A 55,699-nucleotide genomic window follows, 5' to 3' on the forward strand; every position below is an offset into this window, starting at 1 on the left:
GTTAAACTACAAAACTCCACGGGAACTATTCACTAGTTTCTGTGGAGTTTAGAAATGTACTTTTCTGGTACTGATATATTTCGTATTTATTTTTGGACAAGTGGCTAACTTGTTCTTGTAATTTTCGATTTTATTTTGATTGGGGACTGGCTCACTTAGAATTTCATTAGCTGTTTGGTTAAGAACGGAACCCTTGATATAAGGAAAATCATTGACGACCATTTCCCGGACATTATCAGCAGCTGGTTCAATGTGAAATTGTAAGCCAATGACACGATGATTCATCACGAAACCTTGATTTTCCAAGTTATCATTTGAAAAGAGCAATTGGGCTTCATCAGGAACTTCAAACATTTCTTCATGCCAGTGCAAAACTGTCAATTCTTCGGGAATATCTAAAATTCTCGTATCACGACGATAAACTGGTCCCCAACCGACTTCTTTAGCGGGAGCTTTTTTAACTTCATATCCCATTGTCTTCACGATTTGTTGAGCTCCGTAACAAGCTCCAAAAATTGGTTTATCTTGGTCTAACAGTTCTTTAATTAGACTGCGCTCCTGTTTGATCCAATCCAAATCATCATTAGGACTCATTGGTCCGCCTAAAATTACCAACATATCAGTTTCTTTGGCTGTTGGTAAAAATCCATATTGATAAGGATGATAAACGTACATTTGGTGGTCATGCTCATTTGACCACTGTTGAATCATTCCTGGACCTTCATTTGGGGTGTGTTGCAAGACATTTATTCGCATAATTTTTCCTTTCGATGACGAGTATTAAGATAGTAATATTATAGCATCTCAACCGAGAAATTTATTTTTTCAAAAATATTTTGAAAGCATCTTTACCCAATTAAATGGTACTCTTAACTTGAATGCAGGTACAAAAAAAGCCGAGTTTTTAGCTCGACTAGCCTATTTCATATATATTAAATCTTGTCTTTCTCATTTCGAGAACTTTCCTTTAGTGTTCTGTGAACTTTCAATCTGGCAACGCCAATATCTCTGACATTCTCCATCGCAAATCGATTGGTAATGCTATCTTTTCGAGAGATGTAATGATAGAGCGGCTGATTGTCCAAATAAAAATTCTTAGCCAAGGTCGCATATTCGACGTTGAAAACTTGGTCTTCCATTAAATCGAGATCGGTTTGAAAAATCAAATGATTCTCTTCAATAATTGAACGGACGTAAGCTTTGTTCCACGTGTAACCCATTACGGTTCCAGTCATCTTGATAATTTGTTTGACGACCTCATCGCGACCGACGATTGACGTTTTATGTTTTGTGAACTTGTTCTTGACCTTGCCGTTCTCATTTTCATTGAAAAAACCACAAGTGACCATTTGGACGTTCTCTTGTTCAAAAATCGACAAGAAGTGTTCAACATAATTAGGTTCAACCCAATCATCACCGTCAATAAAAGTCACTAACTCACCGTCAGCCTTTGCTAAACCGGTATTACGAGCTGTGGAAACGCCAAAATTCTCGGTATGGCAAACTACATCAATCCAATCATAGTTTCGCTCATAAGAACGAATTATTTCTTGGGTAGAATCTGTCGAGCAATCGTCCACAATAATTAAATCAAAGTCTTGATTAGTCTGAGCAATTACTGAATCAATCGCACTAGAAATATAATCAGCTACGTTATAAGCTGTCATAATAATTGAAAGTTTCTTTTTCACCATATATCACCTTAGTAATATAATACTATAACGACCTAAATACGCAATGAATCGGGGAGGATTAAAATGAAGCGCATATTAAATCTTGAAGGTGCCATAAATTTACGTGAACTTGGTGGATACCCCACTAAAGATGGTACAACAATTAAATATAATAAACTCCTTCGTTCAGGAGATATAAGTAACTTAACAAATAAGTCTTTAAAATACCTTAAAAATTATGGATTGAAGTACGTCGTCGACTTCCGTTCCACTAGCGAGCAAAGGACTTGGGCCGATACGACCTCAAATTTTTATAAAATTTATTCTGACCCCGTTTACCCACTTCGAGGCAACGGGCAAAAACTAGTAAATTTAGTCAAGCACGATGAATATTCCTATTTGGGAGCAATTTATCAAAGCGTCGTTTTAGATGCTCATGGTCAACAAGCTTATCGGTTTCTTTTCAACTTGATGTTAGATAATGACCAAGATAAACAATCGTTACTCTTTCATTGTGCTGCCGGAAAGGATCGGACGGGAATTGGAGCTTTGCTCATCTTGAAAGCTCTGAACGTCGATTACGAGACCATCACTAAAGACTATCTTCTAACTAATTTAATGTATGAAGATACCAAAACTATCGAGAAGACTTTAAATGATAAAAACGGTAATCAAAGTATCAATAAAATGAATATGACCAAAGGTGACTTCCAAAGTATTACTTCAATTTTTTCTGCCATCGACCATTACTATGGCGATTTCGAAAATTATTTAAATACTGCTATGGGAATCGATAAAGATAAATTGGCTAAACTAAAAGCAATTTATACAGAATAATCACCTTTCTAATATTAATTTATATCAAACTAGATTGGAAAAGCCGATTTGCTTTTAGCTATAATAAACGTGCAGGGAGGACATCTCACCTCTTACCTCAAAATCCAGCTGTTCTCCCTGCAATGACCAATATCTAACATTTTCCATACCTAAAAGTTTGACTAATACAAAACCAACAATCGTTTTCCTCACTTATTCTTCCCGATAGGTGAGGTTTTTTATTATATAATTTTATTTTTTTAAGCAAACTCTAAGAATATTTTGTATAATTAAGATTCGGATATACAACATGTGACATTTCTGTGAACTTTCGCTGAATGTCTTCCTATAAAATGGGTTGTCTTGTATACTTATTTTGTCAACATAATGGAGGAATGCAAAAAATGTTTTGTCCAAATTGTGGCCATAAAGTCGATCCAGATCAGAAATTTTGTGATAACTGCGGCTACGCCCTAAAAAAGAAATCTACACAAGATACAAAAACTACTAGTGAACCAAAAGATGATGACACCATTCGTTCATTGTCTGAAATCGAAAATGAATTAAATCAAGAAGAACCTGAAAAAAAGGACACTAAAAAAGAGGCTCCTTTACAACAAGCCCCTGCTCAACAACGTGAATATGGATCTTTTGACCATCCAAATCACAATTCAACACCTCGTCCTGATCCAGAACCTGAAATGAAGACTTTTAACAAATCAACAACCACTTCAAATCGTTCTTCTTTCAGCAAGACAAGTGCTGATGAACCAATTGATGATAAGACTCAAGTCTATAGTAAAAATGACTTCAATCCAATTTCACAAAAGCCATACAAAAAAGCTCAAGAAGAAACACATCATAATACTTATGAAGACCCCATCAAGGATCCAATCAAAGATCCTTTTGGACCAACAGAAAGTGAACGTCGTGCCGCACAAGCTAAGATAAAAGCTGAAGAGGTCGACCCTAATGATGGTCTCATCCATAACATGATCAAATTTGCGAAGAATAACGCTTATATCAGTATTTTTGTAGTAATTATCCTTGCAATTTTATTGGTAGTAAAAAGAAATTATGGTTTTGTTGGTTTAGCAATTGCTATTATTGCTTGGTTCCTCTTATCGCAATTAGGACATGGTAATGAATTAGGTGCGAATAAGGCTTTGAAAAAAGAGACTTCTCTTAAAAAAGACTCTAATTCAAATCCTGACAATTCCCAAACACCAAATTCTGATTATCAAGCACGCCCTGCTCATCAAAAGAAACATGAAAAATACGACCGAGCAGCTGAAAGATTGAAGCCTAATAGAAAAACAACTCGGCAAAAAGTCATTATTGTAGCCTCAATCATTGGTTTTGTTGCTTCAATCAGTGGTCCATTTCTAGATGGCCTTTCACTATCAAGTACCATTGCCAACGCTGCTAACTATACAGCTAACCTTGGTGCTCAAAACACTTGGATTACTAATGGTTTTTCAGCAATTCGCTTGATTTGCTTTATGTCGCCTGTTATTGCTTTGATTGCTGGTTGTTTCAGATCACGTGGAAGTATTCGTATAACAAGAATCTTCACTCTATTGCCAACGATTCTCTACGCCGCTCTTTATGCAATTCTTTATGCCGGAGTAGTAAATTCAAGTGCTATCACTGGCCAAGTTGCTGTAACAACAAGTGGTTCTTTTGGAACTAGTTTTTATGTTCTAATTCTCACTTCAGTAGTTTCATTAGTAATGGCGTACTCATTACGTCCAAAACGAATTTAATAAAATACCTTTTCATTGTTAATTTAATAATGAAAAGGTATTTTTTATTCACTTTTTAATAAATAAATTCATAATATTTAGAATCATTACCTAATTATCCTCTGATATACTTATTTTATATAAGTGTATCGGAGGTTATTTTATGAAGAAAAATCATAAAAGTAATAAATTAAAATTATTTTTACTATTGTTGATTCCTTTGATACTTTTAATCGCTTCGTCAGCTTCATCATCACAAAAATCCGTTCAGGCAGATGATGAAGAAGTCGTCGTGACACCTAAATTTAAGCCAAATAACGATCCCGTGAAATTTTTAGGAATTTGGCTTTCTAATGGTTATGGACTTCAACCTAATGCCGATTCTTATACCACGGTCAATTCACCTGTTACCTTAAGAACCGATGCTGGAAGATCTGTCTGGTCAGTTCTTTTAGGGCTATTTGATAGTGCCCATTATCGCTGGTGGAAATCGACTGATGGCAAGAAATGGACTGAAGTTAGTAAAAGCGATAATGGTTATAAGAAAAATATGACTGTCACGCCAACAGAAGTGGGAACCGTTTGGTATCAACTGGATACTCAATACTACACATTACTTACGCCTCTGTTTAAAACGCATATCTACTCACAAGTTGCCGCTGTTCATGCTTTACCAGAACCAGTTGATGCACGGTCATTAGATGTGACAGTTGATGATGATTACCTCTACAACACTAGCGACGAGTTATCAAATACAACTTTTGCTCATGCTAAGCCAACGCCAAATAATGCTACTGGCGAACTAACTTGGTCAGTTGACGATACCTCTTTAGCCACAATTGATGAAGATGGTAAAATCACCGCCAATAATAAGGGTTTATCTGGTGATGTAAAAGTTACAGCCACAATGACCAACACCAATAGTCCAAATATCAGTGATTCAGTAATGGTTCACATTGGTGGTGGACTCGATGATCAAACTGTTAAATCAGGTCAAACAGCTACTTTCACTTTAAGAGGAAATACTGGTGGCAGTAGCGATGATGAAGATGAGAACTCTGGTTCCGTAACCGTTGATTGGTACAAGTATGCTCCAAATTCTGATACGAAAGTACTTGTATCCAGCGGTCAAGATACAAGTTATACGACCGATAAAAATACTATTAGTGACGACGGTTCATATTTCCAAGCCATCGTTACTTTGAAAACCGGTAAAATAACTAAAACTATTACCTCAAACAAAGCTAAGTTAACCGTCATCCCGGCAGGAACACCTGATATTCAAATCAATAATTCTATGCTCAATCAAACTTACTCTCATGAAGACAATACAGAACATGAACTGCACGACGTAATTACTGATGATGAAGTTACTTACCATGATACTTTGACTAATAAAAGTACTGAAGGATTACTAAAAGATGGTTTTTACGTTTTGCCATTGAAAAAAGGAACTGTTGTAAACTCAGTTAAAGTCGACGACAAAGCTATATCATCCGACCAATATTCAATTGTTAATCAAGGCGATAATGATAATTTAGTAATTGATATTGGTGATATCCCTGTCAGTGGGAATAAGGACATTCAAGTTTCGACAAGTGCTACAAACATTACCGAAAGTTCCAGTTTCCAATTCACGCCATACGTTTATGGAACTGACAATGATGGCGTCGTCTATCGTCAAGAAGGAACTTCAGAAACAATCAACTATTTGTCCAACCAAATCAAAGCTGACGTTCAAGATATCGACTTCGGAACGATTCATGCTTATGGGCAAAAAGGCCTGCAATACCGCCCTAGTGAAAGTAACGCTCCCAATAATATCGTTGATGGAAATGACGAGCGGCGCGATAAAAAGAAATTGAAAGTTTTCGTCTCTCAAAATACTCCGTTTACTGATGCTTATGGAAATACTCTACCTGTAAGTCTTCGGTACTATGAAAATGGAAACTATCTAGATGTTTTAAACAATAAAGTACCTGTGCAACAAGTTGAACAAGATGATAAATTTGAATCTATTTCTTGGGATAAGAAAGATGGTCTCTTATTATCCTATGACAGTTCAATCGGTTTTAAAGCTGGCAAATATTCTACTACCCTAACGTGGAATTTTGAAAACAGTCTATAATTCTACTAATTTTTCGACATAAAAACTTAAATTCCATTTTTGCAAATAAATTCCTCCTGAATTGGATATACTCTTTATTGGTATAGACATCTTAGGAGGAATTTTTATGTTATCGCCAAAATATTTTAAAAAGCGAAAATTTCTTTGGCCTTTATTATTTTTTCATATTGTTATTTTAGGCTTTTCAACTACGGAGATTCATATTGCTAAATCAGATACTATTTTAAAGGCATCACAATCTGCAGGTTTCCCTTATCCAGAAACACCGAAATATTCATGGTTTGAATTTCTTCATTTTTATTTTGATCCACAATTGAAATCCGATTATTATGTTCCGCTTGGTCAATCTCTAAGTTTAAATGTTCAAGGAAAACATCCATTTTTTTACCCTTTTCCATCTATCGAATATTCTTGGGGAATGAGTGAAGATGGCTTTCATTGGAAAAAGATCAATCAATCTAAAAATACTAGTTCTTTAAAAGTTGATACCAATAAAGTTGGTGACTTTAAATATCAAGTTAAATCTGATTTTTTCTACATATCTAAAAGTATAGGTTCTATTAATTCTAAAGTTGCTACAGTTCATGTAGTACCTAATCCTATTCCAACATTGAGCTTAACCATATCAACTGATTCTAATTACCTGCTTAACCATAATAGTGATTTTTTACCCACAACGACAAAAGCTTTTGGAATGCAAACACCAAAAAATGCTACAGGGAAAATAAAATGGTCGACTGATGATCCTAAATTAGCAACTATTGATTCAAATGGTAAAATCACTGCTAATAAAAACAATAAACCTGGTACAGTCAAAATCACTGGAACGATTGACGATGCCGATAATTCTTCTGAACGTATTTCACGAAAAGATAAACAAAATCAACCAAAAAGTGCTTCCACTAATATAAAAATTGGTGGTGGATTGGATGAAAAAACAGTTAATGTTAATCAAACGGCAACATTTAATTTAGAACTTGGCCAATTTCTTAAAGACAATATTACTAATGGTAATTTTACTGTTGATTGGTTTTATCGAGATAACTCAACTAATACGGTCAAGTCAATTCCCTCCTCAAAAAATCAAACTTTTATACAGATTTCAAATCCAGATTTAAAAAATAATCAGAATAAATATTTTGCAAAGATTAATATCAACAAGAAAATAATTACTATCAAAGATAAAAAAATCGAAAAAACTTTCAAAACAAACGAAGCAACTTTAACTGTTCTCCTCTCAAAAGAACCTAAGGTTGATATTTCTACTAAAATTTTGAACCAAACATATCAAGACCAACAAGATACTGATCAGCAATTGACTAACATTGCCACTGGAGACAAGATAACTTATCAGATAGCCTTAAATAACATCAGTGTTGCAGATTTCCCCAATTCAAATTTAGATTTACCACTTCTCCCTAATACCAATATCAATTATATAAAATTAGATGACATTCAAGTTCCAAGTGAAGACTATTCAATAGGCCAAATAGATGGAACCCTTCATTTGAAAATCAACTCAATTCCTAGTACAAAAGAAAGAAAAATTGAAATTTCAACAATTACTCCCAATATTTCTCGAAAAACTTCTTTTGATTCCACCATCAATTTTTCCGGAAAAACTACAAAAGATGAATCTTACAGCAATCGTAGTCAACAACTGCATTTTGACTACACTACCAATAAGATTGGATTAAAGTTCAAAAATATCTTTTTTGAACAAATTCAAATTTCAAATAATTCTTTATTTAGTCCTCTAAAATACCGTCTCAAGCAAAACAATGCTCCTGAAAATATTGTCGATGTTGATGATCAGCGGCGAAATAAACGTCCTGTCAGTATTTTTCTAAACCAGTCTGAACCCTTACAAACTAATGATAAAAAGATTCTTAATTCTGACTTGCGCTTTTATCAAAAAGAAAATTATCAAAATATCTTAAATACTCAAGTCTTAGTTACGAAATCTCAAAAAGACCAGCCTTTAAAATCAATCAAGTGGGATAAAGAAGAAGGCTTGTTACTTTACTTAAAGGAACGGACTCCAAAACAAGGTAATTATTCCGCAACTTTAAATTGGATTATCAAAGATAGTATCTAGCACAAAACTTTACATAGAGTACGATTGGCAAGTTTTTCATTGGATAAAGTCTTTGAATGTTTATACTAAAAGGTAGGAGAAATAGAAACTATTAAGAGTAGTTCCAGTTTCTCTTAGCCTTACGAAAGTAAGCTTGCGTCGACCAAGACGTCACCGATTAATTAATCGTAATTAAGGTAGATGCAATTCGAATGGGATTAGTTCTAAAAAATTGGGTTGAATCGAGATGAGACAAAATCAAAAGAAATTTAGATTTTGTAGTATCAATCAATGTTAATTCGTAAACCTCGTATTTGGAGTCAGCTTCTGCTCCCTTTTAAATTCAGTAAGCTATTAATTTTCGTAACGAATCCTCCAAAAACACAAATTAGTCTAGACAATAAAGACCCCGGAATAAATCAGTTTTTAACTGAAATTCCGAGGTCTTTTAGTTTTATTTTACTTTTCTAAAAATAACATGCGATCAGCAATATTAGTAATTATTCCATCAGCACCCCATTTAAGCAATTCTTGGGCACGGTTAACATCATCGACTGTCCAAACGTTGACTTCATAGCCATAATCTTTCATTTGTTCCAATTTGGCTTGAGTTAAGCCGGAACTATCTGGATGAACAATTTTGGCATGGCAAGCTTGCATAACCAAATTCCAGTCATCACCCAAAGTTTCACGACTGAATAAGACAGCGTACTTCAAATTAGGACGCAATTTATACATTTTTTCGAGCATAATTGGATTAAAACTAGAGATAATTAAATCTACATGATCGTCCAAGTTATCTAAGGCTTCAGCAAATTTTTCAACTAATTTATCAGCTAAATAATTAGCGTTGTCCCCTACAACTCCTTTTAGCTCGATATTAGCATTGACTTTGTGGATATTAAGAAAATCAATTAGTTGATCCAACGTTGGTACCTTTTCGCCACGGAATCTCTCCGCAAACCAGTACCCTGCATCGGCATTCAAAACATCTGAACTATCTACTGTTTCAATTGAACCAGATTGATTTGTTGTTCGGTTCAATTTATCATCATGAATTACAAAAACTTTTTCGTCTTTAGTAATACTTAAATCAGTTTCAATCCATTTAACATCTTGGTTTACTACCACGTTAAATGAAGCCATGGTATTTTCCGGCGCCAAAGTCGGTATTCCTCTATGAGCAATAATTTTTTTATCCATCATAATCCTCCATTAAATAGAGTATACATCAAAGAGCAAGGAGCTAAAAAACCGAGGTTACAATTTGTAACCCTCGGTTTTATTGCTTTTTAAGCTTTTTTATATCGGTTTAAACATATCTTTTCAGTGTACTATTTTTCTTAGGCTTGGTATCTTGAAACACCGTCTAAGAATGTTTCTGATAATGTCATATCATTATCTAAGACAATGAAATCAGCATCTCTACCTTCAGCGATGATACCACACTTATCAAGTACTTTTGAACTCTTAGCTGCTGTATAACTTGCCATTTCTACAGCTTCTTCGTCTGTAGCGATGTTCCAGTCAACAACATTCTTGATAGCGTCTTTTAATAGTAAGATACTACCAGCCAAGTTGTGTGTTTCATCCTTTAATCTAGCTGTTCCATCAGCAACGACAACTGGTAATTCACCAAGAACGTAATCGCCATCTGGCATTAAGCCGGCACGCATACAATCAGTAATCAAGGCAACATGTTCTGCGCCTTTCTTTTCAATAACGATTCTAGCTGCAAATGGGTTAACATGGTGACCATCGCAAATTAATTCGTCATCTACTAGATGCATGGAAAGTGCTGCACCAACCATCCCAGGAAGACGGTGATTCAAGCCACTCATACCGTTATATGTATGTGTGAATCCTGTAGCGCCTGCTTCGACACAAGCCTTTGCTTGTTCAAAAGTAGCATCACTGTGTCCTAAGTAAACTGCAACGTCATCAGAGGCAACTTCTTTTACAAATTCTGGAGCACCTTTTCTTTCTGGAGCAATTGAGATTTTCTTAATCATGCCGTGAGCAGCATCTTGCCAATCCTTGAATTCTTCAGCATCTGGATCTCTGAAATACTTAGGATTTTGAGCACCTTTGTGTTTTTCTGTGTAGAAAGGTCCTTCAAAATGGATACCTTGGATTTTAGCACCAGTGGCCTTCTTGTAGTTATCGCCGATTGTTTGGCAGATGTGCTTAAGTTGGTCGTGTGATGCTGTCAAAGTTGTTGGCAACCATGAAGTTACACCAGCCTTCAAAAGGCCCTCTGACATTTCATTCAATTTGTTAAAGTCATCATCCATTACATCGTGTCCAACAAGACCGTGGATGTGAGTATCAACAAGACCTGGGGCGATAAATTTGTCAGAATAATCAACAATTTTGCCTTCAGGCTTTTCATCTTCTGTAGTAAAGAATTTACCAAACTTACCGTCATCAGTAACTTCTAGGTAGCCACCGTTTTCAGTTGTGTTTTTTAAAAAGAATTTCTTAGCATGAATATAATATGACATAATCTAGTCTCCTTACTAATTTTAACATGTATATTATAGCATTTTATATCGGTCTATACCACGAAGATAATTAAAAAATGGAGATAATTAATTCTCATCTCCATTTTTTATTCACTTCTAAGCTTGATATCTAGAAATTCCGTCCAAGTATGTTTCTGACAAAGTCATATCATCATCTAAGACAATGAAATCAGCATCCCGACCTTGAGCAATGATTCCACATTTATCAAGAACTTTTGAACTCTTGGCTGCTGTGTAACTTGCCATTTCAACAGCTTCTTCATCTGTGGCAATATTCCAGTCGACAACATTTTTAATAGCGTCTTTCAACAACAAGATACTACCAGCTAAACTATGTGGTGCTTGTTTTAATTTGGCAGTCCCATCAGCGACAACAACTGGTAGTTCACCAAGAACATAGTCGCCATCTGGCATCAATCCAGCACGCATACAATCAGTAATCAAAGCTACATGTTCTGGTGTTTTCTTTTCAATGACGATTCGAGCAGCATAAGGGTTAACGTGATGGCCATCGCAAATCAATTCGTCATCTACTAGATGCATGGAAAGTGCTGCACCGACCATTCCAGGTAAACGGTGATTTAAACCGCTCATTCCATTATACGTGTGCGTAAATCCAGTAGCACCAGCTTCAACACAGGCTTTAGCTTGTTCAAAAGTAGCATCGCTGTGGCCCAAGTAAACTGCAACATCATCAGAGGCAACTTCTTTAACAAATTCAGCTGAGCCTTTTCTTTCTGGAGCAATAGAAATTTTCTTGATTAATCCATGAGCAGCATCTTGCCAGTCATTGAATTCAGCAACATCTGGATCTCTGAAGTACTTAGGATTTTGAGCACCCTTGTGTTTTTCTGTATAGAAAGGTCCTTCAAAATGGATACCTCGAATCTTAGCACCAGTAGCTTTTTTGTAGTTATCGCCAATCGTATGACAGATGCTTAGCAATTGATCATGTGAAGCTGTCAAAGTTGTTGGCAGCCATGAAGTTACCCCAGCCTTTAGAAGACCTTCTGACATTTCATTCAACTTATCAAAATCATCATCCATCACATCGTGGCCAACTAATCCATGAATGTGAGTATCAACTAAACCTGGCGCAATGAATTTATCAGCATAATCAACGATTTTCCCAGCAGGCTTTTCATCTTCTGCTGTATAAAATTGGCCAAACTTGCCATCGTCAGTAACTTCGAGATAGCCACCATTTTCAGTAGTATTTTTCAAAAAGAACTTTTTAGCATGAATATAATATGACATTTTAAATCTCCTTAATTTCTGTCTTAAAGAAAAGGCTGAAACACATAATGTTTCAACCTTTTTGGATAAAAATCATTATTCGTAATCGTGAATCGTGACACCTTTAACGACACGGTTAACTGTTCCGCTTGCTGAAGGAGTGTCTGGCGTATTCTTAACTTTAATTGAATTCATCAAAGCAAATGTTTGTGCAAAGATAACATCTGGCAAAGCTTGATAAAGTTCAGGCAAATCTTTGTCGCCACTTTCAATCAAGAAGTTGCTGCCAGAGAAATTATTATCACCACTCGTACCTACACCGACAACTTCTTCACAAATATCGTCACCTTTGATTTCTTCCAAAATATCAACGTCGTATTGACGTGTGTACTTATCATTATTTAAGAAATCGAAGACGATAGTCCGGGTGTTAACGTAGGATTTAGGACCATGACGAAAGCCCATTGATGAATCAAAGATGGTCGTTAATTCACCAGCCGTCAATTCAAGAACCTTCAATTGAGCTTCACGAGTCAAGCCTGATAATGAACCACTACCTAAATAAGTAATTCGGTTGTAATCAAGATCGGCATAAGCTTGAATTTCATCCTCACGACTGATAACTTCTTGACCCATTTTAATCATTGTTTTGACCCAGTCTGACTTTTTATCTTCATCATTTGTGTCAAAAATCAAAGCAGCTGTGAGAGTCATACAAGAAAAGCTTCCTGTCATGGCAAAACCTTTATCATTTGAAAGTGCTGGTTGTAGCAATAAGAGATTGGCATCTTCGTTTTCAGCTTTTTTAGCTAAATGGCCTTCTGGAGCACAAGTGATCGTGATTTGGAAAAGATTCTTCACGATTTTTTCAGCTAAATCAACCGTAGCTACACTTTCAGGACTATTGCCGCTTCTCGCAAATAAAACCAGGATTGTTGGGTCGTCACTTCTTAGATTATCCAGAGGAGCGGACACAATATCTGTTGTAGGAATGCTCTCAAAAACAAAATGAGCTGTATCGCCAACACGATTCAAGTATGGTCTTAAAGTATCGCCAACATAGGCAGAAGTTCCGGCACCAGTGAAGATAACACGAATTTTTTGAGTGGGGTAAGTGGAAATGATTTTATCTATAAAGTTATCTATCTCTGATTTTTTATCAGTATAATTTTTGAAAGCTTCTTGCCATAAATCTGGTTGTTGTTGAATTTCACGGGTCGTAATTTTTGCACCCATTTCTTCTAATTCTTCATCAGTTTTTGTAAACATTGTTTTGAATCCCTTCTCTATTAATTTTTAATCTAAAAATTTAATGTGAACGACCATCAATTCCCTTAGATTAAAGTCGATGTGGTAGATTCCTTTAGAATCCAGTTGGACATCTAAGACTTTGTTTTTCATTTGATTATCTATATCTCGATAAGTTAGGGATACCTTCTTCACATTACGATCTTTTAAGAAGAAATTGATTCCAGAAACATCATCAATCGACCAATTACTAATAATCATCGTCGTTTGTGCTGAATCAATCACTAATTTGCAATTGTACATATCGACAAGATGAGGCACGCTCAATTGCTCTTCAAAAAACTGTTTCAAATCTCCCTCACGGATATCCGTATATTGTGCTTGCCAGCCATACTTTGCTGAATCCATCATTGGCAGACAATAGAATTTGTCATCGCTAACTGTGACAGAACCCAACTTTTTTTCAAAGCGATTATAAGCTGAAGAGTGAACTGTTACCGGCATTGCATAATCAATTTTTACGTAATCACCCGTGTGTGTAAGCATCGTCAATCTAGGATTGTTGATGCCAGATATCGTTTCGTTATCGAATTGTTCAAAAGATTGTTGTCCGCTACGATTTTTCAAAATTTCAATTGATCTAGCATTGATTAACTTCAACAAATGACATTCATTTAAGACCTCAACAGCATCTCCGTCCAACAAAATAAAATTACGTTTAAAAAGTTGTTCGATTTGTTCATTTGCTAAAGTATTTAAAAAGTTTCCGGTCACAGCTACAGTCTTATTTTTGATTTCCTGATCAATAAAATTAATTGGCTTCATTGCAAATCCCATTGTTGAGAGCAATTCGAGCCACTGCGTCTGCGAAGCCATCAACCCTTCTAACGTATCCGTAGTATCAACTTTTGCTTTGACAACATCTTGATTCATTGGAATAACGATTCCACAGCGATTCTCTAAATCAATGCCAAACTCATTCAAGAAGTCTAGGAATTCCTTGTCCGAATTGAGCAATGAATCGTAGTGGTATGTTTGATTTATCCCATCACCCATCATGCTAAACATATTCAACAAGACGCCATTGGCATGAACTAAACTTGTGGTATCTAATTGAAATTGCGTAAACTTGTTAGATTTAGCGTAGGGAGAATACAAGAAACTTTCCATCTCTGGATAAATCTTGTGACGTGGTCCAATTTCCGTTCTGGTTGCCACGGTATATTTTTCAAAATCACGTGCGTATTGTTGTGGACTAACTTCGTTATAAGCTGGCAAGTGTGGCCTTGATACTGCAGGAGTATCTGGACCGCTTAATTCATCTAGCAATTTTTGCCAATCTCGACCTTCTAAGGCGTGAACTTCTGGCCAAGAACTCATTAATCCTAAAGTAGTCTCGGGTGACACTTCATGAACTCTTTGTTCAATCAAGTGTGCTACTTGTAAAATTTCTTCACGAGCAACTTTTAAATAGGCATTACGATATTTATTTTCGCCACCTTTAAACATCAAGTCGACGAATTCTTGACGGGACAAGTTTGTTCCTAAAGCATCGTTATAACGCTTCATGTGATCTTCACAAAAACATCCCAAAGCAAATGGTGCATTCTTATAATGTCTAAAGTCATCTTCAAGCCACAATTCATGTGGTTTGATACTAGCCCAAATGGCATAGATTTTACTAATGTATTCCCCAAAGCCTGCGTATCCTGGACAAGCCATTGAAAGACTCTTTACACCTTGGTAATTGACCATTGGTTTGATATCGAGTTCTTTTTTCAAAGGAATCCCGCGATCAGAGTGGTTCAAGGTCGTCCACGGATTTAAGCTGACGGTAATACCTAATTCTTTAATTGGTTGACTGATTTCATCAACATTTTTAATTAACTCTTTGGCTTTATCTAAAGTAATATGTGTATCTGACAACTCTTCTTGATTTAGGAAAAAGGCAACATCAGAAATATGAGCTTTTTTGACAAAATCAATTAATTTCTGTTTTTTATCAGCATCATAAATATTTTTATCAATTGCGAGTCTTAAAGTATAACGATATGGATTTGGATTACTCATCCTCATCGTCCTCATCGGAATCGGCTTTGATGAAGGCATTGACATCGACGATGCCATCTTTTCCTTCCTTCATAATGTCGTCTACTTTAATATCTGTACCGATAAATTTTTGATTAGCATAGTTAATGACCATTGGTAGATTCAAGCCTGAGATAACATGCATTTCAGGATAGTCTTGGGTCAAACTAACAGCGACGTTTCCTGGTGTGCCACCGAGTAAGTCAACAATCAAGAAGACTGGCTCTTTGCCATAATACTTTTTGATTTCTGTTTCTACTTTAGCTTTAAGAGTTTCAGGTCCATCTGACTTTTGAAGTCCTAAGGCGGTTGTTTCTGGTAGTTCGCCGATAATTAATTCTGCTGATTTTAAAGTTTCAATTGCCATGTTTCCATGACTCATCAAGATTAATGCCATAATTAAATCCTCCTAGATTTTACCAAGTACGCCGATTGCTGAAAGTGCAACAGCGAAGATAATAACGATAAAGATAACTTTTGTTGAAGTCATGCCTTTCTTACCAAGTAGCCAGTAAACAAGACCTACGACTGCAGCTGGAACAAGCTTTGGAAGAATCATATCAATGTTATTTTGAACACTTAATGAAACTTTACCTAAGTGTGCAACCAGTGGAACTTGAATATTGATCATACTTGCAATCAAAGCTCCAACGATGAAGACACCTAGTAAAGTGGCGGCGTCTGTCAAAGCATTCAATTGACCTTGCATTTCTGAAACTAGTTTTGTACCTCTTGTATAAGCGAAGTGCAATTGTTTCCAACGGAAAACCATGATAGCAATGTTGACAGCTAACCAAAGGAATAATCCAATAGGATTACCTTGTGAAGCCATCGTAGCAGCAATAGCACCCATAATTGTTGGTACTAAAGCAGCGAAAAGCGAATCACCAATAGCAGCAAATGGTCCCATAAGACCTGTCTTAATACCAGCAACGGTATCAAGTGAATCAGCACCTTCCTTACCTTCAATGGCAAGATCGATACCTGTGATAATCGTGTTGAAGAAGTTACTTGTGTTAAAGAATTGGTTGTGAGTCTTCATGGCTTCTTTTAGTTCAGGAGTACCATCGCCATAGATTTTTCTAAGTTGTGGCAAGATTGTGTACAAGTAACCTGAGGCCTGCATTCTTTCGTAGTTCCAACCCATTTGGAAACCAAACAAGCTACGTTTATTGATTTGTTTAAAATCTTTTTTAGTTAGTTGATACTCTTTATTCTTCTTCATCGCCTTCAACCTCCCCATCAGCGTCTTCAAATTCATCGTCTTCGTCTTCATCTTCGTCAGCAGAACCTGAGTCATTCTTCGTGCCAGCAGCTGGAGCTGAGTTCAATTTAGCCATTGACTTCTTGTATTGGATAATGGCAAAAGCACCACCGATTAAAGCAATAGCTAACATTGGTAAAGCATTGAATGTTGTTGTAAATGATTTACTTACGGCACCTAAACCTGTACCAACTGTTTGAATGCTTGTGAAGATTGTTGAAAGTAAAGCTGTAATTGTGAATCCAAGAATCAAGTAAGCGATGTGTTTCTTAACTGGTAAGTAGTGAAGCAAGATAGCAAAACCAACGGCTGGAAGTGTAGCACCGGCTGTTTGTAGTCCAGTGTTGAGCCATGATAAATCGCCATTTAGATATGTAACCATTGTCTTAACGGCACCTTGACCTAGAGCTAAAGCTAAGAATACTGGGATACCACGAGACAAGCACCATGGCAATGCACCTAAAATAGTGTGTCTTTCGATTCCTTTGTAGTTGAAGTTTTCAATATCTTTATCAACTTTGTGTTGGAAATATGTATTAGCAAATCTTGCTAAGATATCAAATGATGTAAGAAGTGCGGCAACTGGAACACCGATAGCAGCAACAGCTGTAGCAGCTTTCATACCTGTACCAACTGAAAAGGCTGTGGCTAAAACTGTACCTGAGTTGGCATCGATTTTAGAAGCACCACCGAAAGTACCAACACCTAAAACTGTCAATTGTAAAGCAGCACCGATGATAAGTCCGGTCTTCATATCACCCATGATCAATCCGGAAATCATTCCGGCCCAAACGGGTTGACTCAATGAAGAGTTCATTTGCAATTCATCATAAATGTTGTACATAGAATATGCTGTCAAAAGCAATATTTGAACGACTGTAAATTCCATTGTTCTATCCCCCATTAAATACTATTTTTTGTAGTCTTTTAAGATACCGGTGAAGTCTTTGGCGTCATCGTTTGGAACCATTTGAGCAGTGATTTTGGCCCCTGCTTCAAGAATCTTTTGAAATGCATCGTAATCTTCATCTGTAACATTGATCGATTGTGTCAAATGTTGCGTATTATCTTTTTGCGACATATTACCAACATTGATTACATCGAACTTAACGCCGTTATCGATCATTTCTACAAGTGTTTCTGGCTTCTTAACGACCAAAAATACTCTTTGTGATTCATATTTACCGGCTAAGATATTTGCTGAAGATTTCTTTGTACCTAAAACACTTAGATTAACTCCAGCGGGTTTAGCTAATTTCAGGGCTGTTTTTTGAATATCATTTTTTATAATTTCGTTATCAACTACCATGATTCTTGATGCTTGCAACTTTGTTGTCCATAAATTAGCTACTTGTCCGTGAATTAATCTTTCATCAATTCTTACTGCAATAATACCCATATCTTTATACCTCCAAATTTCATTACTCTTCTTTAGGATTTGTTACTGATATCGTGTCGAATGTGATAAGCAAATTGATCGCTTCTAGCGACACTTAAAGTGAATTCAATAATTTGATTGTGTGGATTATAAGTTTGCCTGCGAAGATTCAAACAAGGCGTCCCCTCTTTTATGTCCAAATATCTACTGTCATCTGCACTGGTAATGCCTGCTAGAAAATATTCATCAGCATAATACACTTGTTCGTTGAACTCCTTTGAAAAAACTGAATACAGTGAACGATTATTCAACATCGATTCAGTCAGCAAACTGAAATGACTAACCGGTAGGTAAGTCCGCTCCAACATGACTGGAATACCATCCGCATATCGAAGCCGTTTTAACTTTATGATTTGGCTACCCACTTCAGTTTCCAATTTCTTAGCAAAGTACGAATTTGCCTCCTTTCTCTCAAAACTAAGAATCTTGGTTTGTGGCTTCTTTCCCAGAGAAATCATTTGCTTGTTGAAGCTATAACTACTATTCAAATCACTATTAAGATCAACTCTATTAACAAAAGTTCCTTTACCATGAACACGGCGAATCATCCCAGTAACTTCGAGCTCCATTAAAGCTGCTCTAACGGTAGTCCGAGACAACTCATATCTTTGAGCAATTTCTCGCTCAGAAGGTAGTTTAGCGTTGGCTGGTAAAGTTTGAATGTAATTAGTCAGCAAGTTGATTAACTGCTCTTGAAGAGTAATTTTCATACGAATCGAATCCTTTCTGGTATCAACCACAAGACCATTGTATCCGGTTACATTAAGCAAAACAATAACCGGAATAGACCAGTTGAAAGGTTGTCTTTCAGGTTTAAATAGGATTGCCATGGGTTTTACAAGCAAAAAAATAAAGTGGTACTTTTTTGAACCAGTTAAAAGAAGATACCACTTAAAAAATTGGTCTAACCAATTATTTATATGTATATGTTTTTAATTTATTTGTAAAACGTCAAAAAAGCCCGCTATCAGCGACTTAATAAAGTTGTTGATAACGGACATTCATTTTTAAAATCTAAAACTTACTTAACACCTTGAGGCAACTTACTCTTAATAAAATCAGCTGAATATTGGAGTTTATCCAATTCCTCTTGAGGTAGATCCAATTGAACTTGTTGAACAATGCCATCACGACCAATAATTGCTGGATATGACAGATAAACGCCATATTCTTCACGATAGTTGGAAACTGGCAATTCAATCAGTGCATCGTTCAAAATAGCCAAGGTCAATTTCACAGCAGCACTTGAAATGCCATAATTCGTATACTTCTTACCACTGAAGACGGTAAAACCGCCCATACGGATGTCCTCGTTCAATTTGTCGAGGTTCAAGCCGTCTTTTTGGGCCCATTCAGAAATTGAATGATCCATAACTGAAACGGTTGACCAAGCGGTAAATTGTGAATTGCCATGTTCGCCCAAATTGTATCCAGCAACTGATCTGGGGTCGACATTCAAAGCTTTGCCCACAGCACGTTTCATACGAGCAGAGTCCAACAATGTTCCAGTTCCCATGACGTGTTCTTTAGGCAAACCTGTCACTTCTTGATAAATTGAAACCATAACATCATTAGGATTACTGATAACGACGATTTTTCCATCAAAATCAGTTTCTTTAATCTTTGCGGCTACTTCAGAAACGGCGTTACTAGTAAAACCAAGTTCCGCAAAACGGTCTGGTTTAACGCGGTCTTGAAGTTTAATATTTCCAACAGCTGAAATAATTACATCTGTATCATCAAGTTGTGAATAATCGTTCACAAAAATATTAGTGTGGAATGGCAAGTTAGCCATTGCGTCTTCAAAGTCCAAGGCATCTGCTTGAACTTTCTTTTCATTCTTATCAATTAAGACTAAATCGTCCACGAATCCAGCTGACACAATATAATGTGCACAAGCTGCTCCAACGTTTCCGGTTCCGATAATAGCTACTTTTCTTGTCATCTAATCTACCTCACTGTCTAAGCTCTTTTATGAAGAACTTTTAGTATGTGACTGCCATTATACTCTAATCGAATTAAAAATAAATTAATTTATAAAAAAATATCCGAAATGGCATAAAAAAAGCGATATCACCCACATTAATAAATAAATAGTGGTATGATATCACTTAACTAATATTATTTCTTTAGATTTTTTTTAATATAATCAGCTGAATATTGTAGTTTGTCCAATTCTTCTTGAGGCAAGTCCAATTTCAATTGTTTAAGGATTCCTGCACGTCCAACAATAGCTGGATATGATAGGTAAACGCCATATTCTTCACGATAGTTAGAAACTGGCAATTCAATCTTAGCGTCATTCAAAATAGCTAGCGATAAACGAACCGCTGCCGTCGAAATGCCGTAATTAGTGTAGCCTTTACCATTGAAGACTGTGAATCCACCCATTCTGACATCTTCGTTGATTTGATCTAAGTCGAGGCCATTTTCTTTAGCCAACTCTGAAACTGGTTGGTCCATAACTTTGACTGTTGACCAAGCTGTAAATTGTGAATTGCCGTGCTCACCCAAGTTATAACCGGAAACTGATCTTGGGTCGACATCAAAGGCAGAACCTACGGCACGCTTCATACGAGCTGAATCTAGCAAGGTACCAGTACCAATGACTTTTTCTTTAGGAAAGCCTGTAATCTGTTGATACATAGATGTCATCACGTCATTAGGGTTACTGATAACGACCATAATGCCATTGAAAGCTGTTTGTTTGATTTTCTTAGCAACTTCGGTAACAGCATCGCCAGTTGGCTTTAATTCGCCAAAGCGGTTAGGATGGTCGCCACCAATCAAATCAATATGACCAACAGCTGAAATAATAATATCAGCGTCGTCTAATTGAGAATAATCATTTACAAAAATATTCGTATGTGAAGGTAGATTAGCCATGGCGTCTTCAAAATCCAAAGCGTCTGACTTAACCTTCTTTTCATTCTTATCGATCAGAACTAAATCGTCAACAAAACCTCCTGAAACAATGTAGTGAGCACAAGCAGCACCAACATTGCCCATTCCGATGATTCCGATTTTTCTTGTCATAAAAAACATTCCTCTCAATCAAAAATTTTAAAAAAGCACTTACTCTTTAATTATATAATAGATTGACCGTAACCTTAGGAATTTCTAGCTTAATCCAACAAAAAAGTCGCTTTCTCTCATAGAAGGCGACTTTTTAAAATTGCATTATTTTTGATTTTCGTAATATTTAACTTTGCTTTTGATGATTCTCTCACACAAGTCAGCGTACGAAATACCAGCAGCTTCAGCTTCACGAGGCATTAATGACAAAGGAGTCATTCCTGGTAAAGTATTAGCTTCCATGACATACAATTGGCCATCACGCAACAAGAAGTCCACACGACCGTAATTGCTCATGCCTAAAGCTTCAAAAGTCTTCTTAGTTAAAGCTTGCATCTTCGTATGAATAGCATCATCCAAATTGTTTGGAGGCGTAATGAAGTGAGTTACATTGTTTGCTTGGAATTTGTGTTGGAAATCATACCAACCAGTATCAACTGTAACTTCAACAGCTGGAAGAACCAAGCCATCGACGATAGCAACTGAAAATTCACGACCCTTGATGTATTCTTCAATCAAGGCTTCGCTATCGAATCTCAAAGCATCAGCAACGCTTTCTCTAAGTTCTGTCGCATTTTGGACGATATGTGTTCCAACACTTGAACCACCATTAGATGGCTTAACTACCATTGGATAGTTAAATGGAATATCTTCAGACAAAATCTTGGCTGTCTTAGTAGTTGTGTACTTAGCAGTTGGGATTTGGTCTTGAACAAAAATTTCTTTAGAGTATTTCTTATCCATAGCAAGTCCAGAAGCTAGTGAGCCACTTCCTGTATATCTAATATCAAAGACATCGAAGACTGCTTGCATCTTACCATTTTCGCCATCTTCACCGTGAAGTCCCATATAGACAATATCGGCATGTTGACAAATTTTAAGAACATTCTTACCTAATAAACCTCTTGTACCATCAGTACGTAATGCATTGATTTTAGCATCAGTTAAGACTTCATCATCAATAACTAACTTGCTTTCACCCTCTGGTTCTGTCGTAAAGAGATCATCGATTTCATCTTCTTTAACATCCTTACCTAAAAATGAATCAACATAAGCTACTTCGTAACCTTTACTACGTAGTGCGTTGGTGATTTTAACTCCGGAAGATAAAGAAACATTTCTTTCTGTACTTCTTCCACCTGAAAGAACGACAATTTTCATTGTGTTTCACCTAATCCTTTTAAATTATTTAAGCGTAATCCTAGAACCTACAGAATAGCATAAACTTCCAAAAAAAACCATTTTTAATTTTTCTAAACAGTCGCTGTTGCAAGGGTTTGACGGTTTTTAAGTCTTCAAATCCTTAAATTTTTATGCTAAATTGACCCATCTTCTCGAATTTTTCATATATATTTGGTTTAATTAGGGTTAAGGAGGTATTTTGACCGTGAAAAAGTTAAATATCATTTTATTAAGTCTAGTATCTTTAATTACAGTAGGAATCTTTTCCGTTCAGACTGTAAAAGCTGACGATTTAAGTAGCGAACCCGTAATGACTTTAGGAACTTCGTTAACTGACAGTCAACGTCAGGGTACTATCAGTGCTTTATCATCACAAATCAATGACAGTAATTACAAAACCATCACTGTCAACGGTGATACCTTAGTTAAATATTTGAATCCTAGTGGTGATTCTTTCACTAGCAACTCCGGTGTTTGGTCCTCAGCTTTGATTCAAAAAACTTCATCTGGTTCTGGTATCAACGTTAAAATTGTCGACTACAATGGTAAAAATAACATCACTACCATTACAGCCGACCAATATCGTAATGCCGCAGTAACTGCCGGTATCAGCGATGCCAACATCTATGTAACTTCTGCCACGCCAATTGATGGTTCTGGTGCTTTAGCCGGAATTTATGCAGCTTATGCTAATAGTGGCGATTCCTTGAATCAAAGCCAAGTCAACGCTGCGCAAAAGGAAATGGGCGTTTTGAGTGGAATAACTGATGCGAATAAGGGTACTAATGGTTACTCCGATAAACAATTGAACAATGCTGTTGCCGGTATGAAATCTGATTTAGCTAACAAAGGCAATAACGTAACCGTTAACCAAATCACAACTATCGTTAACAACAACTTACAAAAAAATGATTTGCAAAACATTCTAAATGACAATCAAAAACAAAAAATCATTAATTTGATGGTCCAAATCAAGAATTCTGGTGCCTTGAGCAATTCAAACTTTAAAGATCAAGCTCAAAAATTAAGTAGCGATATTACAAGCAAAGCTAAAAATATCTTTAACAATCTCAACACTCAAGAAAATCGTAATTTCTTGCAAAGAATTTGGGATAGCATCGTTTCCTTCTTTAGCGGATTATTCAACTAATTTGCACTTAAAGCCACGCTCTGACTAAGAGATGTGGTTTTTTTTCATTCAAATTTCTTTATAATCATGATAATATCGTTTTATACTTAAATAGGATATACAAATATTCTAAATAATTAGGAGGAACTGATTTAATGCAAGACAAAGATGTCTATGAACCAACTTCATCCGAAAATTCTGATTAGGATGCGGTCCCGATACAAAACTCTAAAAAAGTTTGGCAATTGAATAATGACCAATTAGCTCAAAAGTACCAAACCAACTTGGAAGATGGTTTGACTACCGTTGAAGCGAAACGTCGTATAGATCGAGATGGTAAAAACGAACTAGAAACAAAAAAGACTTCCAAATTTGTACAATTCATCAAGCAATTCAATAACAGTATCATCTATATTTTAGCTGCTGCTGCTATTATGACTTTCTTGATGCAACGTTACTCAGATTCAATCGTTATCGGCCTAGTAATTATCGCTAATGCCATTATCGGTTACATCCAAGAACAACAAGCCGGCAACGCTTTGGAAAAAATTCGTGAATTGTTAGTTTCCAAGAATTTCGCTTTTCGGAGCGGGGAAAAATTGGAACTGGATTCACGCCAATTAGTTGTTGGCGACTTGGTCAATTTGGAAGCTGGAGATGCAGTACCTGCCGATATGCGCTTGATTTCAGCTGATAACTTGAGCGTTCAAGAATCAGTTTTAACTGGTGAAACTAATCCAGTTGAAAAAATTGAAGAACCAATTTATGATCGTGATTTGCATTTAGCCGATCGCAAGAATATGGTCTTCGCCTCAACTGCTGTAACCAGTGGTTCTGGTCTAGGAATCGTTATTGCCGCTGCTGGCGATACAGAAATCGGTCAAATTAAAGATTCTGTTAAAACAGTTAAAGAACGTCCAACTCCATTGATGAAGAACTTGAATTCATTAGGATTTGGCCTTTCAGTCGCAATCGTTATTGCTGCGGTAGTGCTATTTATCATTGGATACTTCTTTGATACTTATAGCTTGCCTACCTTATTGATTGCCGTTATAACGATGGTCGTTGGTTCAATGCCTGAAGGCCTACCCGCTAGTACTTCAGTTGTATTAGCTATGGGGACACGGAAGATGACAAAACGAAATGTTATCGTAAAGTCATTACCTGCCGTTGAAACTTTAGGTGCAGTTGATATCGTTAATACTGATAAAACTGGTACTTTAACTAAGAATGAAATGACCGTTAGAAAAGTTGTAACGCCGCAACACATTTTTGATGTCACTGGCGTCGGTTATGATGCCGACGGTAGCGTTGATTTTTCTGGTGATTTGGAATTAAGTCAACACAAATACGATTGGCAACAAGATGACAGTATGCGTCAATTAGTTAACATTGCTGGTCAAACAACTGATGCTCAGCTTCACTTTGAAAATAATCGTTGGGAACTAAACGGAGAACCAACTGATGGAGCTTTAACAACTCTTTATCGTAAGATGACTGGTGAAAACCCAGAAGTCGATGAAGTTGATTCCCTACCATTTGATTCAGCCTTTCGTTTTTCAGCTCGTTTAGCTAATTTGGAAAACAAACGAGTTTTGATGGTCAAAGGTTCGCCTTCAACAATTTTAGATTTATCGAAGAATTCAACCGATAAACAATATTGGAACGACAAAATCAAAGAATTAACTTCTGACGGTTTAAGAGTCGTCGCTTTAGCCTATAAAGATGTTGATGAATCAGTTGATGCTATCGATAAAGATAAAATCAATGATTTAACTGTCTCAGGTATGGTCGGCATCATCGATCCACCTAGAGAAGAAGCTAGAGCCTCAATCCACGAGTTGAGAATGGCTGGAGTCAAAGTCAAAATGATTACTGGTGACCACCCTGACACGGCGACTGCTATTGCCAACAAACTGGATCTAGATTCGGTCGTTAAGGCTATCACCGGACCTGAAATTGATGCTATGTCAGATGATGAACTAGCTCAAAAGATTGACTCCTATAACGTTTTTGCCCGGACTACTCCTGATGATAAATTACGGATTGTCCGTGCTCAACAAGCTAACCACCACGTTGTTTCGATGACTGGTGATGGCGTCAATGATGCCCCTGCTCTTAAGCAAGCTGATATTGGTGTTGCCATGGGTATCAAGGGGACTGAAGTTGCCAAGGAATCAGCTAATATGGTGCTGGCAGACGATGACTTTGCAGATATTGTCGTAGCTGTCCGCGAAGGTCGTCACGTCTTCGATAACATTCGTAAAACCATTCGTTTCCTATTGCCAACCAGTTTTGCCGAAGGTCTAATCGTTGTTATCAGTATTCTTTTAGGCCAAGAACTTCCACTTTATCCTGCTCAATTGCTTTGGATAAACATGGTCTCTGCTCTAACGATTCAATTTGCCTTTATTTTTGAACCACCAGAATCAGGTATTATGGCTCGTGGGCCAAGAGATGTTAAGGCTGGTATATTGACGAAATTAGATACATTCGAAATCGTCTACGTTTCAGCTTTGATTTCTGGACTAGGCATTTGGGCATTCGATGCTCTAACTAGTCGTGGTTTACCAGCAATTGTTGGTAGTACGATGGCTCTAAACATAATTATCTTTGGTAAAATCTTTTACCTATTTAATCTTAGAAATAATTATCCAGTTATCTCTAAATACTTCTTCCAAAATAAAATGGCCTTTTACATTGTCGGAATTTTGATACTCTTGCAAATGGGAATTATCTATCTTCCATTCATGCAAGACATCTTCCACACCACAAGTATCAACTTTACTTACGGTTGGCTCATCCCTATCATCATGGGTGTAATTGTTCTGATAGTGACAGAATTTGGTAAATTTATTCGGATTAAGGTTTTGAGAAAGTAGAAATTGCAAAAAACTCTCGTTATCAAAAATGATATCGAGAGTTTTTTTAATATTTTTTTGATTTTTGAAGTTAAATTTTTCTACTCTATTTCTAATATTGATGCTTCATATGGCAACAAACCATTAGAGGTTCTTTTATCTAATTTATAATTATCGATAATAACTTTATTGATATGAAACTTATCAAATAAATCTACCTGTTGTGAATAACCAGATAAATTAGCTATTACTAACCATTTGTTTTTTCCATTATCTCTGAGATAGGCAAAGATTTTTTTATCATCTGGCAGCAATAACTGGAAATCACCATCTTTTAAGACTTCATAGTCGTGTCTTATTTTTATCAACTTTTGATAATATTTGAAAACCGATTTTGATGAAGTCAAATCATTTTTTACATTTACTTCTTTATAATTAGGATTAATTTTGAACCAAGGTTTAACAACGCTAAAGCCGCCATTTTCACTGTCATTCCACTGCATGGGGGTTCTAGCATTATCGCGGCTAATCTTTCTAGCTGCTTTTAGGAAATCTGTTTCAGAAATAGTCTTTTCTTGTAGAACCAATTTTTGATAATTAGTTCTTAATTCAATATCTTCATAATCCTTTAAGTCAAACTTAGGATTAGTCATACCTATTTCTTCGCCTTGATAAACAAAGGGAGTTCCCTTCAATCCATGTAAGACGGTTGCAAAAGCTGTGGCTGATTCATATCTAAATTCTTTATCATTGCCCCATCTTGACGGTGTTCTGGCCCGGTCATGATTCTCGAAGTAAAGTGCATTCCAACCGTGACCATCTAAATTATCTTGCCAATCTGCTAGAGTCTTCTTCAATTGAACTATATCTACCGGTTGAATGGCCCATCTTCCATTAACATTTCCAGGCACCCTATCAACATGCATGTGCTCAAAGGTAAACACCATATTCAATTCTTCTCTTTTTGGATCAACTAGAAGTCGAGCATCTTTGCTCTTGCTATCTGGAGCTTCACCCACGCTCATCATGGAAAATGGTTTAAAAACCTCTTGATTCATTTCATGGATAAATTCATGCATTCGTGGACCATTATTTTGATTAGCAACTACATAATGTAAATTATGGGGATTAGGATTGTCTAAAAATCTTTGATCTTTTGAAATTGAAGTTATAACATCCATTCTCCAACCATCAACTCCATGGGCTTTCCAATATCTCATTACATCATAAATCGCTTCTCTAACTTTAGGATTCTCCCAATTCAAATCCGGTTGTTGCTTACCATAATAATGCAAGTAATATTGATTTCTAGTTTTATTAAAAGTCCAGGCTGACCCTCCAAAATTAGAACCCCAATTATTCGGTTCTTTGCCATCTACTGGGTCTTTCCAAATATAAAAGTCGCTAAAATAATTATCCTTTGATTTACAGCTTTCTCTAAACCAAATAGACTGATCAGAAGTGTGATTGGCAACCATATCCATAATGATTCTAATATTCTTACTATGTGCATCTTGAATCAATTTTTTAATATCTTTATTGTCACCAAACATTGGATCGATTTTTCGATAATTGGCAATATCATAACCATTATCAACTTGTGGCGACAAGTAAACTGGACTAATCCAAATCGCATCAATCCCTAAATCACTCAGATAGTCCAATTTTTTATCAATCCCATTCAAATCACCAATACCATCTGCGTTAGTATCTAAGAAACTTTTTGGATAAACTTGATAAATAACTGCATTTTTCCACCAATCATTTGTCATTAGACAACACCTACTAAGGCAAGAACAATAGAAATAACAATTGTTCCTAAAATTAACCAATTAATTGAAACATTCTTATTCTTCAATAACCAGAAACATAGTAATGTAATTGATAATGGTAAAATACCAACAAATATTTGGTTAAGCATTTGTTGCGATTTTAGAATCGTCTTTCCACCTAAAACCATATTCCACTTCAATTTGAAGATGACCATACTGCTTGTCATAGCTCCAACCATCATTAATCCAACGATACTGGCTGCTTTTGTCAAAATATTAATAAGACCTTTTTTATAAAGATCACCAATATAATTTGAACCAAGTGTGTAACCTAATTGTCCGCCATACCAACGTACTAATTGCACAGGGATATTAAATAATAGCAAGAAGACTATTGGTGCTGCAATATTTCCATTTTTAGCTAAACTGATAGCAATACCAGCTGCAATAACTCTTAGAACTCCCCAAAAAATTGAATCGCCAATACCTGCTAAAGGACCCATCAAACTGGTTTTAATAGCGTTGATTGATTCAGCATTGAAATCATCCGATTCACTATTTTGTTTTTCCATGGATGCTACAACACCCATAACGAATGGCGACATAGCTAGGTTCGTATTGAAATATGACATATGACGAACCATAGCATCCTTTTTATCTTGAGCTTTTTTATAGAATTTATTAATGAAGGGAAGCATTGCATATTCAAATCCTGAAGCCCCTTGCTTAGCAGGTGTAACAGCTGAGTACAAGGTGAACGAACGCCAATACATCTGTCTCATTAACTTCTTTTCATCTTTTGACATGTTTTTCGAAAATTTACTCATAATCTTACTCTCCTAAGTATTAACTAAAGAAATCATCGTTTTCTTGTTCATCTTTGGTTTCAGTCGTACTTGTATTTGTATTCGTAGCAACTGGTTTAGCTGCAACTTTTTGTCCAATATTGTGAATTTGATAATCTCTTTGGGCAACTAAGATAGCGATAATTGTTCCCATAACAGCTACAGCAATCAATGGCATCTTTAAATAAGCAACTAATATGAATCCCAAGAAATAGAAGGCAGAGATATTTTTATCCCAAAGTATCTTCATCAGCATTGCCATACCAACTGCCGGTAAAACATTTCCGGCAACAGTTAAACCATGAACAATAATTGTAGGAATCATCTTTAAAACTTTTTGAGTTGCTTCTGAACCAAACAACATAGCAAAGAATGGAATTAATGAATAAATGAACCATTGAAGAGTCCATAATCCATAATGCAACCTGACGATACCCTTTTGATTTCCTTTGGCAGCCATACTGTCAAATTTACTTGCGAAAGGTCCAACAATTAGAACGTAGATTAATGTTTTAATTTGTAATCCAATAATACCTAAAGGAATAGCTAGTGGTAGAGCTACACCTAAACCACCATGCATCATAATGGCAAAGGCAACAGCTAATGCACTTGCAAGCCCAGGCTCTGCAGCACTGGCACCACCAATATTTACAATACCCATAAAAATAGTTTCAAGAGATGCACCAATCATCAATCCTGTCTTTACATCTCCAAGTAATAGTCCTACTAATGGACCAATAACAATTGGTCTTCCTAACATTGAAAAGCCTAGTAATTCTTGACCACCAACGGTCAGGAAAACAACTAATGCAACAGCAAATGCTTCATACATGTTCATTTCTCCTCTTCTGCAATAATTTATAGATTCAATTTATTAATAAAATCTGTTGCTTTTTCTTTCTTATCAGTTGGCAAATTTTGTAAAGCTGTATCTGGATAAAGTTTTACCAACTTTTTCAATGATTCAATTTCAGGTTTTGTTAACATTACGAATTGAGTCAAAGTTGTCTTTGGATCAGTTGATGCTTTCCCAACATTTCCCAAATTGACATACTCAATATCGTTTACCTTTTCAGCGACCTTCTGTGCATCTCCAACAGTTCTAACTAAAACAAATAATTTCATATCCTTTGCACGAGGATCATTCAATAATGATATTGCTCCTTCAACTGTTTTAACGATAACCTTAATCCCTGATGGAACAGCCATTTTCAATGCCATTTGTTGAGTTGGATTGGCAGCTGTATCATCATTGGCTACGACGATTCCGTCAATACTCATTTCCTTTGACCAAACCATTGCAATTTGTCCATGTATTAATCTTTCATCAACTCTCATAACTTTAATCATTATTTATTTTCTCCTAATTGAAAAAATCTGAATTATCATTTTTTGAACTTACTGCGTTTTTCTTCGTATCAATAGTTCCTAAGCTAGTTCTACCGACGTCGACCAACTTATTAATATATTCATTATTTACTTCTTCTTTTGACAAAATTGCTTCAATTACAACTGGTAAATTAAATCCATAAATAATGAACACGTTGCTTTTATCTTGTGCCTTAACAGTCAAACGTTGATTTACACTTCCACCCATCAAGTCAGTAAAAATAATCACTTTATCATCTGAATCAAATGAATCAAATAATTTATCAATGGTCTCAGTAAGATCATCATCCTTTTTTGTATACGCTGAAATGTAACTAACATTGTTGTTATGCCCTGCAAAAAGTTCAATCGTGTTTTTCATGCCTTCAGCCATGTTTCCATGTGAGGCCACAATTATTTTTTTCATCTTTTCTTCCTCCTCACTTTTATATAAGCAAGTTCCGTGCCAACTTTTAAAAAAGCCTCTAGATTAGGCTTTGATTTTCCAAAAAAATAAGTGCTTAATTTTTATTAAGCACTTACATTATTAAATATAGCTATGTAGTAATTGATACATCAATGATATTTCGTAATCATTAACTTTAAAATTATATTTCAACTCGATACTCTTAAAAATTGCCTTTGATACTGAATAAAACTCTTTTTCTTTCTCGCTATCAAACGAAACATTAGAGTTTTCTTCTTTACGCGCATTAACTAACATTCTTTCAATCATCAGTGATAAATGCATATATAAATTCAATTTTGTTTTACCATCAAATGAAATATCATAATATTCTTGATATTTTTGAGTAATTAATTGAACTTCATCAATAACTACATCTGGATTGAGAAATTGTAGTCTGTCTTTTATACCCTCAATCGTAAAGAACTTCAACATTTTATCCATTAATGCTTCAATATTGGGCTTTTGCTCTCCTGAATCTAAAAGCAATCTTTCCAAATAATTATATCCAGACTTTTCCATAATGTCGTAAATATTAATAATATCTATATCTAGATTTGTATCGATATCAGTTGTCGTCACGACAAATTTTGTTTTATCAAAAAACTTTTGTTCATGATTCTCCAAAGTCTGTTTCAAATCTTTATAATCCATTGTGATAATTTCGAATTTATTAGATAAGCTTTCCAACATCATCCGTTTTATTTCTTCTGACAAACCTACTCCAGACATACATGACACAATGATATTAAGTTTATCAGAAAGTCCCTCATAGTATTGAGTACCAAAAGCCTTTCCAAACCTATTAGCCGCCTTCGTTATGTCATTGAAAGTATCATTTCTTTGAATTCGTATGCCAGTATCCAGGGCGGTAGCAGTCGTGACATTATTGATAACAAGCAATTCACAATTTGAATACTTCTTAATTTCAGTGAACATTTGTGTCAACGAACCCATGTCAAATAAGACGAAAATCCCTTTATGTTCACGATCCTTTTGACTCTTAATATACTTTTGAACATATTCATTTATTTCATGAATCGAAACATCGATTGGCATATCAAATGCTTCAAAAATATAATTTCCACAAAGATTATTGACGACGCTTTGAATACTTGTAGCTGTATTATCACCATGAGCTAATATAATTCCAGTGTATTTAATACTCTCAATCATCTTGATTTTATCTTTAAATAATAGCAATAACCAAGGAATCGATAGTTCTTTAAATTTCTCATCAGAATTCACTTCATCTAAGAAACGATTATAAATATACATTGTTCTTGGATATAAATTTTCAAATTTTTTAACGAGTTGATCCATTTTAAAATCATTATTAGATATAAAGTAATACAAGGACATCCCAAAGCTAATTTGATATAATTCATCATCTGATAATGATAACTTAACCCCGTATTTACGTGTTAAAACATTTTTTATGGCCTGTTTTACTTTAAATTCAATATTCTCTATCAGAACATCATCTTTTAAATAATCTATCTTCTTTAAAAACTTCATCAATAACAAAACCTGGTCTGAAATATTATTATTGTTTTCAACAGAATTCAATAATTCTTGATGAACATTAGATAGTAAGTCATAATCACGCTTTTGTAAGGATGAATAATTATTAACATCAAAATCTTTCGATACTGCAACATATGAATCTCTATTATCTTTAGTTCCTATATAGATTTTACTGTCATTCGTGTGTTCAGTATAAACAGCCGCGCAAAGGAGTTTGATAGCATTTTCAACAGCTCCAATATTCCCAGCCGCTTTATTTTGTGATAACTCTTCAATTATTTGATTAGAAATAAAATATTCCTTATTGGTTCTAATGGCCTCATTTTTAAAGGCATCGAAGATTAAAGACAGCCTTTCTACTAATGGTCTTTTTTTAAAGGCTGGCAACTTGACGTGTAATGGAACTCTTCTCATAAAAGTTTTGAGTAAAAAGCTGTCTAATTCTTCAGTAGTTGCAAAAATGAATCTTACTTTAACTTTATGAGCTATTTTATTTTCACCTAATGGGTAAAATTGTCCCGAATCTAAGAGTGAAAAGAGTTTTTCCTGACTCTCTTTTGGCAAACGATGTACTTCATCTAAAAAGAAATAACCATTATTTGCTTGATCAATCAAACCTAAGGTATCTTCATTAGCACCTGTAAAGGCGCCTTTTTTATATCCAAATAAGACTGAAGAGAGTAATTCCGGATTATTGGCATAATCGGCTGCATTTAAAGTTATAAATTTGGCTTGCGAATCTATTGCTTTAATACTTTTAGCCTGCTTATAAATATTTTTAGCAAGAAAACTTTTTCCAACGCCACTGGGACCAGTAATAATGATAGGAAAGCCATTGGGCGGATAAACTATTGACTCTTGACACCTTTTAACGATTTCTTTCAAACTCCCAGTTGAACCAATCATATCTTGAAAAGGATTTTTCTCAGCGATAAGTTTCCACAGAACTGGGCGGCCATTTTTTTAGTCAATTTATTCTCTTTATATAATTGCGATAGATAAATACTGATTACGCTTCTACTTAAACCTGCATCTTCAGCAATAGTTTTTGTATCGACCCAATTCTTAGAATATTTATCTTGAATTATTTTCAAAACTTTATCAACTGCTTTTGTCATCCAGCAGCCTTCTTTCAACACTATTTTTGTTTTTAAACACTATAATTTTGAAAACGATTTACTTATATTTTAAACTTTTTAAGCAGTCTTGGCGATTCCTTAATTTTTAATCAAAACATAAATAGCTCTCAGTAATCTTTTTTTGATTACTGAGAGCTATTTTTTTACATCTTATCCATAGTTTCATTCAACAGTTCATCAACACGATTATTTCCCACATTTGTAGCATGGCCTTTAGTCCACTCAAATGTTTTTTTAGGAACCGTTGGCAACAATTTATCGAGTTGCTTCCACAATTCAACGTTTACTGGGACGCTGCCATCAGCCTTTTTAAAACCTCGTTTTTTCCAGCCTGTCAACCAATTCTTCGTGATTGCATTTAAGACGTATTGAGAATCTAAGACAAATATCGCATTTTGTTTGTTGATTTTTAACTCATTTAATCGAATAATACTCTGAATTAGGGCCATTATCTCCATGCGGTTATTCGTTGCTCCAAATTCTCCGCTCGTCCCTTCATATGTCTGACCATCGTTACTGATATGATAAGCCCAAGCGGCTTTATCTGATTCTTTTACATGGCCACCCTTAAAGTTACCGTGATTTCTTGACCCACCGTCGGTATAAACAACCACGTCAAAATCACTAATATTGGAAACCTTCTTTTTAGAAGCAGTTTTAGATTTCGTAGTTTTATAAGAATCTTTTCCTTCTAAAAAGGCTTGTGCTTCTTCTTTATTTAAAAAACTTTTATATCTGGCTCCAGCAAATCCATCGACTTGTGCCTTGCATTGGGCCCATGTTTGATAGATTCCTGGCTTCTTGCCTCGTCGTACTGCATAATATTTTTGCACTGTCATACCTCATTTAGTTAAACTTTCTCGATAATAATTATATAATAATATTCTGTTGGGGTGAATTTATGAAAAATGGGCAATGGCCAATTCTCTATATCCACGGTTTTCGTGGCGGAGATTATACGACACAGACAATGATTGCATCTGCTTTAAAAGCTAATAATAAGAAGTACGATCAATTTCTCAAAGCCAATATCGACTGGAGAGGCAAAGTTACATATGAAGGGACTTGGACTGAGGATGAACATCCCATTGTTCAAGTTGTCTTTAAGAATAAATGGGTTGGCAGTAACCAAATTGCATATTGGTTAGCTAAACTTCTATTTGACTTGCGCTCAAAACATAAATTTACTACATATGCTGCCATCGGACATTCTTTAGGTGCCGTAGCCTTAGTGCTCGTGAACTTAAAAGAAAAAATGCGCCCTTATATGCCTAAACTCAAAAAGTTAGTGCTCATCGCAGGTCCGTTCAATGGTGTTCTTGGTTTGGGTGACCTTCCCAACGTCAACCGAATCACGCCCAACGGACGGCCAGCTTTTATGAGCCCTACCTATTTTAGAATTTTCATTAATCGTAACAGTATATCAGATGATTTAAGGGTTATAAATATTTATGGCAACGTCGGAGATCACTCTAATAGTGACAAATATATCTCCGTTACATCTGCAGAATCTATATCTTACATACTCAAACCGCGAGTTAAAGAATATCGAGAATATTTAATTAAGGGTTCCAACGCGGAACACTCAATGTTACATGATGATTCTGAAATCTTGGATATGGTAAACAATTTCATTTACTATAATCCGTTATCGTAACGTTATATAATGACCTTACGTATATAGTTTTAACAGAGATTTGGAGGGGATTTCTATCAAAGCTTGGGAGTTATTTAAACTAGATCTTAAAAGGACCTTACAATCCAAACCCGCTACACTTTTGATGTTGGCAATGATAATTTTGCCATGTCTTTATTGTTGGTTCAACGTTTGGGCTCTATGGGATCCTTATTCAAACACGAGTGATTTAAAGGTTGCCGTTTATTCAGATGACCAATCAGTCGAACTTGAAGGACAAAAAATCGAGATTGGTGATCAATTGATCGACAACTTGAAAAAGAATCATAAACTAGGCTGGACTTTTGTCGATTCAAAAGCCCAACTAGATAAAGGGGTTAAAGACGGTTCTTACTACGCCAGTATTTACGTACCTAAGAACTTCTCTAAAGATATTGTTAGTTTCCTATCTGGTAATATCAAAAAACCAAAATTGGTCTTTTCTGTTAATCAGAAAATAAACGCCATTGCCCCGAAGCTGACTGAGACAGGTGCAACGACGTTACAAGGAACTATCTCAGATGAATTTATTGGAACGATCAGTAAGACTATCACCAAAGTCTTAAATAAATCTGGTGTCGATATTCAACACAATTTACCGATGCTTCGAAGACTTTCTTCCCTATTAACTACTTCTGACGACAACTTGCCAGAACTGCAAAATATTATGGATAAAGTCCAAAAAGCTAACACGGTCGTTCCAAATCTAAACCAAAAGTTACAACAAGCCAACAATATGTATGGTTATTTGCCATTACTCAATTCTGATGCGCAAAAACTAGTTAATCTCAATAATTTCTTACCACTGGTTGACTCGGGTGGCACGGCTGCTAAGCAGTTACAAAATAAGATTCCAGAAATTCAAAGTGCCGGTAGCCAAATCAGTCAGGTCGATAATGATTTTGGCCAAATATCCAATTTGATGGACAGCAGTATTAGCCAAGTTAAAAACGGCATCGAAGTTGTTAACAAAGTCCAAGCTGTTGTTCCAGATATTCAAAAATTAGGCGAAGATGCACAAAATGCAACTGATAAAGCACAAAACGATTTGATTCCAAAGATTCAACAAGCTCTGCCAGTTATCAAAACGACGGTCGACACTGGTTTGTCGATGGTTTACAACATTGCCACTCAAATCAGCAATTCTATGGATAACATCAATGACTTAATCGACAAAGTCAAAGAAGATCCTAAGAATCAAGAATTAAAGGAACAATTAAAGACTGTTATTCAAAACGTTGCTTCAGACGCTGCTCAATTGTCAAAAATCAGTCGTCAAATTGCTTCATCATTAACTGATTTACAAAATCTTTTCAACCAATTAGCTGACCAATTAGGAAACGATCGGACAAATATTTTTGATCAACCTATTCAGCATCTAAATGATCTTGCTAACCTGGGCGACAGTTTATCAGACAAAGCAAACGATATTTTGAACAACTATGACGATTTAGATACGACACAGTTGCAAGATAAATTAACCGACCTTTCAAATCAAGCTGACCAAGTTGCTAGCGGCATCACTTCTCTTAAAGGTCTGAACATTTTGGATAGCGTTTCGGACACCATCAATAACATCAATACTTTCTTAAAAGATGCTAGTTCAACCTTAGGAGAACTCAATACGAATGTTATTCCTGCCATTCCGGGACTTTTGAATAACACTAAAGGTGTTTTGCAAACTGCTTTAACATACTTGCAGAAGTATCAAAAACAGTTGCCTGCAGTTGGTAATGAGATTCACGATGCCAATCAGTTGCTCAATGGAAATATGAGTAACATCACCACTGGTATCAATCTTGCCAATGACTTCTACAATAATGATTATCCAAATCTGAAGAAGAAACTTTCAACGGCCACTTTCTTTGTGCAATATCAATTGCCACAAATTGAAAATGAACTGACAACAACTTTGAATTTGGTCAATTCTAAAACACCTGAGTTAGAGCAAGCTCTTTCAACTGCCAATGACTTTGCGGTCAACGATTGGCCTCAATTAAAGAAAGATATTCATCATTCTGCTAAGCTCTTGAAAAAGGGTGAAAAGAATGTTGACCTTGGTGCCTTGATTAAATTGATGAAATCAGATGCCAATAAGGAATCAGACTTCTTCTCTAACCCAGTTAAGTTAAAGCAACAAAATCTCTACGACATCCCTAATTACGGTTCTGCCAGTGCTCCATTCTACTTGGCTCTATGTATTTGGGTTGGTGCTTTACTATTATCAAGTGTCTTCACAGTCCACTTCAAGTTAAGCGACCGTCAAAAGTATCGTTATACCTTCAAACAACGTTTCAATGGACGTTATTTGACCTTTGGCTTTTTAAATCAATTACAAGCCATTTCGGCAGCACTTGGTAATATTTTCATCTTGCATACTTATACGAAAGAAAAAATTCTCTTAGTTCTCTTCTGTATGCTAGTCAGTTTCGTCTTTATATCGATTCTGTATTCACTGGTACAAATGTTTGGAACGGTCGGTAAGGGACTAGGAATCATCATTTTAGTTCTGTCGATTTCTGGTGCCGGGGGTAACTTCCCAGTCGTCCTATCAGACGGATTCTTTAGAGTTATCAATCCTTACTTGCCATTTACTTATGCCGTCAATTTAATTCGTGAAGCAGTCGGAGGAGTATATTGGCCTAACGCTACAAAAGATATTATTATATTAGTAGCCTTTGGTGTTGTTTTCTATCTACTTGGACTTTTGACTACAGAGAAGTTGAAGCCATGGATGCACAAACTACACAAGAGTGCTAAGAAGAGTATGATCATCGAATAATTCGTTCACAAGGGAGAAAGTATTTTAATGACAGATATAAAAATGAGATCTTATCGACCTTTCATCACCGAAAATTTCTTTTGGGATTTTCCTACACGATTCAATTTAAAAGACGTTAGCGAGTTCTTAGGATTAGAAATTGACCCTACGACAAAATATATTTCTGACAGTGCCAAAATCATCATGCGTAACGATGGTATTTATTGGCTCGTTCAAAAAAAGTCTAATAAAGAACTTGTCTCTTTGATTAGTCTAAGCGACGTCGATTTAAAAAATCATCAAGCTGCTTTAATGGTCACTTTTAAAGACCTTTCTGAAGCTGAAAAGGTTGAAATATCAAATAGATTGCTTATCTTTCTTCGTGATCAGATTTCACTAAAAACTATTTTGGTCAACGATTTAGATCAAGTAGTTCAAGAAAAATTCATAAATAATGGTTATAATGCTTCTAACGAGAATATTCTAAAGAGGAGCTAATTTAATGTTTGGATATGGTTATGGATACGGTTTTGGTCCCAGTTACTTGCTGATAATTATTGGTCTTGTTATCAGTTTGTGGGCCTCATGGTACGTAAATCATAATTTCAAAAAGTACGATCAATTTACTAGCCATCACGGGACTACTGGTGCGGATGCTGCTAGATTTATTTTGGACAATGCCGGTTTACAAGATGTTGCAATTCAACAAATCGGTGGAAAATTGACCGATAATTACAACCCGGGCAATAAAACCTTAAGTCTATCTGAATCTACTTATGGCTCAACTTCGGTTGCTGCCATCGGTGTTGCCGCCCACGAATGTGGTCACGCTATTCAAGACCAAAGAAATTACTTGCCAATGCGGCTCAGAGCAGCCTTGGTTCCAGCGGTCAATCTTGGTTCAAATGCTTCAATTCCTTTGATTATCGTTGGTGCTTTATTAGGTATGAACCATACTTTGATTACGATTGGTATTTGGTTATTTGCCTTAGTCGTTTTATTCCAAGTAGTTACTTTACCAGTCGAATTCAATGCGTCTGGTCGAGCTGTCAGCATTTTAAAGACTGGCGACTTATTAGATAGCGATGAAGTTCCTATGGTCAAGCAAGTACTATTTGCAGCGGCCTTGACTTATGTAGCAGCAGCTATTTCAACTGCGCTACAATTATTGCGTTTGATTATTATCTTCGGTGACAATCGCAATTAATAAAAATTAAATTTAATGAAGATTCATATTTCGCCTAGCGTGATGGGAATCTTTTTTGTTTCTCTATATAAATTTATAAAATTAGATTTTATTAGTATTTTGAAGTAAAATTTCTATTAAGAATAATAGAGGGGATTTATTTTATGATTGATGTTTGGATCATCTGGCTAATCTTCATTATCTTAGTAGTCAATACAATTTCAGCGTTAATTACTGTCTTTCACAGACCTCGTAATATCGTTACTACTTGGGCTTGGATTTTAGTCCTTGTCTTATTACCAATCGTAGGATTTCTAATTTACGCATTCTTGGGCCGTGGGATTGCTCAAGAGAAAATCTTTAATATCAGCAATCAGGAGCACTACAGTTTAAGCCAATTGAAAAAAATGGCAATTGCTGCACAAAAAAAGCCCCAAAATGCGTCACGCTATGATGAAACGCATTATGCTGACCATATCATTAAATTCTTCAACGAGACCGAAGAAGCTCCTTTGACGCGTCATAATGAAATCGAATTGTTCTTCGATGGGCAGGAAAAATTCAAGCGTCTGTTTGAAGACATTAGAAATGCTAAGGATACCGTTCATGTTGAATACTATGCTTTTATCAAAAGTGACATTGGAGACAAATTCTTAGACTTATTGACCCAAAAAGCTAAAGAAGGCTTAGAAGTCCGGTTGCTCTATGATCCATGGGGTTCTGGCGGGACAAGGCCTAGATACTTCAAAGATTTTCAGGCTGCTGGCGGCGAAGTTTTACCATTCATCACTTCCAAAAATGTGATTGCCAAAACGCGTTTGAACTATCACTTGCACCGTAAAATCGTAGTCGTCGATGGGACAACTGGTTGGATTGGTGGCTTCAACGTTGGCGATCAATACGTTAATGTGACTGATAAGTTTGGTTACTGGCGTGACACCCACTCAAGAATTTTTGGTGCTGCTACCTTACTTTTGCAAGAACGTTTCTTTAGAGATTGGAATGCTTCTTTAGATAACAAAGCTCAACCTCTAGCTTTCTTGGAAAAATACTTTCCATCTGACAAATTCGACAATACTTCTAACGTGCCGATTCAAATTATCTCTGATGGACCTGACAATCGTGAAGAAGTTCTTAAAGACGGCTTCATTGATATGATCGTGGCAGCTAAAAAGAGCGTCTGGATTCAATCGCCTTATTTGGTGCCTGATGATCCAATGTTTACAGCTTTGACGATTGCCGCTCGCTCCGGTGTTGATGTGAGGATCATGATTCCTTGCATGCCTGATCACCCCTTTATTTATCGTGCTACGCAATATTATGCTAATCTATTAACAACTTATGGGATTAAAATTTATAGCTACCAGAAAGGCTTTTTGCACGCTAAAACATCAGTCTTTGATGGCAAGATTTGTTCTGTAGGTTCAATGAACCATGATTTCAGGAGTTATTCTTTAAATTTCGAGGCAAATGCTTTCATTTATGATTCCAAAGTTACTCATAAAGTGGCTCGTTCTTTTGAAAATGACATGGAAGATTCTATTTTACTAACTCCCAAAATAATCAAAGAGCAAGGAATGTGGATGCACTTTAAACAACGTTTCTCTAGATTGTTATCTCCCATTCTTTAATAGAAAATACGAAAAGGATCAAGATTATCTTGGTCCTTTTCTTTTAGGAGTGTTTATCATAATGACATATATACTGGTAGTCCTGATTGCCCTTTTTGGTGCTTTAATGCGGACTGTCTTTGGTTTTGGTGAAGCACTGGTAACCATGCCACTACTAGCTTTAATATCTTTTAATATCCAAACATCCACTGCTTTGATTGGAGCTTTAGGATTACTGGTCGCTGTTCCAGTGGCTATCAAATATCGTCAACATATCGATTGGCAAACTTTAAAACGTTTAGTTATCGGTTCTATTTTAGGAATTCCCGTAGGAATCTTGATTATTAAATTAGGCTCACCCATTATTATTATGAAAATTCTAGGAATCTTTATTATTATTTATGGAATTTATAATCTCTATAAATTGCACAATCCTAAAGAATCAAAGCTTCATTTAAGCGACAAATTCGATTATCTGGCTGGAATCATTTCAGGAATCCTTGGAGCATCTTTTAATAGCCATGGCGTACCAATCGTTGTCTTCGGAACGGCTAAAAGATGGGATTCTGACAAACTTCGGGGCATCCTGCAAGGACATTTTGTTTGTGTCGGGACTCTAGTTGTCTTGAGCCAGTTGTCATCCGGAATGTGGAGCCTTGAAGTGGTCAAATTATTAGGAATCATTATTCCGTTACTCTTTGTAGTAGTTCCATTTGGTAATTGGATCAGTCAAAAAATCGACAGCGAACACTTTATTCAATATGTTTATCTCATCTTGATTATATTTGGTGTAATTTTGATGATTAAATAATTGCAAAAAAATAAGGAGAACAATCAAAAAATGATTATTCTCCCTATTTTTTTAGTATTGTAGAACTTTAGAATTAATTACCTGCTTTTGAATAGTAAATTTATCTAAATTCTCTTGATCGATTTCAAATCCTAAACCTTTATTTTGAGGAACATCAACAAAGGTTCCATCCAATTCAATCGTTGGTTTAATAATATCCTCATCATAATAACGACTAGATGCTGCTATATCGTTTGGCAATGTGTAACCTGATAACGTTGCAATAGCAAGATTGCCAGCTCGAGCAACCCCAGAATCGAGCATCCCGCCACACCAGCATTCAATACCAGCTTTTGAAGCCATACTTTGAATTTTTTTGGCAATTGTTAAACCGCCAACGCGAGCTACCTTAATATTGATGATACGACCACTACCTAGTTTGATCATCTTTCTAGTATCGCCAATCGAAGTGATACTTTCATCCAGACAAACCTTAGTTTTGATTTGTGACTGCAATTCAGCATGATCGACCAAATCTCCTGGCTCCAATGGCTGCTCAATCATAATTAAATTCAAATCATCTAAACGTTTTAACATTGGAATATCCTTTAATCGATAAGCTGAATTTGCATCTGCCATCAACATCGCCTTTGGATATTCTTTTCTTACCGCAGCTAAATAATCATAATCTTTTCCTGGTTTAATTTTCATTTTAATTCGACGATAACCATCTTTGATATAACCTCGGACAACTTCTACCAACTCTTCAGGTGAATTTTGAACACCAATGCTGACACCTGTTTCAATTTTATCCTTGGTTCCACCAAGAGCTTTGGCCAGAGTCAAATTATTTTGTTTAGCATAAATATCCCATAATGCACAATTGATAGCTGATTTTGACATATTATTTTTTCTGAATCCATTTAGATATGGATAAACATCATCTGGGTGATCAAGCTTTTGATTAAAAATCAAGGGTAACATTTGATCAACAATCAAATCCCAACTGCCATCTCGAAATTCTTCATTATAAAATGGTTGAGCAAAGGCTGACCCTTCACTATATCCAATTGTTCCATCTTCATCGACCAATTTTAAAATCAGACATTGTTTAAATTTCATGGTGGTAAAACTAGTTGTAAAAGGTTTCCTTAAAGGAATATCAACTTTTCTAATTTCAGCATTTACTATTTTCATTTTTATCTCCTATTCTGCTTTACTTGCAGCTTGTCTATTTTTAATTAAAGCTTTGTTATTAAACGTTAATGCGGCTACAAATGCGATTCCTGCAGCAAATACTAAGAATAAAAATGCTACAGAATACGAACCGCCAAAAATTTGGACTAAGTAACCTATTAATAAAGGTGCAATAAATCCAGCAAGTTGCCCACCAAAATTTACAATTCCAACGGATGATCCATAAGCTTTTTTAGAAATTAAAATGGCAAAAAAAGCAAAACTACTGCTGAATGCGATTGATTTAAAGAAATAAGTGGCAATTTCAAAAGTAATGATGGCACTTAAACTCTTTGAAGAGTACATTCCATACATAAAAACAGTTGCTAACAAACTAGCCAGAGCAATCAACCATTTTTCTCGATGATTGAATAATTTTGACATGATCCAACCACTGAGAATTGCACCTAGACCTGCAGCTAATGAAGGCAATGGAACTAACCAGGCGATACCAGCAAGATTAATATGGCGTGCTTGTAACAAATATGTAGGCATCCAAGAATCAAGACCTTTAGTTACCATACTTAGTCCAAAGACAACAACGAAAAATTGCCAAATCAAACGGTTTTTTAAGACACTAGACCAATCTATCTTAGTCTTACTTTTGATTGTAGAATCATTTTTATAATGAACATTTCTCAGAATTAAGAAATAAGAAATAACAAAGACAATTCCCAAAATACCCATAACGTGGAAAGTACTTCTCCAACCAAAGTTAGCCATTATTGGAGCAATTAACAATGGTGCAATGGCTGCTCCAATATAATTTGAAGATACAATTCCTGAGGTATAACCTGAACGTTTTTCATAAGAAACTGATTCTGAAATTTGTTTCAAACTTGCAGAAGGAAAGGCTCCTTCACCAATTCCAAACAAAATTCTAATAAACAGCAATGATACTAATGACCAAGCAAATCCAGTAAAGATTGTAAAAACTGACCAAATACTGATGGCAAATAAGATTGTTTTCTTAGTCCCAAATTTATCTGTTAACCAACCTCCTGGGATTTGCATTAATGCATAACTGAAAAAGAAAGCACTTGAAACAACACCTAATGTCGTAGTACTCAAGTTAAAATCTGTTCCAATATACGACAAAGCAATATTGATTGCCGAACGATCGATAAAACAAATAACATAGGCTACACATATAGCAATGCAAAAGTAACCCTTGGTTTTAGATTTGTACGCTGTGCTACTGATTTATTTTCACTTGTATAACTCTCTTCCATAATTAATTTCCTCCAATTAACCTTGGTTTAATAACTCATAACTAATTCTCACTCCATCAAAAAAAGCTTTTTGTGTTAAATTCTCATTTATATCATGATTATGTTGATCATAATTGGCATATGGCACTGTAAATACTGGAACCTTTAAAATATCTTTCCAAACATAATTAGGTACCGTGCCTGGCATAATTGGTTCAATGTGTACTCCCCCAGAACCTTGTTGAATCGCTTTACTTATCCAAGCAATTTGTTTTTTGTCAGCAATCGTATGTTCAGGTGGTATAGCTCCCAAATATTCAAGCTTTAACGATCCATCAGCTAATTCTTTACAATAAACAGTTTCTAAATCATTTTTAATTTCTGAAATAGATTGATTTCCCACCAAACGACAGTCGACTTTAATACTTGCTTGGTGAGGAATAATCGTCTTAATTCCTTTATCCATATATCCAGATTTAACGCTTAAAAAATTAAAAGTTGGCTTAAACATCAAATTTTGATAATATGCTTCCTTATCCAAAGGCAATCGTTTGATACCAGATTGTTTTTGGATTTTTTCTTTGTCATAAGGCAGATCATTTATCCAAGATTGCTCTTGAACGTTGGGCTTTTCCACTCCGTTATAGAAATGTTCCAATTTAACCTTTCCAGTTTTGTAATCATAGATTTTATCCAGATATTTCAAAAGTTGAACAAAGGGATTATCCATGACATTTCCCAAATTTCCAGAATGATTGTCTCGAGAACCTGTCTCACAGATCAACTCGAAAGCAAATAAACCACGATTACCCATTCTCAATACGTGCGTTCCATCAGCGGAAAAGGATCCATCGACAACGACAGCCATATCGATATCACTCAACTCAGTAGAAGCAATGTGTTTTAAAGTTGGTCGCAAATTCTTACTGCCTTGCTCCTCTTCTCCTTCAATTAACAAAGTAATATCAAATGGAAACTCTTTATGAATACAACGGTATGTATATAACCCGAGGATTTGAGCCATCAATTGACCTTTGTTATCTCCTACTCCTCTCGAAAAAAATCTATTTTCGGATTTAGTTAACTTAAACGGATCAGAACTCCATTTAGATAAATCTCCAGGATTCATAACATCATAATGTCCATAAAATAAAACATTTTTTGATTTTTTACCTTTCAGAGAGGCCAAAATAATGGGATTACCCTCAGTCTTAATAATTTCAACTTTTGCCCCAAGCAAGTCCTGCAACAAACTTTGCAAGAACTCCACTGTTTCCTCAATTCCTTCTCCAGTTGCACTGATACTCTTTAGAGAAATAAATTCTTCCAAAAACTTTTCAAAATCAGCCCTGTGGTTTAAAATAAATAAATCTCTATCACTCATTTTGACCCTCCTTTTTAATTTTTTTCTAATCTTTTCGGCTGTTGTTCTAGATACTATTTCATTTATCCATATTTGTGAAATACAAAAAATGATATGGACTATACTAAAAATGTTATGAAAGTTGGTGAATCACTTGAGACTGTTACAATTACGATATTTTTCCATGGTTGCAAAAACCGAAAACGTTTCTAGGTCTGCCCGTATTCTGCATATTTCACAACCTTCATTGAGCCGCGCATTGAATGAGCTGGAAACCGAATTGAATGTTAAATTATTTGTAAGAAATGGTCATTCATTAAAATTAAATGAGAATGGTTTAATTTTCAAAAAATATGTCAATCATGCTTTAAAAATCATTGACGAATCAGTTATTGAATTAAAGAGAAAAAATGACGCGCAAAAAGACAAAGTAACTTTTCGATTCGAAAAATCATCTCCATTGATTCCTAATATCATCCACCAATTAAAACAAGAATTACCTCACATCCAAGTTGACTTAATTCAAAATGGTTTGGAAAATGACAGCTTGGCTCACTATGATTTCGAATTTAGTACTCATAAAATTAATGGCAATGTTAACGAATTACTATTGACTGAAGAAATCATGGTCGGAGTCAATTATCAAAATCCTTTGGCCAACAATAAAGAAATCACTTTAAAAGAAGTCAAAAATAACCCTATAATTTTGACTACGCCTAGTCCCTTAAGAACTAGTATTGAATCCTTCTTTCAATCTCAAGATGTGATTCTAACCCCAGCTTTTGTTACTGGAGACCATTACACTCTAAAGGGCCTTTTAGATGAGAATATTGGTATAAGTTTTATTCCCACCGTTTCTTGGAATAACATTGAAGATCCGAAGATAAAGCTGATTCATCTTTCACCAAAAAAATTACAAAGAGAAATCTATTTGAGCTATCCTATTAGTTCGAGTCAAAATCCTTTTAATAAAAAAGTAATTACATTGATAAAAATGTATTTTGCTCAAATGAAAAAACAAAGTAATCTATAATTTGAGATAAAAAAGAAGGTATTCAAAATATATTATTTTGAATATCTTCTTAAATATTGGAGAGTATATAGCAATGAAAATTTTAGTAACAGGCTTTGATCCTTTTGATACGGACAAAATTAATCCAGCTATCGAGGCTGTTAAGAAATTACCCGATGAGATTTCTGGAGCTGAGATTATCAAATTAGAAATCCCAACAATATTTTATAAATGTGCACAAGTTGTTCATCAAGCAATTCTTGATAATGACCCCGATTATGTCTTAAGCATCGGTCAAGCTGGCGGACGTTATGCTTTAACGCCAGAACGCGTGGCCATCAATTTCGATGATGGTCGTATTGCTGACAACAGTGGCTTCCAACCTTTAGAACAACCGATTCAGTCTGATGGTCAAAATGCTTATTTCACACAATTACCAGTTAAAGCTATGGTTCAATCAATCCAAAAGGCTGGTCTTCCAAGTCACGTTTCAACTACTGCTGGTACTTTTGTCTGCAATCACATCATGTACCAAGTTCAATATATGATTGATCAAGAATTTCACAACCTAAAAGCTGGTTTCATACACATTCCCTTCTTGCCTGAACAAACGATAAACCGTCCAAATACACCTAGTCTCAGTTTAGATGATGACGTCAAAGGCATTACGGCAGCAATAAAAGCAATCGTTGTTCAAGATGGCAAAGGCGATATCAAAGTAACTGGTGGCAATTTAAACTAAATTGTCATTTTTTTATACAGTGTTATAATTTTTAGCGTTATAACGCTTAAGAAATGAGGATTATCAATGTCTGAAACTCAATCGACTGTTTCAAGCCAAGTTACAGAGGCCATGCAGTGGCAAATCAAACATACTAAAAAACAAATTGAATCGCTTAATAAAGCTATCACAAGAATTGGCGACGTCGACCAACTAAAAACTAAAGGTTCGCTATTAAAAGCCTATGCTAAAGAAGTTGACGTTAAAAAGGGTTATGTTGTGCTACCAGATTATCAAAACTCAGATAAAGAAATTACTATCTATCTTGATGTGAAAAAATCTGTCATCGAAAACGCTGAATTATACTTTCATCAATATCATCGCGACGTTCGTGGACTAAAAACCATCCAAAAGAATTTGCAAAAGGCTCAAGATAACCTTCTAAAACAACAAACTCGTCAAAAAAACTTTGATCCAACAGATTTAAAACAAGCTGAAACTATCAAACAACAATTGATTGCTGAAGATGCCTTCAAGACTAAAGTTCTGCATTCTTCTAAAGCACCTGAACCAGCTCATCCTAGACGCTTTTATACGACCGACAATGTCCTAGTTGAAATTGGCAAAAATAGCGACCAAAATGACCATTTAACATTAACGGCTAATAAAGATTATTACTGGATGCATGTCAGTGAATTAGCTGGTTCTCACGTCGTCATTCACAGCACGAATCCAAGTAAACAGACTCTTAAAGAAGCGGCTGTTTTGACAGCGTATTACAGTAAAGGTCGTGGCTTGAAACAAGTTCCTGTCGATGTTTTAAAAGTTAGCCAATTATTTAAACCAAAAAATGCTAAATCGGGTTTAGTTCTCTTCACCGGTAAATCGCAAACTATAACCGTTGATTCTGATGAAAAATTAGTTCAAAAATTATCTGAAAACAACAAAAACGCCACTAATTCAAACTAGAATTAGCAGCGTAAACGCGAAATATAACATAATTTTTTTCCGCTTAAACCAAATAATCCAAGGTAATCAAAATCGATTGCCTTGGATTATTTATTTTAATGCTCGAAAGCTTGCCATGGTATATCTCGCTTTCGTTTTTGTTTATTCATAGTACTTGTTAATGACTCTTTGATGGTAAAGGTCATTTCCCTGTCCCCAAAAAATAAAGCTTAGTGAAACATAAATAATAGCTAAAATAATATTAAATACGGTAAATGCCGTGTGCTTTGTAACCATTAATCCAATTATAAAAAATATTGATAACAATGGTTCAATTATGCCTAACCAAGCATGTGAATTATTGGCTAAGACATACTTTTCAAGGATTAAGGAGGCAATTGACCCTATAACAAAAATAATACCCATAATTACACCCCCATAATTAATCAGCGGTTATTATATTAGCACAAATATTTTTCTGAAATAATCTAAAAAGACTATGAAAACGTATCCAATATTTAATTCAACAAAATTTTGATATTATGTTGGATAATATTACCGAGGAGGACCAAATATTTTGTACAAACAAATCACTATTTATGATTTATTAGATATATTGCATGACAAATTAGGCGAGCAAAATTGGTGGCCCGCAAGAAACGCTGAGGAAATGTTAAGTGGAATGATTCTGATTCAAAACACTAATTCAAAAAGCGTTGCCAAATCATTGGATAATTTGAATCAGGTAACTCAATTCAACGTCGACAAAATGCTACAAATTCCAGAATTAAAATTACAGGAACTGATTCAACCCAGTGGATTTTTCAAAAATAAAGCCATTTATTTACGTTCCTTATTAACCGCCTATCGTGATAAATTTTCTGACTGGGAAAAACTCCCCACAAATTTATTGAGAAAGAACTTACTAGCGTTAAAGGGAGTTGGCAACGAAACTGCTGATGTATTGTTACTATATTATTTCCACCGGCCAACTTTTGTCTCTGACAATTACGCCATGAAACTCTTTACTCAATTGCACAGTTTCACCGACCATCCTAGCTACATGCAACTAAAAAAAGCTGTTCAAAAAGATTTTGATTTCACATCAAAACAAGCTGAAGAATTGCATGCTTTGATCGATGAATTTGGCAAATTGAAAAGCGACTTCTTTAAAGATTATCAATTACTCCTGCCAATATTCTAAAGACTCAGACGTTGCGTAATTGGTGGCGCTGTCATATCATTTATTTGATTAGTTAATTTGTAATTGAAAGGATGATAGTATGTATAAAGCTTCAGATAATCGTTACAAAGAAAATAATGTTCGCCATGCTGGCAAAACTGGTTTGATGTTGCCACCTATTTCATTAGGACTCTGGCATCATTTCAGTAGCAGCGACCCATTAGCTGACAGAAGGAAATTGATTTTGCACGCTTTTGACAAGGGAGTCTTCCACTTTGACAATGCCAATCATTACGGAGACGGCGATGTTGGTAGTTCCGAAGAATTACTTGGTCAAATTCTAAAAACGGATTTAAAACCTTATCGTGATGAATTAGTTATTTCAACTAAAGTTGGCTATGAAATACACGATGGCCCTTACGGAATTGGAACTTCTCGTAAGTCAATCTTGCAAGGTATCGACGATTCATTGACTCGCTTAAATCTTGATTATGTCGACATCTATTACGCTCACCGTTATGACGACGCTACGCCAATTGAAGAAACCGTTCGAGCTCTTGACGATGTAGTCAAATCTGGTAAAGCCTTGTACGTCGGTGTTTCTAATTTTGAAGTTCCACAGATGAAGCAAGCTCTAGAAATGTTCAAAAAACTTGGGACACCATTTGTCTTAGATCAAATGAGTATGAATTTACTCAATGATCACGTTGAAAGCAGTGGTTTAAGAGATTTATTAAAAGACAACGGTGCTGGAGCAATTGCTTATGGTCCTTTATGTGAAGGTTTGTTGTCTGACCGTTATCTCAACGGAATTTCAGATAGTTACAGCATCCACCCTACCAATAAAGATTTATTGAAAGATGGAAAAGATGCACTTGTTAAAAAATTAAATGATTTAAACGAAATTGCTCAAAATCGTTCACAAACACTCAGTCAAATGTCATTAGCATGGTTATTAAGAGACCCCATAGTTGCCAGTGTCATCATTGGTACTACTAATATCGATCACTTAGATGATAATCTTAAAGCCTTAGATAACCTTGAATTCAGTGATGATGAAGTTTCAGCAATTGAAAAAATTATTAAAAAATAAGTTACTAAAATAACGCCAAAATGCCGAAGCATTTTGACGTTATTTTTTTGCATTCTTATTGATAAAAGGTCTCATTAACAGCTTGTGTGATTGCAACCTGAACATGAGCGTAAGATAATCCACCTTGAATGTAAAGTGAATATGGAGGTCTGATTGGACCATCTGATGATAGTTCAATTGTTGAACCTTCGACGAAACTTCCTGAAGCCATGACGACGTCATCTTCATAACCATCTTGATGGCTAGGAATTGGGTCGACGAATGAATTCATTGGTGAAAAGTGTTGAATAGCCGCACAGAATTTTACCATTGGATCAGGATCACCAAAGGAAACGGTTTGAACAATATCGGTTCTTGGTGCATCCCATTTTGGTGAAACATTCATTCCCATTTCTTCACATAAAGCAGCTGTAAAGACCATACCTTTTAGAGCTTCGCCAGTTGTGTGAGCGGCCATGAAAAATCCTTGGTAGAAGTCACGCAAGTAACCCCAAGTAGCGCCCTCGCCTTTACCAGCGCCAGGAACGGTCAGTCTGGAACCTGCACCGTCAACTAAATCTTCACGTCCAACAATGTAAGCACCACTCTTAACTAAGCCAGCTCCGGCATTCTTGTAGAGCGACCCGGCCATAATGTCAGCTCCATAAAAAGTTGGTTCTTCTTTTTCGGAAAATTCACCGTAACAGTTATCAATGAAGACATTGACATCTGGTCGTAATTCTTTAACAAATTTAATCATCTCAGCAATTTTTTCAACCATGAAACTATCGCGAACCGCATAGCCACGTGAACGTTGAATTGCTACGACCTTGATAGAATCGTCGTTCACCAAGGCTTTTTTGGCATTCTCATAATCAACTGAACCATCATCTAATAATTCTGTTGTTTTAAAGTTAATGCCATATTCTTTCATATTGCCACGTTTATTTCCAGCTAGACCAATGACTTCTTGAATCGTGTCATATGGTGTACCTGTTAGATAGTAAAGCGTATTGCCAGGACGCAACATACTAAAAAGTGCTGTCGAGATAGCATGCGTACCTGAAGCAAATTGGGGACGTACCAAAGCATCATCGACCTTGAAATAATCTGCATAGATAGCTTCAATCTTGTCACGGCCAATATCATCGTAACCATAACCAGTTGATGGAACTAAATCTTCTTCCCCCACTCGATGCTTTCTAAAAAGATTCAAAACGCGTTGTTGATTATACAAAACTTGTTGGTCGATTTCTTTTAAACGAGGTTGAATCAATTCCTCAACTTTTGCGACCTTCGTCTTTAAATCTTCTGGTAAATCGTCTGTCCATGATAATGACATAAAAAATTCTCCTCAATTAAGTAATTTTACTTACTATTTATTCTTTAAAACCTCTGCCTGGACGGAAATCGTTCCGTCTTCATTCCTATCCCAATATACACCTTGAATCTCTGGTACAAAACCGGGGAAACGTTCAATCGCACCGACTAAATCTTCAAAATATTTCAAGTCGATTTTTTGCCATTTTTCACCAGGTGCCACAATAAAGACCCCGGGAGGATATGGCAATGCTCCCTCTGCAGCAATTCGACCCTCAATATCTTTTAGATTGACCAATTCACTTTGATTCCGCATAAATAATTGATCAGCTTTTCCCGGCGTCATCGTGTAATTTTGCATATCCTTTTTAGCAAACAGTTCTTTTTGAAGCGTAAACGTCTTATTTTGACGGTAATACTCATGCATCTCTTGGCAAAGCTGCTTCAAAGTATAATTTTGATAACGCTTTGGATAGACTTGAGCAAGTTTTGGCAAGACTTCAGTCAAAGGTGCATCTGCAAAATACAATCGTTCAAATTCCAAGAACGCCTCTAATAAAGTATCAAGTTCAGCTTTGGTATCGCCAGGAGTCAACAAGAACAACAAAGAATTCAAATCATCTTTAGCTCGAATGATTCGCTTCTCCATTAAGAATTCTGCCACTACTGGGCCAGGAATACCACTATCTTGATACTTGGAATTTTTAATATCTATTCCCGGCGTTATAACGGTAATCTTCAAAGGGTCAATCATCGCCTGTCCATCGGCAATTTCTTTGAATCCATGCCAATTATTGCTCTTCTTCAAATTCCAGTATTCACTATGCGTCGCTAAATCATCAGTACTGATTTGGGCAAAATTATCAGGAACTAAGGGGCGAAATAGTTTTGACTCTTTCAATAATTGCTTGCGCCAATTTATTCCCATCTTCAAAGTATCATCCCACCAATTTTTGTTACCTTGGCCAGCGGTTAAATAAGCATTAACTGTTAGGGAAGCGTAAATTGGATATGAATAGCTCGACGTAACGAATTTCAAATAAGCATTATTGAAGTGCTTGTGGTCAACATAGCGAGCTTGGCCTTTCAAATGAGCATCTTTTTTCAAGATTTGTGACGTCTGGGCGAGACCAGCTTGTTGTTTGTGCAATGATTGCGTAACTAGAATCCCTGGATCATCTGCTCCGTATTCCAAAGAAAGTGGCGAGAGGTGCTTCATAATCGGTACGAATTGCTCAAATCCGCCCCAAGCACAGTCAAACAAGATGTAATCGCAGAGTTTACCGATTTTATCAATCATCCACTGGGCATCGTAAAAAACGCCGTCATACGTTTCTAATTGGACGATAGCCAATCTAAACGGACGCTTAGCTTGAGCTTTCTTAGGGTCGACTTTGGCAATTTCTTTTCTCAAATTAGCTTCGTCTAAAGCTTCTGGATTCATCTCGCCAATCAAGCCTAAAGGATTGCGATCAGTTGGTACATAAACCGGCTTGGCACCGCTCATAACTAACGCACTATTATAAAGCGACTTGTGATTGTTTCGATCGAACAAGACTAAATCATCTTCTGACAATAAGGCACTAGCACAAATTGAATTAGCGCTGGTTGTTCCATTGGTACAAAAGTAAACTTTGTCAGCGTTATAAGTTTGAGCAGCTTTTTGTTCAGCCGTTAATGGCGTTCCTTCATGGGTCATCGTATCGCCTAATTCATCGACTGTGTCGCTGGTATCGGCGAACATCAGGTTCTTACCAAAGAAACGATTAAAAACTACTCCAGCAGGATGTTTGTCGTAATATTGACCGTTATGATGGCCTGGGGTCGTAAAACTGATAGGCTTATCTTCAGCAAAATTGATCAAATCTGTTAAAAAACCTGGCACCATTTCTGTCTGATATTCTTTAGCAGCCTTGATTGCTTGGTCTGTCACGTCAGCTGTAGAATTAGCTTGAATAATAGGAATACCGAGGCCTGATGCTTCTTGTAGATTCTTAGCGAACGCAAGATTTTTTTTATCTTGTCCATTCAAAACGATAGCTGCCAATCCTGCTACATTGATCTCTGCAGTAAAAGGAACTAGTTCCCAACTGCTTGAATCGTTCATTACTACATCGTTGCCTACGGCAATTTTCAGAAAATTCATAAATTTCCTCCTATTATTTCAAAAAAGTTTTCAAAAAGGTATTGCAAATGATATATAAATATCTATAATTTTCTGGGTATGTTTTTTTATTTAAGCATTAATTATAAAAATTTATTACGGCATTGATTATATCTACACATTGAGGTTATAAACAAGTGAAAATAAATAGTTCTTTACTTACATTGAAACCTCCCAATTTTAAAAGTCCACACTAAATAGACTTTTAAACAATTCGGGGGAATTAACATTGGAATCATTAGAACCAAATAAAAAGCACTATCTCAGTTGGCCGGTCATCGCCTTGATCGACTTCGTTACCATCATCAGTTTTGAAAATATCTTCTATCCCTTTCAAAACCAAGGACTATCCGTGGTCATCTCATGGATTTTCTTACTCTTCTCTTATGTCATCCCTTATGCACTGATTTCCAGTCAGATGAGTTTGACCTTTGACAATCAAGCCGGAGGATTAGCCTCATGGGTTCGTCACAGTAGTAACGATACTTTAGGATATTGGACATCTTGGATGTATTGGGTTCAAAGCGTTCCCTACATCGTCGACGTTTCCAACTCCGTTATCGTATCCTTTAGTTGGATGTTTCTAGGAAATAACACTCTAGATAAAAAGATGTCGCCATTTTGGTTCGGTATTTTAACCTTTATCATTATCTTACTTTTCATCCTTTTAGAAAATGTTATCAAGAATTCTTTAGAAATACTGTCACTCATCGGTGGTGGCGCAATGTTCATCATGTCATTTTTGTTCGTATTATTGGCAGGTTACGCTGTCTTGCATGGTCACCATATCGCAACTCAACCATTCAACTGGGGGGCTTTCAAACCGTCGTTTAGTCTGAAATACTTCTCGACGACTGGGCTGTTGATTTTCGCCATGTCTGGTGCAGAATTAGCTGCTCCTTATGTCGTTCAAATGCGTGATCCAAAGCATGAATTTCCTAAGGCCATGTGGTTATTGGCTATCATGACCGGTTTCTTAACTATCTTTGGTACCTTAGCCTTAGCAATGTTTTTCAATGCTCACAATATTCCACATGATTTCAAGATGAACGGTCCTTACTATGCTTTCCAATTATTAGGTAATAGTTTAGGTGTCGGTAAACTTCTGATGTATATCTTTGCCGTCGTTCAAGCAATCTTCATGATGGCTCAATTAGCCGTATTACTAGATGCTTCCAGTCGTGTCTTTGCCGGTGATGTAGCTGACAAGTTCATGCCTAAGTGGCTAACTAAGAAAAACAAGCACGGTCGTCCGATCCACAGTTACACTATGACAACCGGTTTAAGCTTGTTCTTATTATTGCTAACTGGTACTTTGCCAAATATCAATACCATTTATAATTGGCTATTAAATATCAACGGAATTATTTCACCATATAAGACTTGTTGGGTCTTCTTCGCCTTTATTGCGATGAGAATGCATCAAGATAAATTCCATTCCGATTATACTTTCATCAAAAATAAAACTGGCGCACTACTTGTCGGTGGCTGGTGTCTAGCCTTTACCTTTATCTGTGCTACTTTAGGATTCATCCCTCAAGAAGCAGACTTTGGTACTGGTGCTTTCAATCACCAATTGTTACTAAACTTCATCACAGTTATCGTTTTATTCGGACTAGGCTTTGTTATGCCATGGTTACGTAAGCGAGAAGCAAGACGTGAATTAATTTAAAAAATAAAGCTCTCTAATTAGGTAAATTCCTAACTAGAGAGCTTTTTTGGCTGTACGATAAATAAAGTTGATAGGTATTTTGCCATCAACTTTATTTTTGTATACCATTTATTAGTAATAACCATTTAAGAACACCAAAAAAGGACACCATTCATGCCCTTTAGATGTTCGAC

General features: G+C 35.8%; 47 protein-coding genes. 18 read left to right on the forward strand and 29 right to left on the reverse strand.

Annotated features, from left to right (window positions below; all coding sequences use genetic code 11):
• Positions 1-48 precede the first annotated feature (48 nt).
• Together FHL05_RS05100 and FHL05_RS05105 are read right to left on the reverse strand one after the other, a co-directional pair.
• The gene (locus FHL05_RS05100; protein WP_153522198.1) at positions 49-756 is read right to left on the reverse strand and encodes a type 1 glutamine amidotransferase; all 708 of its coding nucleotides are present in this window, start codon (positions 754-756) and stop codon (positions 49-51) included.
• Between the two features lie 176 nt (positions 757-932).
• Positions 933-1,691: a glycosyltransferase family 2 protein gene (locus FHL05_RS05105; protein WP_162000217.1), complete on the reverse strand. Its 759-nt coding sequence runs from the start codon at positions 1,689-1,691 to the stop codon at positions 933-935.
• A gap of 66 nt (positions 1,692-1,757) precedes the next feature.
• Between FHL05_RS05105 and FHL05_RS05110 the strand changes: the two genes are divergently transcribed.
• The 4 genes from FHL05_RS05110 to FHL05_RS05125 all read left to right on the forward strand — a co-directional run bounded on the left by FHL05_RS05110 (position 1,758) and on the right by FHL05_RS05125 (position 8,460).
• Entirely contained in the window at positions 1,758-2,510 is a 753-nt protein-coding gene (locus tag FHL05_RS05110) for a tyrosine-protein phosphatase (RefSeq protein ID WP_153384825.1), read from the forward strand.
• Positions 2,511-2,893: 383 nt separating this feature from the next.
• On the forward strand, positions 2,894-4,255 hold the full coding sequence (locus FHL05_RS05115; RefSeq protein WP_162000218.1) for a zinc ribbon domain-containing protein: 1,362 nt from the start codon (positions 2,894-2,896) through the stop codon (positions 4,253-4,255).
• Positions 4,256-4,397: 142 nt separating this feature from the next.
• Positions 4,398-6,362 (forward strand): Ig-like domain-containing protein, encoded by a 1,965-nt coding sequence (locus FHL05_RS05120; RefSeq protein ID WP_153384827.1) that lies wholly within the window; start codon positions 4,398-4,400, stop codon positions 6,360-6,362.
• A 106-nt stretch (positions 6,363-6,468) separates the two neighbouring features.
• Positions 6,469-8,460 carry an Ig-like domain-containing protein gene (locus FHL05_RS05125; RefSeq protein ID WP_153384828.1) on the forward strand — a complete coding sequence of 664 codons (1,992 nt, stop codon included), beginning with the start codon at positions 6,469-6,471 and terminating at the stop codon, positions 8,458-8,460.
• 438 nt (positions 8,461-8,898) lie between these two features.
• Here FHL05_RS05125 and FHL05_RS05130 read toward each other — a convergent pair whose 3' ends face one another.
• The 13 genes from FHL05_RS05130 to FHL05_RS05190 form a co-directional block, all read right to left on the reverse strand.
• Positions 8,899-9,642: a glycerophosphodiester phosphodiesterase family protein gene (locus tag FHL05_RS05130; RefSeq protein WP_153384829.1), complete on the reverse strand. Its 744-nt coding sequence runs from the start codon at positions 9,640-9,642 to the stop codon at positions 8,899-8,901.
• A gap of 140 nt (positions 9,643-9,782) precedes the next feature.
• Positions 9,783-10,943: an N-acetylglucosamine-6-phosphate deacetylase gene (nagA, locus tag FHL05_RS05135; RefSeq protein ID WP_153384830.1), complete on the reverse strand. Its 1,161-nt coding sequence runs from the start codon at positions 10,941-10,943 to the stop codon at positions 9,783-9,785.
• A gap of 117 nt (positions 10,944-11,060) precedes the next feature.
• Positions 11,061-12,221, reverse strand: a complete 1,161-nt coding sequence (nagA, locus tag FHL05_RS05140; protein WP_153384831.1) for an N-acetylglucosamine-6-phosphate deacetylase — start codon at positions 12,219-12,221, stop codon at positions 11,061-11,063.
• Between the two features lie 75 nt (positions 12,222-12,296).
• On the reverse strand, positions 12,297-13,469 hold the full coding sequence (locus tag FHL05_RS05145) for an SIS domain-containing protein (protein ID WP_153384832.1): 1,173 nt from the start codon (positions 13,467-13,469) through the stop codon (positions 12,297-12,299).
• A gap of 27 nt (positions 13,470-13,496) precedes the next feature.
• Complete coding sequence (locus tag FHL05_RS05150; protein ID WP_153384833.1) at positions 13,497-15,518, reverse strand: hypothetical protein; 2,022 nt, start codon at positions 15,516-15,518, stop codon at positions 13,497-13,499.
• Positions 15,511-15,933: a PTS sugar transporter subunit IIA gene (locus tag FHL05_RS05155; RefSeq protein WP_153384834.1), complete on the reverse strand. Its 423-nt coding sequence runs from the start codon at positions 15,931-15,933 to the stop codon at positions 15,511-15,513. Before FHL05_RS05155 ends, FHL05_RS05150 begins: the two co-directional genes overlap by 8 nt.
• Before the next feature lie 12 nt (positions 15,934-15,945).
• A complete protein-coding gene (locus FHL05_RS05160) occupies positions 15,946-16,761 on the reverse strand; it encodes a PTS system mannose/fructose/sorbose family transporter subunit IID (protein ID WP_153384835.1) in 816 nt (271 codons plus the stop codon).
• Positions 16,748-17,689 (reverse strand): PTS mannose/fructose/sorbose/N-acetylgalactosamine transporter subunit IIC, encoded by a 942-nt coding sequence (locus tag FHL05_RS05165; protein ID WP_153384836.1) that lies wholly within the window; start codon positions 17,687-17,689, stop codon positions 16,748-16,750. Before FHL05_RS05165 ends, FHL05_RS05160 begins: the two co-directional genes overlap by 14 nt.
• A gap of 21 nt (positions 17,690-17,710) precedes the next feature.
• Entirely contained in the window at positions 17,711-18,199 is a 489-nt protein-coding gene (locus tag FHL05_RS05170; protein WP_153384837.1) for a PTS sugar transporter subunit IIB, read from the reverse strand.
• Between the two features lie 32 nt (positions 18,200-18,231).
• Positions 18,232-18,948 carry a GntR family transcriptional regulator gene (locus FHL05_RS05175; protein WP_153384873.1) on the reverse strand — a complete coding sequence of 239 codons (717 nt, stop codon included), beginning with the start codon at positions 18,946-18,948 and terminating at the stop codon, positions 18,232-18,234.
• 311 nt (positions 18,949-19,259) lie between these two features.
• The gene (locus FHL05_RS05180) at positions 19,260-20,183 is read right to left on the reverse strand and encodes an L-lactate dehydrogenase (RefSeq protein ID WP_153522200.1); all 924 of its coding nucleotides are present in this window, start codon (positions 20,181-20,183) and stop codon (positions 19,260-19,262) included.
• A gap of 176 nt (positions 20,184-20,359) precedes the next feature.
• A complete protein-coding gene (locus FHL05_RS05185) occupies positions 20,360-21,274 on the reverse strand; it encodes an L-lactate dehydrogenase (RefSeq protein ID WP_153384839.1) in 915 nt (304 codons plus the stop codon).
• A 144-nt stretch (positions 21,275-21,418) separates the two neighbouring features.
• Positions 21,419-22,474: a D-alanine--D-alanine ligase family protein gene (locus tag FHL05_RS05190; protein ID WP_153384840.1), complete on the reverse strand. Its 1,056-nt coding sequence runs from the start codon at positions 22,472-22,474 to the stop codon at positions 21,419-21,421.
• A gap of 226 nt (positions 22,475-22,700) precedes the next feature.
• On the opposite strand from FHL05_RS05190, the gene FHL05_RS05195 reads away from it, so the two are divergent.
• The gene (locus FHL05_RS05195) at positions 22,701-23,645 is read left to right on the forward strand and encodes a DUF1002 domain-containing protein (RefSeq protein ID WP_162000219.1); all 945 of its coding nucleotides are present in this window, start codon (positions 22,701-22,703) and stop codon (positions 23,643-23,645) included.
• Between the two features lie 224 nt (positions 23,646-23,869).
• A complete protein-coding gene (locus FHL05_RS05200) occupies positions 23,870-26,506 on the forward strand; it encodes an HAD-IC family P-type ATPase (protein ID WP_153522202.1) in 2,637 nt (878 codons plus the stop codon).
• Positions 26,507-26,586: 80 nt separating this feature from the next.
• On the opposite strand, the gene FHL05_RS05205 is transcribed toward FHL05_RS05200, so the two are convergent.
• The 8 genes from FHL05_RS05205 to FHL05_RS05240 all read right to left on the reverse strand — a co-directional run bounded on the left by FHL05_RS05205 (position 26,587) and on the right by FHL05_RS05240 (position 34,435).
• Positions 26,587-28,257 (reverse strand): glycoside hydrolase family 13 protein, encoded by a 1,671-nt coding sequence (locus FHL05_RS05205; protein ID WP_153384842.1) that lies wholly within the window; start codon positions 28,255-28,257, stop codon positions 26,587-26,589.
• On the reverse strand, positions 28,257-29,084 hold the full coding sequence (locus tag FHL05_RS05210; protein ID WP_153384843.1) for a PTS system mannose/fructose/sorbose family transporter subunit IID: 828 nt from the start codon (positions 29,082-29,084) through the stop codon (positions 28,257-28,259). Before FHL05_RS05210 ends, FHL05_RS05205 begins: the two co-directional genes overlap by 1 nt.
• Before the next feature lie 19 nt (positions 29,085-29,103).
• Positions 29,104-29,934, reverse strand: coding sequence for a PTS mannose/fructose/sorbose/N-acetylgalactosamine transporter subunit IIC (locus FHL05_RS05215; protein ID WP_153384844.1), 831 nt, complete (start codon positions 29,932-29,934; stop codon positions 29,104-29,106).
• 26 nt (positions 29,935-29,960) lie between these two features.
• The gene (locus FHL05_RS05220; RefSeq protein ID WP_153384845.1) at positions 29,961-30,452 is read right to left on the reverse strand and encodes a PTS sugar transporter subunit IIB; all 492 of its coding nucleotides are present in this window, start codon (positions 30,450-30,452) and stop codon (positions 29,961-29,963) included.
• 13 nt (positions 30,453-30,465) lie between these two features.
• Positions 30,466-30,897: a PTS sugar transporter subunit IIA gene (locus FHL05_RS05225; RefSeq protein WP_153384846.1), complete on the reverse strand. Its 432-nt coding sequence runs from the start codon at positions 30,895-30,897 to the stop codon at positions 30,466-30,468.
• Between the two features lie 120 nt (positions 30,898-31,017).
• Positions 31,018-33,369, reverse strand: a complete 2,352-nt coding sequence (locus FHL05_RS05230) for a sigma 54-interacting transcriptional regulator (RefSeq protein ID WP_153522204.1) — start codon at positions 33,367-33,369, stop codon at positions 31,018-31,020.
• Positions 33,366-33,581, reverse strand: a complete 216-nt coding sequence (locus FHL05_RS05235; protein ID WP_153522206.1) for a hypothetical protein — start codon at positions 33,579-33,581, stop codon at positions 33,366-33,368. The genes FHL05_RS05230 and FHL05_RS05235 overlap by 4 nt, the downstream gene beginning before the upstream one ends.
• A gap of 164 nt (positions 33,582-33,745) precedes the next feature.
• Complete coding sequence (locus FHL05_RS05240; RefSeq protein ID WP_420838738.1) at positions 33,746-34,435, reverse strand: ribonuclease H family protein; 690 nt, start codon at positions 34,433-34,435, stop codon at positions 33,746-33,748.
• Positions 34,436-34,503: 68 nt separating this feature from the next.
• On the opposite strand from FHL05_RS05240, the gene FHL05_RS05245 reads away from it, so the two are divergent.
• The 6 genes from FHL05_RS05245 (at position 34,504) to FHL05_RS05270 (ending at position 41,645) form a co-directional block, all read left to right on the forward strand.
• The gene (locus FHL05_RS05245) at positions 34,504-35,259 is read left to right on the forward strand and encodes an alpha/beta hydrolase (RefSeq protein ID WP_153522209.1); all 756 of its coding nucleotides are present in this window, start codon (positions 34,504-34,506) and stop codon (positions 35,257-35,259) included.
• A gap of 40 nt (positions 35,260-35,299) precedes the next feature.
• On the forward strand, positions 35,300-38,059 hold the full coding sequence (locus FHL05_RS05250; protein ID WP_153384849.1) for a YhgE/Pip domain-containing protein: 2,760 nt from the start codon (positions 35,300-35,302) through the stop codon (positions 38,057-38,059).
• A gap of 27 nt (positions 38,060-38,086) precedes the next feature.
• Positions 38,087-38,536, forward strand: a complete 450-nt coding sequence (locus FHL05_RS05255; RefSeq protein WP_153384850.1) for a hypothetical protein — start codon at positions 38,087-38,089, stop codon at positions 38,534-38,536.
• 4 nt (positions 38,537-38,540) lie between these two features.
• Positions 38,541-39,245 carry a zinc metallopeptidase gene (locus FHL05_RS05260; protein ID WP_153522211.1) on the forward strand — a complete coding sequence of 235 codons (705 nt, stop codon included), beginning with the start codon at positions 38,541-38,543 and terminating at the stop codon, positions 39,243-39,245.
• Between the two features lie 143 nt (positions 39,246-39,388).
• Complete coding sequence (gene cls / locus FHL05_RS05265) at positions 39,389-40,855, forward strand: cardiolipin synthase (protein ID WP_153384852.1); 1,467 nt, start codon at positions 39,389-39,391, stop codon at positions 40,853-40,855.
• Positions 40,856-40,916: 61 nt separating this feature from the next.
• Positions 40,917-41,645 carry a sulfite exporter TauE/SafE family protein gene (locus FHL05_RS05270; RefSeq protein WP_153384853.1) on the forward strand — a complete coding sequence of 243 codons (729 nt, stop codon included), beginning with the start codon at positions 40,917-40,919 and terminating at the stop codon, positions 41,643-41,645.
• A 51-nt stretch (positions 41,646-41,696) separates the two neighbouring features.
• Here the strand turns inward: FHL05_RS05270 and menC are convergent, their stop codons facing one another.
• From menC to FHL05_RS05285, 3 genes are all read right to left on the reverse strand, one after another.
• Complete coding sequence (gene menC / locus FHL05_RS05275) at positions 41,697-42,821, reverse strand: o-succinylbenzoate synthase (RefSeq protein WP_153384854.1); 1,125 nt, start codon at positions 42,819-42,821, stop codon at positions 41,697-41,699.
• Between the two features lie 9 nt (positions 42,822-42,830).
• Positions 42,831-43,958, reverse strand: coding sequence for an MFS transporter (locus tag FHL05_RS05280; RefSeq protein WP_338025944.1), 1,128 nt, complete (start codon positions 43,956-43,958; stop codon positions 42,831-42,833).
• Positions 43,959-44,108: 150 nt separating this feature from the next.
• The gene (locus FHL05_RS05285; protein ID WP_153384856.1) at positions 44,109-45,455 is read right to left on the reverse strand and encodes a M20/M25/M40 family metallo-hydrolase; all 1,347 of its coding nucleotides are present in this window, start codon (positions 45,453-45,455) and stop codon (positions 44,109-44,111) included.
• A gap of 124 nt (positions 45,456-45,579) precedes the next feature.
• Here FHL05_RS05285 and FHL05_RS05290 point away from each other — a divergent pair, with 124 nt between their 5' ends.
• The 3 genes from FHL05_RS05290 (at position 45,580) to FHL05_RS05300 (ending at position 48,136) form a co-directional block, all read left to right on the forward strand.
• The gene (locus FHL05_RS05290) at positions 45,580-46,467 is read left to right on the forward strand and encodes a LysR family transcriptional regulator (RefSeq protein WP_337692522.1); all 888 of its coding nucleotides are present in this window, start codon (positions 45,580-45,582) and stop codon (positions 46,465-46,467) included.
• 73 nt (positions 46,468-46,540) lie between these two features.
• Positions 46,541-47,188 (forward strand): pyroglutamyl-peptidase I, encoded by a 648-nt coding sequence (gene pcp / locus FHL05_RS05295; protein WP_153384858.1) that lies wholly within the window; start codon positions 46,541-46,543, stop codon positions 47,186-47,188.
• Between the two features lie 66 nt (positions 47,189-47,254).
• Positions 47,255-48,136, forward strand: coding sequence for an NFACT RNA binding domain-containing protein (locus FHL05_RS05300; RefSeq protein ID WP_153384859.1), 882 nt, complete (start codon positions 47,255-47,257; stop codon positions 48,134-48,136).
• A gap of 141 nt (positions 48,137-48,277) precedes the next feature.
• On the opposite strand, the gene FHL05_RS05305 is transcribed toward FHL05_RS05300, so the two are convergent.
• Positions 48,278-48,541: a hypothetical protein gene (locus FHL05_RS05305; RefSeq protein WP_153384860.1), complete on the reverse strand. Its 264-nt coding sequence runs from the start codon at positions 48,539-48,541 to the stop codon at positions 48,278-48,280.
• A gap of 151 nt (positions 48,542-48,692) precedes the next feature.
• On the opposite strand from FHL05_RS05305, the gene FHL05_RS05310 reads away from it, so the two are divergent.
• Together FHL05_RS05310 and FHL05_RS05315 are read left to right on the forward strand one after the other, a co-directional pair.
• The gene (locus FHL05_RS05310) at positions 48,693-49,319 is read left to right on the forward strand and encodes an endonuclease III domain-containing protein (RefSeq protein WP_153384861.1); all 627 of its coding nucleotides are present in this window, start codon (positions 48,693-48,695) and stop codon (positions 49,317-49,319) included.
• Positions 49,320-49,398: 79 nt separating this feature from the next.
• Complete coding sequence (locus FHL05_RS05315; RefSeq protein ID WP_153384862.1) at positions 49,399-50,391, forward strand: aldo/keto reductase; 993 nt, start codon at positions 49,399-49,401, stop codon at positions 50,389-50,391.
• A gap of 55 nt (positions 50,392-50,446) precedes the next feature.
• Here the strand turns inward: FHL05_RS05315 and FHL05_RS05320 are convergent, their stop codons facing one another.
• A complete protein-coding gene (locus FHL05_RS05320; RefSeq protein ID WP_153384863.1) occupies positions 50,447-51,712 on the reverse strand; it encodes a methionine gamma-lyase family protein in 1,266 nt (421 codons plus the stop codon).
• A 33-nt stretch (positions 51,713-51,745) separates the two neighbouring features.
• Positions 51,746-53,836: a putative ornithine decarboxylase gene (locus FHL05_RS05325; protein ID WP_153384864.1), complete on the reverse strand. Its 2,091-nt coding sequence runs from the start codon at positions 53,834-53,836 to the stop codon at positions 51,746-51,748.
• 247 nt (positions 53,837-54,083) lie between these two features.
• On the opposite strand from FHL05_RS05325, the gene FHL05_RS05330 reads away from it, so the two are divergent.
• On the forward strand, positions 54,084-55,526 hold the full coding sequence (locus tag FHL05_RS05330; protein ID WP_153384865.1) for an APC family permease: 1,443 nt from the start codon (positions 54,084-54,086) through the stop codon (positions 55,524-55,526).
• Positions 55,527-55,699: the final 173 nt, after the last annotated feature.

It is taken from the genome of Companilactobacillus halodurans, from assembly GCF_009600995.1.
Lineage (GTDB): Bacteria > Bacillota > Bacilli > Lactobacillales > Lactobacillaceae > Companilactobacillus > Companilactobacillus halodurans.

What these genes read in the sequence shown, in the direction of transcription:
- FHL05_RS05100 (WP_153522198.1), bottom strand. Translation starts at nt 756, where the DNA reads ATGCGAATAAATGTCTTGCAACACACCCCAAATGAAGGTCCAGGAATG.
- FHL05_RS05110 (WP_153384825.1), top strand. Translation starts at nt 1,758, where the DNA reads ATGAAGCGCATATTAAATCTTGAAGGTGCCATAAATTTACGTGAACTT.
- FHL05_RS05115 (WP_162000218.1), top strand. Translation starts at nt 2,894, where the DNA reads ATGTTTTGTCCAAATTGTGGCCATAAAGTCGATCCAGATCAGAAATTT.
- FHL05_RS05120 (WP_153384827.1), top strand. Translation starts at nt 4,398, where the DNA reads ATGAAGAAAAATCATAAAAGTAATAAATTAAAATTATTTTTACTATTG.
- FHL05_RS05125 (WP_153384828.1), top strand. Translation starts at nt 6,469, where the DNA reads ATGTTATCGCCAAAATATTTTAAAAAGCGAAAATTTCTTTGGCCTTTA.
- FHL05_RS05130 (WP_153384829.1), bottom strand. Translation starts at nt 9,642, where the DNA reads ATGGATAAAAAAATTATTGCTCATAGAGGAATACCGACTTTGGCGCCG.
- nagA (WP_153384830.1), bottom strand. Translation starts at nt 10,943, where the DNA reads ATGTCATATTATATTCATGCTAAGAAATTCTTTTTAAAAAACACAACT.
- nagA (WP_153384831.1), bottom strand. Translation starts at nt 12,221, where the DNA reads ATGTCATATTATATTCATGCTAAAAAGTTCTTTTTGAAAAATACTACT.
- FHL05_RS05145 (WP_153384832.1), bottom strand. Translation starts at nt 13,469, where the DNA reads ATGTTTACAAAAACTGATGAAGAATTAGAAGAAATGGGTGCAAAAATT.
- FHL05_RS05150 (WP_153384833.1), bottom strand. Translation starts at nt 15,518, where the DNA reads ATGAGTAATCCAAATCCATATCGTTATACTTTAAGACTCGCAATTGAT.
- FHL05_RS05155 (WP_153384834.1), bottom strand. Translation starts at nt 15,933, where the DNA reads ATGGCATTAATCTTGATGAGTCATGGAAACATGGCAATTGAAACTTTA.
- FHL05_RS05160 (WP_153384835.1), bottom strand. Translation starts at nt 16,761, where the DNA reads ATGAAGAAGAATAAAGAGTATCAACTAACTAAAAAAGATTTTAAACAA.
- FHL05_RS05165 (WP_153384836.1), bottom strand. Translation starts at nt 17,689, where the DNA reads ATGGAATTTACAGTCGTTCAAATATTGCTTTTGACAGCATATTCTATG.
- FHL05_RS05170 (WP_153384837.1), bottom strand. Translation starts at nt 18,199, where the DNA reads ATGGGTATTATTGCAGTAAGAATTGATGAAAGATTAATTCACGGACAA.
- FHL05_RS05175 (WP_153384873.1), bottom strand. Translation starts at nt 18,948, where the DNA reads ATGAAAATTACTCTTCAAGAGCAGTTAATCAACTTGCTGACTAATTAC.
- FHL05_RS05180 (WP_153522200.1), bottom strand. Translation starts at nt 20,183, where the DNA reads ATGACAAGAAAAGTAGCTATTATCGGAACCGGAAACGTTGGAGCAGCT.
- FHL05_RS05185 (WP_153384839.1), bottom strand. Translation starts at nt 21,274, where the DNA reads ATGACAAGAAAAATCGGAATCATCGGAATGGGCAATGTTGGTGCTGCT.
- FHL05_RS05190 (WP_153384840.1), bottom strand. Translation starts at nt 22,474, where the DNA reads ATGAAAATTGTCGTTCTTTCAGGTGGAAGAAGTACAGAAAGAAATGTT.
- FHL05_RS05205 (WP_153384842.1), bottom strand. Translation starts at nt 28,257, where the DNA reads ATGACAAATGATTGGTGGAAAAATGCAGTTATTTATCAAGTTTATCCA.
- FHL05_RS05210 (WP_153384843.1), bottom strand. Translation starts at nt 29,084, where the DNA reads ATGAGTAAATTTTCGAAAAACATGTCAAAAGATGAAAAGAAGTTAATG.
- FHL05_RS05215 (WP_153384844.1), bottom strand. Translation starts at nt 29,934, where the DNA reads ATGTATGAAGCATTTGCTGTTGCATTAGTTGTTTTCCTGACCGTTGGT.
- FHL05_RS05220 (WP_153384845.1), bottom strand. Translation starts at nt 30,452, where the DNA reads ATGATTAAAGTTATGAGAGTTGATGAAAGATTAATACATGGACAAATT.
- FHL05_RS05225 (WP_153384846.1), bottom strand. Translation starts at nt 30,897, where the DNA reads ATGAAAAAAATAATTGTGGCCTCACATGGAAACATGGCTGAAGGCATG.
- FHL05_RS05230 (WP_153522204.1), bottom strand. Translation starts at nt 33,369, where the DNA reads ATGATTGGTTCAACTGGGAGTTTGAAAGAAATCGTTAAAAGGTGTCAA.
- FHL05_RS05235 (WP_153522206.1), bottom strand. Translation starts at nt 33,581, where the DNA reads ATGACAAAAGCAGTTGATAAAGTTTTGAAAATAATTCAAGATAAATAT.
- FHL05_RS05245 (WP_153522209.1), top strand. Translation starts at nt 34,504, where the DNA reads ATGAAAAATGGGCAATGGCCAATTCTCTATATCCACGGTTTTCGTGGC.
- FHL05_RS05255 (WP_153384850.1), top strand. Translation starts at nt 38,087, where the DNA reads ATGACAGATATAAAAATGAGATCTTATCGACCTTTCATCACCGAAAAT.
- FHL05_RS05260 (WP_153522211.1), top strand. Translation starts at nt 38,541, where the DNA reads ATGTTTGGATATGGTTATGGATACGGTTTTGGTCCCAGTTACTTGCTG.
- cls (WP_153384852.1), top strand. Translation starts at nt 39,389, where the DNA reads ATGATTGATGTTTGGATCATCTGGCTAATCTTCATTATCTTAGTAGTC.
- FHL05_RS05270 (WP_153384853.1), top strand. Translation starts at nt 40,917, where the DNA reads ATGACATATATACTGGTAGTCCTGATTGCCCTTTTTGGTGCTTTAATG.
- menC (WP_153384854.1), bottom strand. Translation starts at nt 42,821, where the DNA reads ATGAAAATAGTAAATGCTGAAATTAGAAAAGTTGATATTCCTTTAAGG.
- FHL05_RS05285 (WP_153384856.1), bottom strand. Translation starts at nt 45,455, where the DNA reads ATGAGTGATAGAGATTTATTTATTTTAAACCACAGGGCTGATTTTGAA.
- pcp (WP_153384858.1), top strand. Translation starts at nt 46,541, where the DNA reads ATGAAAATTTTAGTAACAGGCTTTGATCCTTTTGATACGGACAAAATT.
- FHL05_RS05300 (WP_153384859.1), top strand. Translation starts at nt 47,255, where the DNA reads ATGTCTGAAACTCAATCGACTGTTTCAAGCCAAGTTACAGAGGCCATG.
- FHL05_RS05305 (WP_153384860.1), bottom strand. Translation starts at nt 48,541, where the DNA reads ATGGGTATTATTTTTGTTATAGGGTCAATTGCCTCCTTAATCCTTGAA.
- FHL05_RS05315 (WP_153384862.1), top strand. Translation starts at nt 49,399, where the DNA reads ATGTATAAAGCTTCAGATAATCGTTACAAAGAAAATAATGTTCGCCAT.
- FHL05_RS05320 (WP_153384863.1), bottom strand. Translation starts at nt 51,712, where the DNA reads ATGTCATTATCATGGACAGACGATTTACCAGAAGATTTAAAGACGAAG.
- FHL05_RS05325 (WP_153384864.1), bottom strand. Translation starts at nt 53,836, where the DNA reads ATGAATTTTCTGAAAATTGCCGTAGGCAACGATGTAGTAATGAACGAT.